Here is a 46,365-nt window from a genome sequence, read left to right on the forward strand (position 1 = left end):
GACGCTTTCCGGGCATGGAGTCCAATACCGACATCAAATCCAAAAACTTCCAATCGCTCACGAACCGCTGTGAACCCAGCGCATTCGGCTCCGTCGACCGCTATCAGGTACTGAACGTGCTGGGCATACTGCCGCTCAGCGCCCGGGTCACGTTGCCGGTGTTCAGTTCCTCCGCGCCCGTGTCGGTGACGCTGACCGCGCCGCCATCGCCCAACGCCACCGCCACCGTCAATGCCACCAACCTGGACCTCTCCAAACTGGCCGGCAACCTGACGGACGCGCTGATCGGAGGCATCCTGGGGGACTTGTTCAACAACGGCACGCCGCTGACAGAAAAGCAGCGCACCGATCTGGCGACGCAGTTGGTGGGCGGAGACAAGAACAACGCTGGCAAGACCATCTCCAAGGTCGTCAATGACATGCAGTGGTCCAAGACGGCGATGGACCAGCTCGGCACGCGCCTGACCACGGGCGGCTTGACGGGGGTATTGGGCGGTACGCTGCAACTGGTCGGCGGCATCCTGAATTCGCTCTTGTTTGCCCCGCTCAGCGATGTGACCTGCGCCCTGGCGCTGGTGCCCGACGCGATCCGGCAGTGCCGTGTCAACGCGGTCGGCACGCTGGCCTTGAACGGCAGCGGGCAGGTAGGCGGCGTGCTGTCGGTCGTCATGGTGCTGCTGGATCCCTTGCTGAGTTCGTTGTCCGTGGTGCTGCAGCAGCTGCTCAATGCGCTGGGCCTGAGCGTGGGGCAGACCGACGTATCGCTGATTTCCGTGGATTGCGGCAAACCCCGCCTGGTGTATTGACGATGAAGCCCGTGACCCCTATCTCTTCCATTCCCGCATGGTCCAAGCGATGAGCCAGAATTTCGCGCGCGAAGAATTCGACGTGTACGTCTGGGAAGGCACCTCCGACATTGCCAGCCGCGCCGAACGTTGCCTGGCGGGCATGGACGTGTCGCTGCTACGCGCGGACGCCGGCACCGCGTTTCCGCCGCCGCGTGACCTGGCGCGGCCGGCCGTGGCCCTGGTGTCGGTGTCGGTGATGGGCGACAAGCGCTTCAGCGGCTACGACTGGCTGGCGGCGCAAGGTCTGCCGGTCATCTGGGTGGCCGCAGAGGCGCGCGGACGCGATCCGCGCTACTACCCGCCGGAATACTCCTACACGCTGCCGCTGACCTTCACCACCGCGGACCTGCGCAAGCTGCTGTATGAGCTGCTGGGCACGCTGAACCAGCTCAACCGCGCCGCGCCTCGGCGCGAGCAGCCGCTGATCGCCGTTTCCGCGACCATGCAGGATCTGCTGGCGGAAGCCGACATGTACGCCGACTGCCGCAGCAACGTGCTGATCCATGGTGAAACCGGCGTGGGCAAGGAACGCATCGCACGCCTGTTGCATGAGCAGGCCGCCTGGTTCGACGGCCCCTTTGTTGCAGTCAACTGCGGCGCCATCCCCGAGGGTCTGTTCGAGGCGCATTTCTTCGGCCATGCCAAGGGCGCGTTCACCGGCGCGATCGGCGCGCACAAGGGGTATTTCGAGCAGGCCAACGGCGGCACGCTGTTCCTGGACGAAATCGGCGACCTGCCGCTGTACCAGCAGGTCAAGCTCTTGCGGGTCCTGGAGCAGAACACGGTGACGCGGCTGGGCTCGACCGTGGAAGTGCCGGTGGACTTCCGCCTGGTCGCCGCGACCAACAAGGATTTGCGCGTGCTGGTGGGGCAAGACGAGTTCCGCGCGGACCTGTACTACCGGCTGGCGGTGATCGAACTGCGCATTCCCAACCTGGAACAGCGCGGCCCGCAGGAAAAGGCGGCGATCTTCCGCGCCTTGCTGCAACGCCTGGGCGTGGAGGACGAACCGCCGCCGTGGCTGCTGGAACGCGTCTCGCGCACGCGCTACGAGGGCAATGTGCGTGAACTGTCCAACGTGGCTGAGCGCGTCGCGATTGTGCGGCGCCAGCGCCAGGTCTGGGACCAGGCGCGCATCGAACGCATCTTCGACCAATTGGCCGAGCCGCTGCGCTCGGCCGTCGCTTCGGCCGCCGCTTCGGCCGCCGCGCGGGCCGAGCCCGCCGCTTTCACCGACGCCGAGCGCGCCGAACGCGAACGTGTGCTGGCGGCGCTGGACGCCAATGGCTGGCGCCGCCAGGATACCGCCCACACGCTGGGCATCAGCCGCAAGGTGTTGTGGGAAAAAATGCGCAAGCTGCAGCTGGGAGCAGGTCAGGGCGAGCCTGCCGATGGCATTGCCGAGACGGCGATGTGAACACGCAATAGGGAATGCCCCGTAGGGGGCGACAGTCGCGCGGCCGGCGCATGTAAGCGTATCTGTCCCGGCCGAAATAAATTGCTATAGTTCCGCAACGATTTTTTTGGGGAAGGCATGAACGTCCAGATTATCCGTGGCGCCGTCCGCATGGCGCTGCTGGGCACGGCCCTGTCCGGCCTGGCCGCTTGCGCCAGCGCACAATCCGAAGCGCCCCGGGCCACGGTTAAACAGGTCGAGGACACGCAGGCGGCTTCCACGCCCGTGACTCCCCCCGCGCCGCCGCCTGCCGCGCGTCCCGCATCCACGCTGTCGGAGCTGCAAAGCCTGATCCAAAGCCGCCAGGTGTCGGAGCTGCGCACGGCCTACAACGGCACCTACGGCGCCAGCCTGCTGTTCAAGCCGGACGACCTGACCTATTACGTCGCCTTGTTCCAGCAAAAGGACTTCTGGCGCGTGGTGAAGACCAAGTCGGACAAGCAGGCCGAAGCTACCTACCGCGCCTTCGTCGCCCAATCCGCCGAACTGGCCGAGGTGGATATCAAGCGCATCAAGATGCAGGCCGAGTACGCGCACGCCGAGAAGCTGCTGGCCAGCCGCAGCGCCGAACTGAGCACCCTGCAGGCCGATCGCGCGGTGCGCCTGCAGCAGGAAGAGCAGGTCGCTGCGCGCCAGGAGCAGTCGCGCCAGGAAGCCACGGCGCTGGCCGACCAGCAGAAGGACGTGCGCCAGCAGCTGCGCGATCTGCAACGCCAGATCGACGCCTTGCAGGCGCAGCAGGCGCAAGTAGGGAACCCGGCGGCCCAGAACCGCGGCAAGTAGCCTTCGGGCATGCGCAGAAGCGGGCCTGCGGGCCCGCTTTGTGCTGGCCGGCCGGGAATAGGTGTTGCGCTCGCAGGGGCTAAGCGCCTGTCGCCGGCGCTTTCTTGTATTCTGGGAGTTGCACCCCATATAGACGCCATGGCACTTAAAGTTTTCGACCTCCAGTGCGAACACAGCCACATTTTCGAGGGCTGGTTCGGTTCGCACGAAGACTATGACGCGCAACAGGCGCGTGGCCTCGTCACGTGCCCGGTTTGCGGTTCGGCCAGCATCACCAAGCGGCTGTCCGCGCCGCGCCTGAACGTCGCCCATCTGCACGCGCCCGCCGCCCAGCCCCAACTGCCGGCCAATGCCTCCGACGCGGAAAAAATGGCCGCATTGCAGGCGGTCGTCATGCGCCAGGTGCGCGCCTTGCTGCGCAACACCGAAAACGTCGGACCGCGCTTCGCCGAGGAGGCGCGCCGCATCCACGAAGGCGATGCCGACGACCGCCCGATCCGCGGCACGGCCACGCCGGAAGAACGCGAATCGCTGGCCGAGGATGGCATCGACGTCATGGCGGTGCCGGATTTCCTGGACGACGAGCGGCTGCAGTAACGCCAGCGCGCTGCGGCAATAAAAAAGCCAGACCCGAAGGTCTGGCTTTTTCTTGCCTGCTTGCCGGATCAGTTGTTGACGCGGCTGCGGTATTCGTTCGTGCGGGTGTCGATTTCGATCTTGTCGCCGATGGCGCAGAACAGCGGCACGTTCAGTTCGTAGCCGGTGTTGATCTTGGCGGGCTTGGTCACCTTGCCCGAGGTATCGCCACGCACGGCGGGTTCGGTGTAGGTGATTTCGCGCACGAGGGTCGTGGGCAGTTCAACCGAAATGGCGCGGCCGTCGTAGAAGACCACTTCCACGGGCATCGCTTCTTCCAGGTAGTTCAGGGCATCGCCCATGCTTTCGGCTTCGATTTCGTACTGGTTGTACTCTTCGTCCATGAAGACGTACATCGGGTCGCCGAAGTAGGAGTAGGTGCACTCCTTGCGGTCGAGCTGGACGACTTCGAACTTTTCGTCGGCCTTGTAGACCGATTCGCTGGCCGAGGCGGTCAACAGGTTCTTGAACTTCAGCTTCACAACAGCGGCGTTACGGCCGGACTTGTTGTATTCGGCCTTCTGGACTACGAGGGGATCCTTGCCGACCATGACCACGTTGCCGACTCGCAATTCCTGAGCGGTTTTCATCGATAAAACTCCGGGGGTGATGGGTGCACTCGCCGTGCTTGCAAAAAGCCGCCGCAGACAGCGGCTTCATGCACACCCCGGGAGGCGTCATAGTTGAGGCCCGACAAATACAGGGCGCTCGGAAAACTCTCTATTCTAACGTTTCTTGGCCAAGTCTGCGCAAAAATCAGCCAGATTTTCGGCAAGATCCGGCAGCGCGGCCTGGCTGGCGTCCCAGGCCCGCGCGGCGGCGGCCCAGTCCGCCCAGGCGGCCGGCGCCAGGGCGGCGGACAGCGCCGCAGGGGTTGCGCCCGTTTCCGGGTGGTTCCAGGCCCGGATCAGCGCCTGGGCGGTTTCGGGGGCCGGATAGCGTGCCAGCCAGGCTTCCAGTTTCTCCAGGTGCACGTTTTCGTCCTGGGGATAGATCTGCCAGACCAGCGGGCGCGCGGCCCAGGCGGCGCGGACGAAGGAGTCCTCGCCCCGCACGAAATTCAGGTCGCAGCACCACAGCAGCCGGTCGAAATCGGGCTGCGCCACGAAGGGCAGGCGGGCCACCGACGGCGCGCCCGGCGCCGCGCAGGCGGCTTCCAGTCCGGGGGCTACGCCTTCGGGGGCAAGCAGCAGACTGGGGCGCGGGTCGGCCGCCAGGGCCCCGGCCAGCGCCGTGATCGGCGCAGTCGGATAGCAAAACAGGGACACGGTGCGCGCACCGTCGCGGCGGCGCAACAGCAGATCCTGCGGCACGCCCAGCGACCGCAGGAAGGTTTCCTGGTCTTGCGGCGATGCCTGCAGGGCGTCGCGCTCGGCCGACAGGCCCGGCTCGCGCAGCAGCCCGCCGGTGGCCTGGGTGAAGCCGGGAAAGAAAAAGTGCTTGATCAGTCCGTCCGGCCGCTGCGAGGGCAGGCCATGGCAGCTTTCCACCCAGGATTCGGCGCTCAGGTATTCCAGGTTGATCCAGGCCGGATGCACGCGCCGCATGCTTTCCAGGAATGCCTCGGGTGGGTCGCAAGCGAATGCCTCGATCACCACGTCCCGCGCGGCCAGCGCCGGATCCGGCGATTCGGACCAACGCACGATGTCGATGCCCGCCAGTTGCTGGCGCGGGCTGTCCGTGGCAATCCCGGGCTGGATGCGGGCGAAGCTGGCCAGGTCGTCGACCCACAGGCGCACATCCCAGCCGCGGCCGTGCGCCAGCCGGCGCGCCAGGCGCCAGCAAACGCCAATGTCGCCATAGTTGTCGACGACCCGGCAGAAGATGTCCGCTTGCATGGTGGCCTAGTGGAACTTGGCCGGCGAGGCCTCCGCGTCCTCGGGCAGTTCGGCATGCACCAATTCGCCCAGCGGATTCGGGAAGTAGGGCGCGCCGCAGTCTTCACAGTACTCGGGAGGCAGCACGCCGGGGATGCGGCGCACTTCGGTGACGCCGTATTCCTTGAGCAGCGCGGCGATCTCGTCCACCACGTCGGGCTGGCCTTCGTCGGACGGCAGGTCTTCCTCACGCCCGTACAGCGGCCAGACGCAGCCGTAGTACACGTCGTTGCTGCTGCGCGCCGTGAAGCCGATGCGGTATTCGTCGATGCGGCTTTCGCCGCAGCCGGCCACCACCGCCCGCAACTGGGAGGCCTCCAGGCTGACCGCGCCTTCGAGCCAGCTGACCGCCGCGCGCAGGGACAAGGGGCGCACACGCCGGTCGGCTTCGCGGTTGCTGACATAGTAGGCGTCGGGCAGCAGGGCTTCGAAACCGCAGCCCGGCAGCAGGTTGGCCAGGGTCGGTTGGGCCTGCGCCGCCCATTGTTCCTGGCAGGCGTCGCGGCTGGCGTCGGCTTCGCCCAGCTGTTCCTGCCAGCGGAAGATCGGCTCGCCTTCGGGTACCGCGACGGCCGCCACGATATAGCGCGTATCGGCCAGCATGTTGGCCGTCTCGGTCTCGGTGTTCAAGGCGGGCTTGGCGGTTTCGGCGCCCAGCGCCTGGGTGCCCAGGCGCTGCAGCCATTGCCAGGTTTCGGAGAAGGTGCGGGGCATCTGGTCCACGCTGACCAACACCGGCATCAGCGAGCTGCGGGCCTTGCTGGACAGGACATGCCCATGCAGCTGCGCCAGCAGGGCCTGTTGCGCGCCGGCGGCGATCGGGCCGGTCGGAATGGCGTAGCGGGTCCAGGCGACGATGGGGGCCACGACCAGCAAAATGTCGTAGTGGACGCCATTTTTCTCGATCTTCATCGATTCGGACAGGGTTTCGGCCTGTTCGATCAGGATCTCGTATGCGCCCACGTCGTTCTGGGCGAGGTGGTCCAGGGCCGCTTCCAGGGGGGCGTCCTGCCCCGCCTTGAGCAGCTTCGGAATCGCTACGCCAAGCTGGTTCTCCCAGAACACGTCTTCGAGGCGGCTGCCCGAGCGGTTGAGCGCCTGGGCAAGCGCGACCAGTTTGGCGGCGTCACGGGTGAGGCGGGGAGCGGATTGGCTGCGGGATCGGGCCATAACTTCGGGGAGCGTCCAGTAAGTGTGCAACTGTGTAGTTTAACGCCCGGCGCGGACGGCGGCGTGCAGCCCCCCGTGAGGCGCGCCAGCCATGGCGGTACAAATGTATTGATGCCAAATCAGCAACAGATAATGCCAATCAAGGTGGTTTATTGCTGAGAAGAAACGGCGGAAAATACCCTCATCTACTCAATATCAGGAGGCGCCGCCATGCGTTGGCCTACGCTTTTCGTATCCCATGGATCCCCCATGCTCGCCGTCGAGCCTGGACAGACCGGCCCGGCGCTTGCCGCCTGGAGCGCCGCGCAGGGCCGCAAGCCCAAGGGCATCCTGGTCGTGTCGCCGCACTGGATGGGCGAGGGTCTGGCGCTGTCCACCCGCGACCGCCAGGTGGCCTGGCACGATTTCGGCGGTTTTCCGCCGGAACTCTATCAATTGCAGTACGCGGCCCCCGGCTCGCCGGAACTGGCGGCGCGGGTGCAAACCCTGCTGGCCGAATCGGGCATCGCGGCCGACCTGGATCCGCGCCGCCCGCTGGACCATGGCGCCTGGGTGCCGCTGCGCTACCTCTATCCGGAAGCGGACGTGCCAGTGGTGCAGCTGTCGCTGGACATGGGGCGGGATGCGGCTGGCCAGCTGGAGCTGGGCCGCGCGCTGGCCCGGCTGCGGGACGAGGACATCCTGGTCATCGGCTCGGGTTCGCTGACGCACAACCTGCGCCACGTGCGCATGCCGCAGGACGCTCCCGCGCTGCCCTACGTGCCGGCCTTCCAGCAGTGGTACGCGGACAAGCTGGGCGGCCATGACTTGCCGGCGCTGCTGGATTGGCAGGCTCAGGCGCCAGGTGCGTCGCAGGCTCATCCGCACGACGACCACCTGATGCCCCTGTACGTGGCGCTGGGGGCGGGCGGAACCGGTTTTCAGCGCCTGACCGATGAAATCTCGTACGGCGCGCTGGCAATGGACGCCTACGAGTTCGCGGACTGATTCGAAGCGCGGCCGCAATGAAAATGGCCCGGGAACCTCGCGGTTCCCGGGCCATTGCCTTGCCGGTCAGGCGATCAGGCAGCCAGCAGCTGGCGCAGCACAAAAGGCAGGATGCCGCCGTGCTGGTAGTAGTCCACCTCGATCGGGGTGTCGATGCGCAGCAGCACCGTCACGTCCTGCTTCGAACCGTCCTTGCGGGTGATCGTCAGCGTCACGTCCTGCATCGGCTTGATGCCGTTTTCCAGGCCGGAAATGTCGTAGGTTTCCTCGCCGGTGATGCCCAGCGACTGCACGCTGTCCGAGCCCTTGAACTGCAGGGGCAGCACGCCCATGCCGACCAGGTTGCTGCGGTGGATGCGTTCGAAGCTGCGGGTGATCACGGCCTTCACGCCCAGCAGCTGGGTGCCCTTGGCCGCCCAGTCGCGTGACGAGCCGGTGCCGTACTCTTCGCCGCCGAACACCACGGTGGGGGTGCCCGCGCCGACGTACTTCATGGCCGCGTCATAGATGGACATCTGTTCGCCGGTGGGCTGGAACAGGGTGTCGCCGCCCTCGAAGCGGCTGCCGTCCGGCAGCGCCGGAATCATGAGGTTCTTGATGCGCACGTTGGCGAAGGTGCCGCGCATCATGATCTCGTGGTTGCCGCGGCGCGAGCCATAGCTGTTGAAGTCGGCCTTCATGACGCCGTTTTCCTTCAGCCACTTGCCCGCGGGCGAGGTTTCCTTGATGGAGCCGGCCGGCGAGATGTGGTCGGTCGTGACCGAGTCGCCGAACACGCCCAGCGCACGGGCGTTCTTGACCGTCGGCATCGCGCCCGGCGTCATGCCGAAGCCGTCAAAGAAGGGCGGTTCGGCGATGTAGGTGGAATCAGGCCAGTTGTAGGTGTCGCCGGTAACGCCCTTGATGTTCTCCCAGAGCTTGCCCGGGTTGCTCTTGACCTGGCCGTAGTTGGCCTCGAACGCCTTGGGATCCAGGGCGTACTTCAGCAGCGATTCGATTTCCTCGGTGGTCGGCCAAATGTCGCCCAGCCACACGTCGCCGTTCTTGCCGCGGCCCACGGGCTCGGTCATCAGGTCGCGCGTGACCGTGCCGGCCAGGGCGTAGGCCACGACCAGCGGGGGCGAGGCCAGGAAGTTGGCCTTGATGTTCGGGTGGATGCGGGCCTCGAAGTTGCGGTTGCCCGAGAGCACGGCCGAGCAGATCAGGTCGTTGCCGGTGATGGCCTCGTTCAGGTCCGGGGTCAGGTCGCCGGCGTTGCCGATGCAGGTCGTGCAGCCGTAGGCGGCCACGTCGAAGCCCAGCTTTTCCAGGTAGGGCAAGAGGCCCGTCTTGGTCAGGTATTCGGTGACCACGCGCGATCCCGGGGCCAGCGAAGTCTTGATGTGCTTGGGCACGGTCATGCCGGCTTCCACCGCCTTCTTGGCCAGCAGGCCGGCCGCCAGCAGCACGCTGGGGTTGGAGGTGTTGGTGCAGGACGTGATGGCGGCAATCAGGACGTCGCCGTTCTTGACCTTGGTGCCGGCGCTGGTGGTGAAGGTCTGCTCCAGCTTTTCGGCCGGCTGATTGAAGCCGTTTTCAGCGACCGGCTTGGAGTACAGGTCGATGAAGGTGTTCTTGACGTTGCCGATCTCGATGCGGTCTTGCGGGCGCTTCGGACCTGCCAGCGACGGCGCGACGGTGGACAGGTCCAGCGTCAGCAGCTTGGTGAAATTGATGTCCTTCGCCTTGGGCACGCCGAACATCTTCTGGGCCTTGAAGTAGGCCTCGAAGGCGGCGATTTCGTCTTCCGTGCGGCCGGTGCCGCGGAAGTAGTCGATGGTGCGCTCGTCGACCGGGAAGAAGCCCATGGTGGCGCCGTACTCCGGCGCCATGTTGCCGATGGTGGCGCGTTCGGCCACGGACAGGCTGGCGGTGCCTTCGCCGCAGAATTCGACGAACTTGCCCACCACCTTCTCGCGGCGCAGCATTTCAGTGATGGTCAGCACCAGGTCGGTGGCCGTGACGCCGCCGCGCAGCTTGCCCTTGAGTTCCACGCCGACCACGTCGGGGGTCAGGAAGTACACGGGCTGGCCCAGCATGCCGGCCTCGGCTTCGATGCCGCCCACGCCCCAGCCCACCACGCCGATGCCGTTGATCATGGTGGTGTGGCTGTCGGTGCCCACCAGGGAATCCGGGTAGTAGACGTTGTTCTTCTTGTCCAGGTGCACGCCGCGCGCCAGGTATTCCAGGTTGACCTGGTGGACGATGCCGAAGCCCGGAGGCACGACGCCAAAGGTGTCGAACGCCTGCATGCCCCACTTCATGAACTGGTAGCGCTCTTGATTGCGCTTGAATTCCAGCTTCATGTTCAGGTCCAGCGCATTCTTGGTGCCGAAGTAGTCGATCATGACCGAGTGGTCCACCACCAGGTCCACCGGCACCAGCGGCTCGATGCTCTTGGGGCTCTTGCCCATCTTGTCGGCCACGGAACGCATGGCCGCGATGTCGGCCAGCAGCGGCACGCCGGTGAAGTCCTGCAGCACCACGCGGGCCACCACGAACGGAATTTCGTCTTCGCGGCGGGCATTGGCCTGCCAGTTGGCCAACTGCTTGACGTGCTCTTCGGTGACCTTCTTGCCGTCGCAGTTGCGCAGCACGGATTCCAGCACGATGCGGATCGAAACCGGGAGCCGCTGCACGTCGATGCCGAGGGACTTGCCCAGCGCCGGCAGCGAATAGTACTGACAGGATTTATTGCCGATCTTGAAATTCTTGAGGGTGTCTAGGGTGTTGTGCGGCATGATGGACTCCGTGGTTTTGCCCGGTTGAAGCCGGCATTTTCTGGCGTTTTTGCGCATTTGTCATTCTATGTGAGACTGATGCCTGCGCGGCCGTATGTCTTATATCTTATATAAGACTTGAGCGAACCGCCAAAGTTCCCCTACTGCAATCAGGGGCGGGCGGTCGTTGGCCCAAACCGATACTCTGGCCGAGGCGTGCGCGGGTCGCAAGCCTCTTTTATCAAGAAAGTCCTACGCGCATGTTGCGGCCAGCGAGGCGACGCGGGTCTACGCAAGAAAATCGCGCAGCAGCACGGTCAGTTCGGTACGCAGGAAATCGACCACCGCGCGCTGTGCGGTCGAGGGGTAGGGGTTGGGCGTGGTCAGGATGAACAGCTTGTCGCCTGGCCCCATGGCCTGGTAGGCCGGCAGCACCGGCGTCAGCCGTCCCGCGGCAAGATCCTCGTGCACCACGTAGGCCGGCAGCAGCGCCACGCCCGCGCCGGCGCGGGCGGCTTGCGCCAGGAACGGGAAATACTCCGATTGCAGCCGCGGCGCGAGCTTGGCCTCATGCAGCTGGTCCTTGCGGCGCAGCCGCAGCGTGACCTGGGGCCTGGGGTCGGGCGGACCCAGGAAGTGCAGGCGGCCGAGGTCGCGCGGATGGGCGGGCGGGCCGAACTGCTGCAGATAGGAAGGCGCCGCGCACAGCACCCATTTCACGTCGCCCAGCGCGCGCGCCACGTAATCCTGCGGCGGCGTCGTCATCACCCGCAGCGCCACGTCGATTTCCGACGAAATCAGGTCGCTCACCCGGTTGGAGAACAGCACGCGCAGCGTCAGCGCAGGATGGCGCAGGGCGAAGCTCACCAGCAGCGGGCGCAATTGGTCCAGCTCTCCCAGGCCGGTGGGAATGCTCAGCCGGACGTGGCCCGCAGGCTCGGTGCCGAGCTTTTGCAGCGCATGGCGGGCGGATTCGACCTCGCGCGCCATGCGCGCACCGTGCTCGTACAGCACCGAGCCTTGCTGCGTCAGCTCCAGCCGCCGGGTGCTGCGGCGGATGAGCTGGGCGCCGAAGGCGCGTTCCAGTTTCTGCAGGTTGCGGCTCACATGCGACCGGGTCACGCCGTGGCGCACCGCCGCCTCGCTCAGCGTGCCGGCATCGACGATGGTCACGAACAGCTGTATCAGGTTGAGGTCCAGCGCGGGCAGGGCGGGCATGCGCGGTCCTATTGTTGACTGTGAGGAAACATAGTTTACGCAAGCTGCGGGATTGTCGCGGCGTGGCGGCGGTTGATATTCTGGCCTCCATCACCAAGGAGACCAGGCCATGCCCCAAAACCAGCCCGGCGGGACCGTCCCGCAAACCATGTTCCGCGCCGATCTGTTCCGCGGCGAGCGCATCCTCGTCACCGGGGGCGGCACCGGCCTGGGCTATGCCATGGCCGAGCGCCTGGCGTCGCTGGGCGCTGCGCTGCACCTGTGGGGACGCCGCGCCGCGGTGCTGGAAGAAGCCGCCGCCGGGCTGCGCGCACGTTACGGCGCCGAGGTCCACGTCCAGGCGGTGGATATCCGGGATGCCGAGGCCGTGGACGCCGCGGTCGACGCCATCTGGACCGGGCATGGTCCGCTGACCGGCCTGATCAACAACGCCGCGGGCAATTTCATCAGTCCCACCGAGAAACTGTCGCCGCGCGGCTTCAACGCCATCGCCGACACGGTGTTCCGCGGCACCTTCTACACGACCCAGGCCGTCGGCAAGCGCTGGATCGCCCAAGGCACGGGCGGAGCCGTGCTGTCCATCGTGGTGACCTGGGTCTGGACCGGTTCGCCCTTCGTGGTGCCCTCGGCCATGTCCAAGGCCGGCATAGACGCCATGACCAAGTCGCTGGCCATCGAATGGGGCCGCCACGGCATCCGGCTGAACGCCATCGCGCCGGGCGTGATTCCGACCGAAGGGGCCAGCGCGCGGCTGCGGCCCAAGGATTCGGGCGCGGATGCGCAGACGCAACAGAATCCGATGCGGCGCCTGGGCACGGGGCATGACATCGGCGAGCTGGCGGCGTTCCTGCTGAGTCCGGGCTATGACTGGATCAACGGCCAGACCATTGCGCTGGACGGCGGCGACTATCTGGCCAACGGCGCCTACTTCAAGCAATACGCCGAATGGAGCGACGCGGACTGGGCCGCCGCGCGCCAGGCCATCGAAGCGCGCACCGCGCAGGACAAGGCGCAGCGCAGCACGGGGGGCGCATGACGGACAGCACGATCCAAGCGGGCGGCCAACACTTGTCGGGCGCGGCGCTGGCCGCGCGCGGCGTACAGGTCGCCGCCGGCCTGGCGGCAATGGGCGTGCGCGAAGGCGATGTGATCGCCGTGCTGCTGCGCAACGGCCTGCCTTATCTGGAGATCATCCAGGCCTGCAAGCGGCTGGGGTGCTACTACTGCCCGATCAACTGGCACTTCACCGCGGCGGAAGCGGCATTCCTCATCGAAGACAGCGGCGCCCGCCTGCTGATCGCCCATGCTGATCTGTGGTTGCCGCTGCGCGATGCGTTGCCCGCCAGTCTGCCGGTGCTGCTGGCCGGTCCCGGCGCGTCGCAGTCTGGCCCTGCGGACTACGACGCCTGGCGCGACCGCCAGCAGCCCTACGACGGCCCGCGCGTGGCGCCGCGCGGCCACATGGCCTATACCTCGGGCACCACCGGCCGGCCCAAAGGCGTGGTGCGTGCGCCGTTCCCGCTGGAACATCTGGCGCGCCACCTGGAACAGGTCGAAGCGGTGGTGGAGGCGGCCTACGGCCTGCGTCCAGGATCGCGCGCGCTGCTGCCCGCGCCGATCTACCACAGCGCGCCCAGCGTATTCGCGCAGGTCGCCTTGCGGGTCTGCGAGACCTTCGTGCTGACGGACAGGTTCGATCCGGTGGAAGTCCTGCGCCTGATCGAGGCGCATCGCATCGATACGGTGTATCTGGTGCCCATCATGTACGTGCGCCTCTTGAGGCTGGACGCCGCCACCCGCGCCGCGCATGACCTGTCGTCGCTGCGCTTCGTGGCCTCGACCGGCGCGCCCTGCGCGCCGGAAATCAAGCGCGCCATGATCGAATGGCTGGGTCCGGTCATCCATGAAACCTATGCGTCGAGCGAGGCGGGCATGGTCACGGTCATCGATTCGCACGAAGCGCTTGCCCGCCCCGGCAGCGCCGGCCGGCCCATCGGCGGCGCGCAGGTCAGGATCTATGCCGAAGACGGCTCGCCCTGCGCGGCGGGCCAGGTCGGCCGTATCCACGTGCGCCAGCCGGCCTACGCGGACTTCACCTACCGCAACAACCCGCAGGCCCGCGCCGACGTGGAGAAGGACGGACTCATCGGCCTGGGCGACCTGGGCTATCTGGACGCGGACGGCTATCTCTACGTGTGCGACCGCGAATCGGACCTGGTGATCTCGGGCGGCGTGAACATCTATCCGGCCGAGGTCGAGCATCAGCTGATGCAGTATCCGGGCGTGGCGGATTGCGCGGTGTTCGGCGTGCCTGACGACGAGTACGGAGAGCGGTTGATGGCGCTGGTGCAGCCCGCGGCGGGCGCCTCGCCCGATCCCGAGACGCTGACGCAATGGCTGGGGGAGCGAATCGCACGCTACAAGGTGCCGCGCGAATTGCAACTGCGGTCGGAGTTGCCGCGCGACGACAACGGCAAGATCGCCAAGCGCCGGCTGCGCGCCGAATTCTGGGCGGGCAGGCAGCGCCAGGTATAGCAGGGCGGCGTATCGCCGCCATAACAAAACCCACAAGGGAGACAGGCATGGCAATCAGGCTGAACCTCAGGCTGCGTCGCATCGCGACCGCGGCGATCGTCGCGCTCGCGGCTCCGGCCGCCGCGCTGGCGGCATTTCCGGACAAACCGATCAAATTGGTCGTGCCCTACACGCCGGGCGGCTCCGCGGACCAGTTGTCGCGGGTGCTGGCCGAAGGCATGTCGCGCGACCTCGGGCAAACCGTGGTGGTGGAGAACAAGCCCGGCGCCAATACCATGGTCGCGGCGACCCAGGTGGCCAGGTCGGCGCCGGACGGATACACGGTTTTCCTCGCCAGCAATGCCAGCATGGTGCTCAATCCCATGCTCTACCAGCGCATCGCCTATGACGCCGCGCGCGACTTCCGCGTGTTCGGCATCGCCGCCGAGTTGCCGCTGGTGGTGGTGGCGAACAACGAGGTCCCAGCGGGCACGCTGGCCGAGTTCGTCGCCTATGCCAAGGCTCGGCCCGGCAAACTGAACTACGCCTCCGTGGGCATAGGCAATCCGCTGCAGCTGGCGACCGAACTGCTGAAATCGCGCACTGGCATGGACGTGGCGCATATTCCGTACAACGGCAGCGCGCCGGCCCTGACCTCGCTGATGGGCAATGACACGCAGCTCATGGTGGACGTGATCAGCACCTCGCTGCCGCTGGTGCGGGAACGCAAGATCAAGGCGCTGGCCGTCACGACCGGCGAGCGCCTGGCCGTGCTGCCGGAGGTGCCGACCGTGGCGGAAAGCGGCTTTCCGGGATTCCGCGCCGCCACCTGGTTCGGCCTGGCCGTGCCGCGCGCCGTGCCACAGGCCGAGGCGCAGCGCTTGCAGGCGGCGCTGGACAAGGCGCTGAAGGATCCGGCGTTTCGCGGCCGCTTCGAGCCGCTGGGTCTGGTGATCCAGGCACCCCGCAGCCAGGCAGAAATCGATGCCTACGTGCAGGAAGACCGCCAGCGCTGGGGCGCGGTGATCGAGGCCAATCACATCAAGCTGGACTGAGGCGGCAACGGCCGGCTGGCCCACGCCGCCTGGCCGCCGGCGCCGTCAGGCCTTCTTGCCGCCGCGGCGCGCCTTGCGCGTGACGTTGCGCCGCGACATCTCTGAATCCAGGATCAGCCGGCCTTCGAGCTTGCCGTGCATGCGCTTGACCGAACGCATCGCGTCCTGCATGTGTTCGCTCATCAAGTCGCGCACCTTTTCGACGTCGCGCTCGCGCGCCGCGGCCAGGATCTTGCGGTGAAAGCCCGTGTTGGCGCTGCCGAAACGCTGCTGCTCGGACAGCGGCATCTCGTTGTCGAACACGGTCAGCTGCCGGATCATTTCATTGGTCATCTCGCAGCTGAAGCGCAGGAACGGATTGGGGCAGGCCGCCGCGAAGATGTCGTGGAAATTGATTTCTTCCTGACGCTGGGCCAGCGGGTCATCGACGTGCTCGGCCGACGGGTCGCAGCAGGCGATGTTCTCCTCCAGCGCAGCGAAATGCGCCTCCGTCAGGAACGGCACGGCGCTGGCGGCGAGCTCAGGCTCCAGCAGCTTGCGCACCTGGTAGATGTCCTCGATCCGCACTTCCTTGAAGAACAGGTAGTTCTGCATCAGCTGGAAAGTGCGGTCCAGCGGCACCTCGACCACGGTGCCGCCGCCGCCCGGCCCGGTGCTGACCTTGACCAAGCCCTGCACCTCCAGCGACTTGAGCGCTTCGCGCATGGTGCTCTTGCTGACCGAGAACATGCTTTGCAGCTCGCTCTCGCGCGGCAGCTTGTCGCCGGGCAACAGGTTCTTGGCCGTGATCAACCGCTTGATCTCTTCGGCGACCAGGTCGCTGCGCTTGGGCGGACTCGACGCGCCCGCGGCTTGTAGGTCGTGACTGTTGAACGCCATTGCGTTCCTCCGTTGCTGCGTGGTGTGCGCGGGGCATGCCCCGGGCGGGTTCTGCGCGGACCCCGGGTTATACCTGATGCGCCTTCTATTGACAGATCCGGCTCGCCAAACTGATCATGATAATAATCCTATTTATCATGATAAATAGGATGGTAGTCGCAGTATAGGCATGAGGCCAGGACTTGCGAGTACGCCCACGCGGCGGCAGCCCTGGCACGGGAGCTTGGAGCAGACAGAGTCGGAATGGGGACGCGCATGGTGCGCGCTCGACATCGTCAATATGCCGCGGCACCGCCAGCGGCAGCCAGGGAGAACCATCTTGAATCGCCGCAACCTGCTGAAATTGGCCGCGCTTGGCGCCGTGCCTGGATCACTCTGGACCGCCCGGTCCGCGCTGGCGCAAGCCGACGCCATACAGTTCGGGTGTCCGGTGCCCATGTCGGGCGCCTTTGCCGCCAATGGCAAATACGCCGACCTGGGCATGAAACTGGCGCTGGAGCAGTATGGCCGCGCGCTCGACCGGCCACTGGCCTATACCGTGCTGGACACCGAGGGCAAGCCGGCCACGGCGGTGCGCAAGGTCCAGGAAGTCTCGCAACAGAAGGGCGTCAAATTCTTCGCCGGCGGCATCCTGTCGTCCGAAGCCCTGGCCATGGGCAAGGAAGTGGAACGCGCCGGCGGCGTCTTCATCACCACGGCGGGCGCGGACGAAATCACGGGCAAGGACTGCAACCGGGCCACCTTCCGCTGGTCCGTGCCCACTTTCGGCGCCATCGAGCAGACCGTGCGTCCCCTGCTTGAAAAGCTGCCCAACGCCAAGCGCTGGTACACCATCACGCCGCAATACGTATTCGGCGACGGCCTGCTCAGCGCGGCCAAGGCGATCTTCAAGGAAAAGGGCATCGAGCATGTGGGCAACAGCTATCACTCGCTGACCGAGAAGGAGTTCAGCGGCTATCTCACCAACGCCATGGCCGCCAAGCCGGACGTGCTGCTGATCCTGAACTTCGGCTCGCAGTCCTCGGACACGCTGCGCCAGGCCGTCAGCTTCGGCATGAAGCAGAACTGCACCATCCTGGTGGCCTGGGCTTCGGGCCTGGAGCAATTCGAGGGCCTGAGCGCCGACCTGTGCGAAGGCGTGTACTTCGGCGCGCAGTACTGGCACGGCATCGACTCGCCGCTCAACAAGGAACTGGTGCAGCTGTCCCGCGACAAGACGCGCGCCAATCCCAACTACAGCCTGGCAGGCTCCTACATCTGCACCCGCATCATGCTGGACGCCATTGTCAAGGCTGGCAGCGCCGACCCGGCCAAGGTGATTGCCGTCATGGAGGGCATGGCCTACGAAGGCCTGACGGGCAAGGAGGAAATCCGCAAGGAAGACCACCAGGTCCTGAAGAATTACTACCTGCTCAAAGGCCGCGCCAAGAAGGACATGAAGGACAAGGACGATTACGCCGAGATCGTGCATAGCGGCCGCTCCTTCCTGCCGCCCGCGGAAACCGGCTGCAAGCTGTAGCCCGCCCCTGAGGCGGGCGGCCGTGGGCGCGTTGCGTCCGCGGCCGCCGCGCGCCCCGCGGCCTTCCGTTACCTCCATCGGGCATACCCATGAACGTCTATCTCCTCCAGATCATCAATGGGATCGGGGTAGGCATGCTGTACTTCCTTCTGGCAGTCGGCCTGTCCATCGTCTTCGGTCTGTTGCGCTTCGTGAACTTCGCCCACGGGGCGTTCTATCTGCTGGGCGCCTACTTCTGTTTCCAGGCCATCCAGTGGGGCCTGAATTTCTGGCTCGCGCTGGCCATCGTGCCGCTGCTGGTGGGCGCCGGCGCCTGGGTCCTGGAGAAAGCGCTGTTGCGCCACGTCTACGCGCAGGCGCATGAATTCCATATCCTGATCACCGTCGGGCTGGCGCTGGTCCTGCAGGAACTGGTCATCGTGATCTGGGGGCCGATAGGCGACAACGTCGCCGCGCCTTCGGCCCTGCAGGGCGTGGTCATGTGGGGCAGCTTCATCTATCCCAAGTACCGCTTGTTCGTGATCGGTTTCACCGCCGTCTTCTCGCTGCTGCTCTGGTACGTGCTGGAAGGCACGCGGCTGGGCAGCGCGGTGCGGGCCGGCAGCGAATCCACCGAGATGGTGTCCATGCTGGGCATCAACGTGTTCCGCATGTTCAGCCTGGTGTTCGCGCTGGGCGCGGCGACCGCCGCGCTGGCCGGGGTGCTGGCCGCGCCGATCCGCGGCGTCGAGCCGTTCATGGGCATCGAGGCTCTGGGTATCGCCTTCGTCATCGTGGTGGTGGGCGGCATGGGCAGCTTCTTCGGCGCGCTGGTCGGCGGCCTCCTGATCGGCGTGGTGCAGAGCGTGATGAGCACGCTGTGGCCGGAAGGCGCGCGGCTGATGATCTATGTGGCGATGGCGGCGGTGCTGCTGCTGCGTCCCCACGGCCTGATGGGGAGAGGATGATGACGCGCTTGAAATCTCATGCCCAATTGCTGTTGGCGCTGGCGGTGGTGCTGCTGTTGCCGCTGTGCATGCAGTCGGGCTCGCTGGCCACGGAAGTGCTGATCTACGCGTTGGCGGTGCTGGGCTGCAATCTGCTGCTGGGCTTCACCGGACTGCTGTCGTTCGGCCAGGGCATCTTCTTCGGCCTGGGCAGCTATGCCGTCGGCATCCTGTTGACGCGCACCGGCCTGCCGATGCCGCTGGCGTTGCTGGCGGCGATGGCGGTGGGCGCGCTGGGCGCGACGCTGGTGGGCTGGTTCGCGATACGCCAGCGCGGCACCTACTTCGTGATGCTGACGCTGGCCTTCGCGCAGATGTTCTATTTCCTGGCGTACAGCCTGCCTGACCTGACCGGGGGCGACAATGGCCTGCTGGACGTGCCGCGTCCGGCGCTGTCGGTGGCGGGCCTGCAGCTCATGCCGCTGGCGACGCCCTGGCAGTTCTACGCCTTCGTGGCGGTGTGCTTCCTGGCGATATTCTGGCTGCTGCTGCGCGTGACCAACTCGGTGTTCGGCCGCACGCTGCTGGCGATCCGCGACAACGAGGCGCGCGCCATGGCGGTGGGCTACAACGTGCGCCTCTTCAAGTTGTCGGCCTTCGCGATCTCGGGCGCCGTGACCGCGTTGGCGGGCGCCTTCCTGGCAATGATGACCGGCATCGCGCCGCTGTCCAGCATCGAATACCACAGTAGCGAGATGATCCTGGTCATGACGGTCATCGGCGGCACCGGCAACCTGTTCGCTTCCGTGCTGGGGGCGGCCTTCTACGTGCTGTTCGCGGACTGGCTTTCCACCTTGTGGCCGCGCTGGCTGATGCTGCTGGGCTTTCTGCTGATCGCGGTCAGCCTGTTCATGCAGAAGGGCTTGTGGGGGCTGGGAGAACGCATCTGGCTGGCGCTGCGGCGCAAGCCTGCCGGCGGCGAGCCGGCCGCCAAGGAGGGACGCGCATGAATCCGCAACATTCCGCGCCGCTGCTGCAGGCCAGGGGCATCGTCAAGCGCTTCGGCAAGTTCGTGGCCCTGCATGGGGTGGATCTGCAGGTGCGGCCGCGCACGGTGCATTCCGTCATCGGCCCGAACGGCGCCGGCAAGACCACGCTGTTCCATACGCTGACAGGCACCTTGCGCACCAGCGAGGGCAGCATCGTGTTCGACGGCCATGACGTGACGCAGGAAGCCGATTATCAACGGGTGCAGCGCGGCATCGCGCGCTCCTTCCAGGTCACCAGCCTGTTCGCCAACCTGTCAGTGCAGGAAAACCTGCGGCTGGCGGCTCAGGGCGCGCATCGCGCCGGCGCCTTCGACTGCTGGCATCCGCCCACGGGCCCGCGGGCGCAGCGTGAGGTTGTCGACGCGGCGCTGGAGCGCCTGGGCCTGTCGCGGCTGGCCCAGGTGGCGGCGGGCGCGCTGTCGCACGGCCAGCAGCGGCGCCTGGAAGTGGGCATGGCGCTGGCCGCCAGGCCGCGCGCGATCTTCCTGGACGAGCCCACCTCCGGCATGGGGGTGGACGACCTGGATGAGATGAAACGCCTGATCCGCAGCCTGCGCGACGACCACACGGTCGTACTGATCGAGCACAACATGAACATCGTGATGGACATCTCCGACACGATCACGGTGATGCAGCAGGGCCGCGTGCTGGTCGAGGGCACGCCTGCCGCGATCCGCAGCGACGAGCGGGTGCGCGCCGCGTACCTGGGCAACATGATCACGGGAGGCCGGGCATGATGCTGCATGTCGACGCCGTACACAGCTATTACGGCAAGAGCCATATCCTGCAAGGCGTGTCGCTCGAATTGCCGCAGGGCCAGGTGGTGACGCTGCTGGGGCGCAACGGCGCCGGCAAGTCGACCACGCTTAAGACCATCGCCGGCGTGATCGCGCCCAAGGGGGGCGCGGTGCGCTACGGCGGGCGCGACATCGCCGGGCTGCCGGCGCACAGGATCGCGTCCATGGGGGTCTGCCTGGTGCCCGAGCACCGCGGCATCTTCAAGCTGCTGACGGTCGAGGAAAATCTCAAGCTGGGCATGCGCCGCGATTCGCCCTGGCAGCTGGAAGACATCTACCGCATCTTTCCCCGCCTGAAGGAGCGCCGCAAGAATGGCGGCGGCCAGTTGTCCGGCGGCGAACAGCAGATGCTGGCCATCGGGCGCGCGCTGATGAACCATCCGCGCGTGCTGATGCTGGACGAGCCGGTCGAAGGCCTGGCGCCGGTGATCGTCGAGGAGATCGTGGCGCAGATCAAGTCCATCAAGCAGGCCGGCGTCACCATCCTGCTGGTGGAGCAGAACCTGGAAGTCTGCACCCAGCTGGCCGACCGCCATTTCATCATCGAGCAGGGATCCATCGTCTACGAAGGCAGCAACGCGGACTTCATGGCGGACGAAAACGTGAAGGACCGATACCTGGGCGTGGGCGTCTAGGGACCGCCCGCGCCGCGCAACCGAAGCAAGGGAAACACCATGGAAATGAACGCACTGGAGGCCGTCAGCGGCATCCGCATCGACGGCAGCCGCCTCTGGAATTCGCTGATGGAGCTGGCCCGCATCGGCGCCACCGACAAGGGCGGGGTGTGCCGGCTGGCGCTGAGCGAACTGGACCGGCAGGGCCGCGACCTGGTCTGCGCCTGGGCCCGGGAGCTGGGCTGCAGCGTGCGCGTGGACGCCATCGGCAACATCTTCATGCGCCGCCCCGGCCTGCGCGATGACTTGCCCGCCGTGATGACCGGCAGCCATATCGACACCCAGCCCACCGGCGGAAAATTCGACGGCAATTATGGGGTGCTTGCAGGCATCGAGGTCCTGCGCACGCTGCACGAGCGCGGCATCGCCACCGAAGCGCCGCTGGAAGTGGTGGTGTGGACCAATGAGGAAGGCTCGCGCTTCGTGCCCGTGATGATGGGTTCCGGCGTGTACGCCGGCGCGTTCACGCTGGAGCACGCGCTGGCCGCGCGCGACCGCGACGGCGTCAGCGTGGATGAAGCGCTGCGCGCCATCGGCTACGCCGGGCCGGAGCCGGCGCGGCCCGGCGATGTCAGCGCCTACTTCGAGGCGCACATCGAGCAGGGCCCCATCCTGGAAGACCGCGGCATCACCATCGGTTCGGTGCAGGGCGCCCTGGGGCAGCGCTGGTACGACGTCGCCATCACCGGCCAGGAGGCGCATGCCGGGCCCACGCCGATGGAACTGCGCCGCGACGCCTTGCTGACCGCGTCCAGGCTGGTGCTGGAGGTCAACCGGATTGCACTGGAGCATGCGCCGCATGGCCGCGGCACGGTGGGCTGCATCGACAGCTTCCCGAACTCGCGCAACGTGATCCCGGGCCGCGTGGCGCTTACCGTGGACCTGCGCGCCGCCGACGATGCCACGCTGGACAGCATGGCCGCGGCATTTGCGCGCGCCTGCGAGGAACTGGCCGAGCCGGGCCGCTTCCAGGTCGACAGCAAGGAGGTCGTGTACTTCCCGCCGCAGCCCTTCGAGCCCCGGCTGGTGCAAGCCATCCGCGACGGCGCGCGCACGCTGGGCCTGGATGCGCTGGACGTGATCAGCGGCGCGGGCCATGACGCCGTCTACATGGCGCGGGTGGCGCCCACCGCCATGATCTTCGTGCCGTGCAAGGACGGCATCAGCCACAACGAGATCGAGGACGCGCAGCCCGAGCATCTGGAGGCAGGCTGCAATGTGCTGCTGCACGCCATGTTGCGCTGTTGCGGGCATATCCAGTTTTCTGATAGGGGCGCGCAATGAAGGCGCTGATCGCGAGGCTGAATCACGAGACCAACACCTTCTCTCCGGTGCCGACGCCGCTATCCGCCTTCGGCAACGGCGGCCCCGCCTACGATGCGGCGGCCTATGAGGAGAACAAGGGCAAGCGCACCGCGATGTCGGCGTTCATCGACCTGGCCGAGGCGCGCGGCGCCGAGCTGGTCACGCCCGTGTCGGCCACCGCCTATCCCAGCGGCCGCGTCGACGGCCAAGCCTATGCCGAGCTATGCGACCGCATCGTGGCCGCCGCCCGGGGCTGCGACGTCATCCTGCTGGACCTGCATGGCGCCATGGCGGTGGAGACCACCGATGACGGCGAGGGCGACCTGCTCGAACGGCTGCGCGCCGCCGCGCCGGACGTGCCGGTAGCCGTGGCGCTGGACCTGCACGGCAACGTTACGCAGAAGATGATGGACAACGCCGACGTCATCGTCAGCTTCAAGACCTATCCCCACATCGACATGTACGAAACCGGCGAGCACGCCGGCAGGCTGCTGTTTGCGGGCATGGACGGCGGGTGCAAGCCGGTCATGGCATGGCGGCGTCTGCCGCTGGTGTCGCATTCCCTGCGCAGCAACACGGCCGAAGGCGCCATGCGCGCAGCCGTCGCAGCGGCGTGCCAGGCCGAGGCCGCGGGGACGCTGGGCGTATCGGTGCTGGCGGGCTTCGGTTTGGCCGACATCCCGCATCCCTGCGTCAGCGTGGTCGTGGTGGCCGACGGCGACCGCGCCGAGGCGGAGCGCGTGGCGGGCGAGATCGCCGCCCTGATCTGGGAACAGCGCGACGGCTTCTTCTACGACAGCGAGCCGCTGGCCGAGTCGCTGGCGCGCGCCAAGGTCCTGGCCGAAGGCGCAAGCAAGCCGGTGCTGCTGCTGGACCATGGCGACAACTGCATGAGCGGCGGTACCTGCGACACCCTGGACGTGCTGATGGCTGCGCTGGATGCCGGATTGGAAGGGATTCAGGCCGGGCTGTTTTGCGACCCCGAAGCCGTGGCCGAGCTGACCCGCGCCGGCGTCGGCGCCACCGTCGAGCTGCCGGTGGGCAACAAGCGCGCCATCGGCGAGATCGGCCGGGCGGCGCAGCCCGTCACGCTGCGCGGCACCGTGCGCGCGCTCAGCAATGGCGAGTACGTGATCACCGGTCCCACCTATACCGGGCAACTGGCCTGCATGGGCCGCAGCGCGGTGCTGGACATAGGCGCTGCGCAACTGGTGCTGACCGAACAGACCCACGAACCCTGGGATCTGGGCGTGTTCCAGAGCCTGGGACTGGATCCGTCCCGCGCCCGTTACGTGCTGGTGAAGTCGCGCATGTACTGCCGCCCGGTGTTCGTGCCGATCTCCCAGGCGCTGGTCGAATGCGACAGCCCTGGCGTGACCAGCTCAGACTGGTCGCTGTTCGAATTCCGCAGGCGCGCGCGGCCGCTGTATCCGCTGGAACCCATGGCGGCGGCGGACTACGATCCTCGCGCGGGCGGCCGATAAACCCGCCGGAAAGAGGAGGGCGCCGCACGCTGCAGCTGTGGCGCCCGGGCAACGGACATTCTCAAACAAAAAGTAACATAAATGAGAATGATTCCGTTTGACGTAGAATGGGGCGCTCAGTAATTCCAGTCCCCTTTGGTGCAGCCGGCCCGGCAAGGCCCCGGCCTTCCGGCACATTCCAGACGCATCCGTAATTCTTAGTGCGCGCGTGACCCCATCGGGATTTTGATCTCTGCCTGCGAACTTCCCGACATGAAAATCCGAACTCTTGCCTGCATGGCCGCCGCGCTGCCGTGCTATCTCCCCGTTGTCCAAGCCCAATCCGCGTCCGATCAGGCCGGCTCCGTCGTTTCCATGGACGCCATCAAGGTCGAGGCCAGCGCCGATGCCTCGGCCGGCGGCCTGGCCGAGCCCTTCGCCGGCGGACAGGTTGCGCGCGGCGGCCGCATCGGCCTGTTCGGCACCCAAGACATCATGGACACGCCGTTCAGCATCACCAGCTATACCAATGAACTGATCCAGGACCGGCAGGCCCGCAGCGTGGGCGACGTGCTGCAGAACGACCCGGGCGTGCGCGTGGCGCGCGGTTTCGGCAACTTCCAGGAGTCGTACTTCATCCGCGGCTTCATCCTGGGTTCGGACGACGTGGCCTATAACGGTCTCTACAGCCTGCTGCCGCGCCAGTACATCGCCACCGAACTGTTCGAGCGCGTGGAAGTCCTGCGTGGAGCCTCCACCTTCCTGACGGGCGCGGCTCCCGGCGGCGGCGGCATCGGCGGGGTGATCAACCTGGTACCCAAGCGCGCGCCGAACGAACCGTTGACCCGCGTCACCACCGGCGTGTCCAGCGGCGGGCAGTTCCAGTTGTCCACCGACATCGCCCGCCGCTTTGGCCCTGGCGATAGCACCGGCATCCGCTTGAACGCCGCGCAGCGCAGCGGCGACACCGGCATCGACGATGAACATTCGCGCACCAGCCTGGTATCGCTGGGCCTGGATTGGCGTTCGGCCGATACGCGCTTGTCTGCCGACATCGGCTGGCAGGAGAACAAGCTCAAGCGCGCGCGGCCCAACGTGACGCTGGGCGCCGGCGTCACCAAGGTGCCGGACGCGCCCGACGCCAGCTCCAACTATGCGCAGCCCTGGTCGTACTCGAACGAGCGCGATGTTTTCGGTACCGTGCGCGGCGAACATGATTTCAGCGACAAGCTGACCGCCTATGCGGCCTTTGGCATGCGCCGCAGCGACGAAGCAAATTCGCTGGGCAACGTCACGCTGACCAACGGCAGCACGGGCGCGGGCACCTTCTACCGCTTTGACAATACCCGCGAAGACAGCGTGAACACGGGCGAACTGGGCCTGCGCGGCAAACTGCGCACGGGGCCGGTGGGCCATGAGTTCGTCGTGTCGGCATCCTTCTTCGACCTGAAGAAGAAAAATGCCTATGTGATGGACTGGCAGAACACGTATCCCACCAACATCTACAACCCGATTTCGTATGACAAGCCGCCATTCAGCGCCACCGCGCTGCGCGGCAATGACCTGGACGATCCGGCGCTGCAAGGCCGCACCCGCCTGAGCAGCTACGCCATCGGCGACACGTTGTCGTTCCTGGACGACAAGGTGCTGCTCACGGCCGGCATCCGCCATCAGCGGCTGTCGCAACGCGACTACGCGTACAACACCGGCAAGGAAAGCGGCGCGTACGACGCCAGCCACAACTCGCCCGCCGCGGGTCTGGTCGTCAAGGTCGCGCCCAGCGTTTCGCTGTACGCGAACTACATCGAGGCGCTGGTCGCGGGGCCGACCGCTCCGGCCAATGCCGGCGGCAAGCCGGTGCCCAACGCCGGCCAGAGCCTGCCGCCGTTTGTTTCCAAGCAGAAGGAAATCGGCGCGAAGTACGAGGGAGATGGCATGGGGGCAGGATTGGCCTTGTTCTCCACCGACAAGCCGCGCGCCATGTATAACGCCAGCAACGAGCTGACGACCTCGGGCAAGGACCGCCACCAGGGCGTCGAACTCACGATGTACGGCGAACCCATCAAGAGCGTGCGCCTCTTGGGCGGCCTGACCTGGCTGGATGCCACGCAGCGCTCCACCGGCAACCCGTCCATCGACGGCAACCGCGTGATCGGCGTGCCGCGCTTCCAGGCCAACATGGGCGTGGAATGGGACATTCCCGGCGTGCCGGGCCTGGCGGTGGACGGCCGCGTGGTCTATACCGGCGCGTCTTACGCGGACGACGCCAACACGCTCAAGGTGCCGGGCTGGACCCGCTTCGATGCGGGCCTGCGCTACATGATGGACGTGGACGGCCACGTCGTGACGCTGCGCGCCCGCGTGGACAACATCGCCAACCGCAACTACTGGTCGTCGGTGGGCGGATATCCCGGCAACGGCTATCTGGTGCTGGGCGGACCGCGTACCTTCTCGCTCAGCGCGAGCATGGACTTCTGAGTTCAGGCGGCGGTGTTCACCAGAACCAGCCGCCGCGCGTGAGATCGCTCTCGCAGCTCTTGTACTGCGCGGCGAACTTCTGGGCCCGCGCCTGCACCTTCTGCGATACGGTCTTGAGCCAGGCCTTGCGGTCATAGCTGCGGTTGCGGTAGCCGGTCCAGCCCTCGTGGTAGTTCAGGTACTGGCCATAGGCGTCGGACTTGGACACGCCGTTGATGCGCTGGGTCTTGTTCATGTACCAGCCCATGAAATCCAGCGCGTCGGCGAAGTCGTCGCGGCTGGAACCCCAGCCTCCCGCATCTTTCTTGTAATCGTCCCAGGTCTCGTCCTTGACCTGGGCGTAGCCGTAGGCGGAACTGACGCGGCCCCAGGGGATGAAGCCCAGGAAGTAGTAGCGCGGCGGCACCGCGTCATGCTTGAAGGACGATTCCTGGTACATCATGGCCATGGGCACCGGCACGGGCGCGCCCCATTTCTTCTGCACCTTCAAGGCGGCATCGTGCCAGTCCGGCTTTTCGCGAAAGATGGCGCAGATGTTCTCGGGATTCGAGGGCGGCGCGGTGGCGCAGCCGGCGAGCGCCAGCAATAGCAGCGGCGGCAGCAAAAGCCGGGTCATTGGCGGTCTTCCTCCGGAGATCGGGGCAGGGGTGGGGGGCGGATGTCACAAGTTACCGCGATTGTATGAAAACGTATCGCAGAAAAAGTTCCGTCCCTGAAATTTTCAGACCTGTGCCGCATGCGCCAGGCAAAGAAAAACGGCCCCGGATTGCTCCGGGGCCGTCTTGCAGGCGATGCAGCCAGGCTGCTGCGCCCGATGCTTAGACTTCGATGACGTCAGCCACGTCCTTGTAGTCCGCGATCTTGTCGAAGTTCAGGTACTGGTAGATCTGGTCGCCGCTCTTGTTGATGACGCCCATGTCGGCCATGTACTCGTCCTTGGTCGGGATGCGGCCCAGCTTCGAGCAGATGGCGGCCAGTTCGGCCGAACCCAGGTACACGTTGGTGTTCTTGCCCAGGCGGTTGGGGAAGTTGCGGGTGCTGGTCGACATGACGGTCGCGCCTTCGCGCACCTGCGCCTGGTTGCCCATGCACAGCGAGCAGCCCGGCATTTCCGTACGGGCGCCGGCGGTGCCGAACACGCCGTAGTGGCCTTCCTCGGTCAGCTGGGTGGCGTCCATCTTGGTCGGGGGAGCGACCCACAGCTTGACCGGGATGTCGCGCTTGCCTTCCAGCAGCTTGGAGGCTGCGCGGAAGTGGCCGATGTTGGTCATGCAGCTGCCGATGAACACTTCGTCGATCTTGGCGCCGGCGACTTCCGACAGCGTCTTCACGTCGTCGGGGTCGTTCGGGCAGGCCACGATGGGTTCGTGCACGTCGGCCAGGTCGATCTCGATCACGGCGGCGTATTCGGCGTCGGCGTCCGGCTCCAGCAGCTTGGGGTCGGCCAGCCAGGCTTCCATGGCCTTGATGCGGCGGCCCAGCGTGCGCTCGTCTTCGTAGCCGTTGGCGATCATCCACTTCAGCATCACGATGTTGCTGTTGATGTACTCGATGATCGGTTCCTTGTTCAGGCGCACCGAGCAGCCGGCGGCCGAACGTTCGGCGGAAGCGTCCGACAGTTCAAAGGCTTGTTCGACCTTCAGGTCGGGCAGGCCTTCGATTTCCAGAATGCGGCCGGAGAAGATGTTCTTCTTGCCTTGCTTGGCCACCGTCAGCAGGCCTTGCTTGATGGCGTACAGCGGAATCGCGTTGACCAGGTCGCGCAGGGTCACGCCGGGTTGCAGCTTGCCCTTGAAGCGGACCAGCACCGATTCCGGCATGTCCAGCGGCATCACGCCGGTGGCGGCGGCAAAGGCGACCAGGCCCGAGCCGGCCGGGAACGAGATGCCGATGGGGAAGCGGGTGTGCGAGTCGCCGCCGGTGCCGACGGTGTCGGGCAGCAGCATGCGGTTCAGCCAGGAGTGGATCACGCCGTCGCCCGGACGCAGCGACACGCCGCCGCGGGTGCTGATGAATTCAGGCAGCGTGTGGTGCGTCTTGACGTCCACGGGCTTGGGGTAGGCGGCGGTGTGGCAGAACGACTGCATCACCAGGTCGGCCGAGAAGCCCAGGCAGGCCAGGTCCTTCAGCTCGTCGCGGGTCATGGGGCCGGTGGTGTCCTGGCTGCCGACCGAGGTCATCTTCGGTTCGCAGTAGGTGCCCGGGCGGATGCCCTTGCCTTCGGCCAGGCCGCAGGCGCGGCCGACCATCTTCTGGGCCAGCGTGTAACCCTTGCCCGTGTCGGCCGGGTCCTTGGGCAGGCGGAACAGCGTCGAGGCCGGCAGGCCCAGCGCTTCGCGCGCCTTGGCGGTCAGGCCGCGGCCGATGATCAGCGGAATGCGGCCGCCGGCGCGCACTTCGTCGAACAGCACGTCGGACTTCACTTCGAATTCGGCGATGACTTCGCCGTTCTTCAATGCCTTGCCTTCATAGGGGCGCAGTTCGACCACGTCGCCCATTTCCATCTTGGAAACGTCGAGTTCGATCGGCAGGGCGCCGGCGTCTTCCATGGTGTTGTAGAAGATCGGGGCGATCTTGTTGCCCAGGCACACGCCGCCGAAACGCTTGTTCGGCACGAAGGGGATGTCTTCGCCGGTGAACCACAGCACCGAGTTGGTGGCCGACTTGCGCGACGAACCCGTGCCGACCACGTCGCCGACGTAGGCGACCAGGTGGCCCTTTTCCTTCAGGGATTCGATGAACTTGACCGGGCCGCGCTTGCCGTCTTCTTCCGGTTCGAACGCGGCGCCGTCGCGCTTGTTCTTCAGCATCGCCAGGGCGTGCATCGGGATGTCGGGGCGGGTGGTGGCGTCGGGAGCCGGCGACAGGTCGTCGGTGTTGGTTTCGCCAGGCACCTTGAAGACGGTGATGGTCAGGCTTTGCGGCAGTTCCGGACGGCTGGTGAACCATTCGGCGTCGGCCCAGCTCTGCATCACGGACTTGGCGTTGGCGTTGCCCTTGTCCGCCTTTTCCTTCACGTCGTGGAAGGCGTCGAACATCAGCAGGGTCTTCTTCAGCGCATCGGCGGCGATGGTGCCGATTTCAGCGTCGTCCAGCAGGTCGACCAGCGGGCCAATGTTGTAGCCGCCCAGCATCGTGCCGAGCAGTTCAGTCGCCTTGGCACGGCTGATCAGCGCACAAGCTTCCTTGCCCAGGGCCACGGCGGCCAGGTACGAAGCCTTGACCTTGGCGGCGTCGTCCACGCCGGCCGGCACGCGGTGGGTCAGCAGGTCGACCAGGTTCTGCTCTTCGCCAGCGGGCGGGTTCTTGAGCAGTTCGATCAGTTCAGCGGTTTGTTTGGCCGTAAGGGGCAGCGGGGGGATCCCCAGAGCCGCGCGTTCGGCAACGTGTTGGCGGTAATTATCCAGCATGTGAGGCCTGCTCAAAGTCGGGTTGGAAGAAGGGTTGTTCGCCGAATTGTAGAGGGAACAGGGGGACGCAAGCAAATGTCTTATATCTTATATAAGACTTGGGTCCATAGCTGTTGCTTAAGGGCGACGGGCCGGTGCGCCCGGGGCGACGCCGGGAAGGCCGGCGGGCGGCGCCGGCCGGGAGCGTTCCGTCAGAGCGGCTTAGCGCGGCCCGGCGTCGTACACCACGCCCACCCGGGCGAAATTGCCGCCGTACTGCTTGACGTCGACCTGGAACGGCGCGCTTTCCTCCGGCTTGAGCCTGGGCAGCCGCAATTCCTGGAAAACCGCGCCGGTCAGCTTGTCCTGGGCGTCGTACAGGCTGATCCAGACCTTGACGTTCTCGACCTCGGCCTGGCTGTCGTTGCGCACGCGGCCGTGCACGGTCACGTACTTGTAGCGGAAGCGGTAGCTGAAGTTCAGGGTGCCGGTGCCGACCTGGGCCTCGGTGTTCTCGACCGTGATCGCCAGCTTGGGGCGGGGGCCGGGCAGCGCGGCGCGCTTGGCGGGCAGCCAGTCGGTCTTGACCTCGGTGTAGCGGTCGACGCGGCCGGTCAGCGCCACCGGCACGCGTTCGCCGGGGTACAGGCGCGCCGGCAGGCTCCAGGCCTGGCGCAGGTCCAGCCGGTTGGAACCATCGAACACCGCGATGTTGGCCTTGGGCGACAGGGCGACGAACTGGTCGCTGGTGTTGACCAGTTCGGCATACAAGACCGGACGCTCGATCTCGTCGAGCAGGCGGCGCGGCGCGGACAGCTTGAGCGCGCTGGCGTCGAACAGGGCGAAGTCCGGATCCAGCAGCTCCTCGGTGGTCAGGCGCACGTGTTCGATGATTCGAGCGTCGGCCGGGCTGACGCGCACGATGCGGCTGGGGAGCGCTTCCTCCTTGGACGCGCCTGGCGAGGTGGCGTGGCTTTCGCTTTGCACCATGTAATCGTAGGAGGCGACCCGGCCCTCGGCCAGCATCTCGCAGCGCACGTCGAAGGAGGTCAGCGCGTTTGGCGCCAGCGGGCTGGCGGCGCCGTAGCCATTGCCGGTGCCGATCAGCTTGCCATCCTCGCCGTACAGCATCACCGTGATCTGGCTGCTGTTGGCGGCGGTGGCGCCGTTGTTCTTCAAGAGACCGACCAGGCGATATGTGCCGTCGTTGCGCACCAGCTGTATCTTGCTGGCGGCCACGTCGTTGTTCTTGTCCCGCGCCAGCGTCGGCTGCGAGACCTGCAGCGTATAGCGGCTATAGGCCTGGCTGGGGGTGGAGATGATGACGGGCGTGTACTCGCCCGGCTGCAGCGAACGCGCCGGCGCCGAGCCGGAGTTCGACGGCAGCGACAGGTCGCCCTGGAAGAATGAGGCCGTGACGCGCGGCACGTCGATCTTCTTGCCGGTCTCGTTGCGCATGATCATGACCAGCTGCGTGCGGTCGCGGACCCGGATCTCCTGCACGTCCGTCAGCTTGACCAGCGACGCGTCGATGGGAGGCGGCGCCGGCGGCTGCCGCGTGATGGTCGGCTTGGAACCGAGCATGGAGGCGACCAGCGGGACCACGAACACGGCGGCGACGGCGACCGCGATCGCCGCGATGGCGCGCGGACCGAGCTGCGGCTTGGGAGCCGGCTGCTGCATCCCGCGCAGGATCTTCTCCAGCCGCTGGGCGACGTTGTCTTCGACCAGCGTGACCGCATGGCAATGGCTGCAGCGGTATTCGTTGGTGTCCAGCTTGGTGAATTGGGCGCTGCCGCAGGTCGAGCAGGTCAGCGTCACCGTGTTGATCGTGGTCTGTTTGGGCGTCATTCTCGCAGCCGTGCGCGCCGTATCCAGACGGCGCGGCGGACGGCGCGGCGGGAGCAAGGCGCAAGGGATTTACAGGGCGGCAAGGATAGCGGCAGGGCGCGCCAGTCATGGTGCACGAGCGCATCCAGTTGTGACAAAGTGTGTGGCCGAGCGTCCCGGTGCTATGATCGCCGGCGGAAAAAACCGATCCGAAACCCCTAACGCTGTTCCCCGTCGATCCGCTCCCGCGCCGCGCAACGCGCCGCCCCGGGCAGAGCCGAGGCAGGTCAGGCTCTCCCATTAGCATGAGCATTTCCCAATATTTGCTGTTTCTCGCCTGCGTGGCGCTCGCCACCTATGCGCAGACCATGACGGGCTTCGCCTTCGGGCTGGTGCTGTTGGGCCTGTCGGGCGTGTTCCAGCTGGCTTCCGTATCCGAAGTGGCCAACGTGGTCAGCGTGCTTTCGCTGGTGAACGCGGCCGTGACGCTGGCGCGCGCCAAGCCGCAGGTGAACTGGTCGCTGATGCGGCCCGCGATGGCCAGCAGCCTGGTCGGCGTGGGGGCGGGGGTGGCCGCGCTGGCCTGGATCAGCGGCTCCATGGGCGTGCTGCTGCAATTGCTGTTGGGCTGTACCATCCTGGGCTGCGCGGTGCTGCTGATCGCCCGCGCGCAGCCGCTGTCGCAAGTGTCCTCGCGCGGTTCGTTCGTGTTCTTCGGCGCGATTTCGGGCGTGCTCGGCGGACTGTTTTCCAGCGCGGGGCCGCCCATGGTCTATCACCTGTACCGCCAGCCCCTGCCGCTGGCCGCCATCCGCAACAGCCTGCTGATTCTGTTTTCGCTCAATGCGATCGTGCGCCTGGCGCTCGTGACCGGGCAGGGGGCCTTCATGGCCTCGTCGTTCTGGTTGAGCCTGCTGGCCTTGCCGATTGTGATCGGCGTCACCTGGGTGGCGCGCCGCTACAGCACGGCCGGCTCGATGAAGACCGTCAAGCGCATGGTGTTCGTGCTGTTGCTGGCGGCCGGCATGGGCTTGATCGTGCCGGCTTTCAAGGCGCTCGCGGCGGGCTAGCCGCGAGTCCGTCGCATGGACCGCGCGGCGTCAGCCGCGTTCGCCGGTGATGTAGCGTTCGAGCTCGTGGATGATGAACTTCTGTTCGCTCATCACGTCCTTGACCAGGTCGCCGATGGAAAGCAGGCCGACCAGCTTGCCGTCCTCGATGACAGGCAGATGACGGAAGTGGCGCTCCGTCATCATTGCCATGCAGTGTTCGCGCGTGTCCGCGCGGCTGACGTAATAGACGGAATCGGTCATGATGTCGCGCACTTTCGTGGTGCGCGAGGAGCGGTCCTGCAGCACGATCTTGCGGGCGTAGTCGCGCTCGGTCAGCATGCCCAGCACCGCGTCGCCCTGGACCACCACCACGGCGCCGATGCTGCGTTCCGCCATGATTTTGACGGCTTCGAAAACCGACGCGTCGGGCGAAACCGTCACGACGGAATGATTGGCTTTTTCCCTGAGTATCTCAGCAACTGTCTTCACGATGCGCTCCCGGATCGCTGGTGAGGATAAAACCCATGCTCCATCCTAAGCCTGGCGGCCGTGTTGCCGCAAGCGGCGCGCTTATTTCGCGTTCTTGTCCCGGAACGCCTGGCTGGCCATTTCGCGCAGGTTGCGCGTGGCGCTGCGTTCGGTCGCGGGGTTCCATGCCATCGAAATGCCGATCGTTGCATCCGCGGGAAAATCGGCCAGCGTCTTGTAGACGACGTTGGTGCCGGGCAGGCGCCGCCCGCCCGCGGGCACCAGGGCCACGCCCAGGCCGCTTTCCACCAGGCTGAGCAGCGTCTGTACCTGCACCGCTTCCTGCGTGATGCGGGGCGTGAAGCCGCGCAGCTGGCAGGCGTTGATGGCGGCCATGCGCAGGCCGGCAGCCTCGGTGGCGGTGTACATGATGAAGGCTTCGTCGGCCAGGTCCGCCAGGCGGATGCGGCCGCGCCGCGCCAGCGGATGCGTCTTGGGCACGGCCAGCGCGAAGTTCTCGGTCGTCAGCGGCGCGAGCCGCACGTTCGATCCCATCGCCACCGGCACGCGCACGATGCCGATCTCCAGCGTGTCTTCTTCGAGTTCCTGCATGATGCGTATGGAAGTGGCTTCGCGCAGCACCACGGTGACGCCGGGATAGCGTTGCCGGTACTGCGGCAGAATGCGCGGCAGCACGCCGTGCGTGGCCGACCCCACGAAACCGATGCGCACGGTGCCGCCTTCGCCCGCGGCGCCGGCGCGCGCCGCCTGCCGGAACTGCTCGGCGTGGAACAGGGCGCGGCGCGCCTCGTCCAGCGCGGCCAGGCCCGCCTCGGTGAGTTTCACGCCCTGGCGGCCGCGCAGGAACAGCGGCACGCCCACCATCTCTTCGAGCTTGCGTATCGAGACGGACAGGGGCGGCTGCGACATGTGCAGTTTTTCGGCCGCGCGGTGGAAATTCAGCGTTTCGGCCAGGACCAGGAACTGCTGCAGATGACGGAAATCCATGGGGGCGCTCCGGATGGCGTTGGGCATGGATGATATGAAGTTCGTATCAATGGGGATATTGGTGCTATCCCTTCGGTATCGGGCGTTCAGGCCGCGCATGCCCCGGGCACAAGACGGCGGCGGTATGATGGAACGCATTACAAGGAGGAAACACCATGAATGAAGTCATCGTCGCTTCCGCAGTCCGTACCGCCATCGGCGATTTCGGGGGCGCGCTGAAAGACGTGCCGCCCTGCGACCTGGGCGCCACCGTCATCAAGGCCGCGCTGGAACGCGCCGCCGTCAAGGGCGACGAGGTCGGCCACGTCGCCGTGGGCCACGTCATCAACACCGAGCCGCGCGACATGTACCTGTCGCGCGTGGCGGCCATGAACGCCGGCATCGCCAAGGAAACCCCCGCTTTCAACGTCAACCGCCTTTGCGGTTCGGGCCTGCAGGCCATCGTGTCCGCCGCGCAGACCATCATGCTGGGTGACGCCGAAATCGCCATCGGCGCAGGCGCTGAAAGCATGAGCCGCGCACCCTACATCGCGCCGGCGCAGCGCTGGGGCGCGCGCATGGGCGACAGCGTCATGCTGGACATGATGACCGGCGCGCTGTCGGATCCGTTCGGCCGCATGCACATGGGCGTCACCGCCGAGAACGTGGCGGCCAAGTTCGGCATCAGCCGCCAGGACCAGGACGCCGTGGCGGCGGAATCGCATCGCCGCGCCGCGGCCGCCATCGACGCGGGCTACTTCCGCGACCAGATCGTGCCGGTGGTGATGAAGTCGCGCAAGGGCGAAGTGGTGTTCGACACTGACGAACACGTGCGCCGCGACGTCACGGCAGAAAACCTCGCGGGCTTGAAGCCGGTGTTCCAGAAGGAAAACGGCACGGTCACGGCGGGCAACGCCTCGGGCCTGAACGACGGCGCGGGCGCCGTGGTGCTGATGAACGCCTCGGTCGCGGCCAAGCGCGGCGTCAAGCCGCTGGCGCGCCTGGTGGCCTACGCCCACGCGGGCGTGGACCCCAACATCATGGGCATCGGTCCGGTGCCGGCCACGCAGGCCGCGCTCAAGCGCGCCGGCCTGACGGTGGACCAGCTGGACGTGATCGAAGCCAACGAAGCGTTCGCGGCGCAAGCCTGCGCGGTGTCGCGCGAGCTGAAGCTGGATCCGGCCAAGGTGAACCCCAACGGCAGCGGCATCGGCCTGGGCCACCCCATCGGCGCCACCGGCGCGATCATCACCGTCAAGGCGCTGCACGAACTGCAGCGCGTGGGCGGGCGCTATGCGCTGGTCACCATGTGCATCGGCGGCGGCCAGGGCATTGCCGCCATCTTCGAACGGATCTGAAGCGGCAGGGGGCGCCTTGGGGCGCCCAGCCGCTAGTCAGCCCCCTCGCTGCGCGAGGGGGCTTTATTTTTCCAGGTAATCCTGGGCCCACGCCTGGCACTCGGCGCGCAGCAGCGCGCCCATCTGCGCCCGCCGCGGCGCGTCCAGCCGGCTGCTGATCGCGCCGAAGCTGAATGCCACCCAGGTCAGTTCCGACACCCGGAATGCCACGCCCACGCCCGACACGCCGGGCGTGATGGTGTCCACGATTTCCGAATAGCGCGCTGCGCGCGCCTGCCTGACCGATTTCATCAAGCCGGCGCTGGATGCGCCGATCTGCGCGTAGGCGGCGGAGTGCCGCGCGTACAGCGCGGCGATTTCCTCGTCGGACAGGGCGGCCATCAGCGCCAGGCCGCCCGCGCCCACGCCCAAAAGACGCCGCTCCCCCTGGTCGATGGTGAATACCTTGACGGGGAATGAGCCAGCCTCGCGCAGCAGGCACAGGGCGTAGTCGCCCTGGCGTATCACCAGGAATACCGTGTCGCCCGACAGGCGCGCGAGCTTTTGCGCGAACGGACGCAACGCGTCCAGGAGCGGCGTGCGCCGCAGCGCCGCGAATCCCAATTGCATGGAATCCACGCCCAGGCGGTAGCGCCGGGTCTTGGCGTCGCGCTCGGCGAATTGTTCTTCCAGCAGGCAACTGAGCAGGCGGTGCGCGGTGGAGCGTTCCAGCCCGGCCTCGGCCATGACGCCCTGCAGGTCTATGCCGTCTTCCTGGTGCTGCGCCAGTACGCGCAGCAGGCCCAGGGCGCGCCGCATGCTCTGGGTACCGCCTGTAGAACCGCTGTTGTTCATAATATGGGAAATAATGATCGAATATTTTGTATTTTAGGATTCAAGGTGCGTTAATTCAATCCAGTCGACCGCGCCGCCTCTCAAGGCGCGGCAGAACAAGGATGAGGAGACCATGGAATACGCCACCCTGGCCGTCGAGCGGCACGACTCGGTATGCCGCATCAGCCTGGCGCGCGAATCCGCGCGCAATGCCCAAAGCCAGCAAATGCTGGACGAGCTGGATGACGCGTTGACGCGCGCCGAACAGGACGGCTCGGTGCGGGTCGTGGTGCTGGCCGGCCGCGGCGCGCACTTTTCCGCGGGCCATGACCTGAAGGAAGCCCAGGCCAAGCGCGCCGATTTCACGGTGGAGGAGCGCTGGGATTACGAGTCTCGCCGCTACTACGGTTATTGCATGCGCATCTGGGACTTTCCCAAGCCGACGGTGGCGCAAGTGCAGGGCGCCTGCGTGGCGGGCGGTTTCATGATTGCGAACATGTGCGATCTGGTGGTGTGTTCCGACACGGCGTACTTTTCCGATCCCGTCGGTCACACGTTGGCGGCCGCCGCCACCGAGGTCTTGATCCATCCCTGGGTCATGGGGCTGCGCAAGGCGAAGGAAATGCTCTACACCGGCGAAAAGGTGGATGCGCAGGAAGCGCTGCGCATCGGCATGGTGAACCGCGTGGTGCCCGAGTCCGAGCTGGACGCCGCGACCCTGGCGCTGGCGCAGCGCATCGCCCAGGCGCCGCCTTTCGGCCTGCGCCTTATCAAGCGCTCGTTGAACCGTACCGCGGACGCGCAGGGTTTCCGCACCGCCCTGTCGGCGCATTTCGATACGCACCAGCTGTCGCACATGAGCGAAGAGTTCCAGGCCGTGCGCGACCGCGGCTTGGCCCAGGCCATCCAGCGCAACAAGAAGGGTGAAGCCGCATGACCCTCTCTCTGGACCCTTTGCTCAACCCGCGCTCCATCGCGATGATCGGCGCCAGCGCCGACGCCGGACGCATCGGCGGCATGCCGCTGGACCTGCTGACGCGCTTCGGCTACGCGGGCGGCATCTATCCCGTGAATCCCAAGTACCAGGAAGTGTTCGGCCGCCGCTGCTGGCCCGACATCGAGTCCCTGCCCGAGCCCGTGGACCTCGCGGTGCTGGCCATCGCGGCGGCGGACGTCACGCCCATGCTGCGCCGTTGCCACGCAAAGGGCGTGCGCGCCGCCATCGTCTACGCGGCGGGATTTGCCGAAGCGGGCGGCGAGGGCGCGCGCCTGCAGGACGAGCTGGAGGCATTCGTGGCGGAAAGCGGCATGGCCGTGGCCGGTCCGAATTGCATGGGCTTCGCCAATCTGAACACGCAGGCCTACACGGCGTTCGCCTCGGTCTTCAAGACCGCGCCGGCGCAGACGGGGCCGGGCAAGGTCAGCCTGCTGACGCAGAGCGGCAACGTGTGCGCGGCGGTGTACGCGATCGCGCGCCGGCTGGACCTGCCGTTCTCGCATTTCATCAATACCGGCAACGAAGCCTGCCTGGATTTCTCGCAGTACCTGGAATACCTGGCGGCGGATCCGCAGACGGAAATCGTGCTGGGCTATATCGAGCAGCTGCGCGACGGCGACCGCTTCAAGCGCGCCTGCCGCGAGCTGGAGCGCCAGGGCAAGCTGCTGATTGCGCTGAAGGCCGGCACCACGGACAAGGGCGCGCAGGCGGTGCAGTCGCATACCTCGGCGCTGGCCGGGGACCGGCGCGTGTACGGGGCGGCCTTCCGCCAATTGAATGTGATCGAGGCCACCGATTTCGCGCAGATGGCGCATCTGGCCAGCCTGGCCACGCTGCGTCACCGCTCGGCGGGCAAGCGCGTCGCGGTGCTGACCATGTCGGGCGCGCTGGGCGCCATCCTGGCGGACAAGTTCATCGGCGCGGGGCTGGAGCTGCCCGATCTGCCGCCGGACCTGCAGGCGGTATTGCGCGGCGGGATTCCCGATTACGGCATGGTCGGCAATCCGGTGGACGTGACCGGCAACGTGGTCAACGATCCCGCGTTCGTGCACACCGTGCTGGAAGCGCTGGCCACCACCGATGCGATCGACGCCGTCGTCGTCTATGCGCCCGGCTACATGCTGGACCGCATGGCCGACGCGCTGACGGACGTGTCGCGCCGGCACCAGCGCCTGTTTGTCGCCATCGACACCGGCCTGGCCCAGAGCCGCGCAGCCTTGCGCGATGCCGAGGTGGCCGTGTTCGAGGACTTGGGTCTCGCGGTCGCGGCCCTGGCGCCTTACCTGCTGTGGTGCGAGGCGCGCGGCGTCAAGCGCATCGCGGCGGCGCCGCAACTGGACGCGCCAGCGGTGCCGGCCTTGCCCTGCAATGAAGCGGATGCGCGCGGATACGTGGCCGCTTTCGGACTGCCGCAAGCGCGGGTCAACGTGGCCGCGAACGCGGATGACGCCGTGGCGCAGGCGCGGGCGGCCGGATATCCGGTGGCCTTGAAGGTACTGAGCGCCGACATCGCGCACAAGACCGAGGCGGGAGGCGTGGCGCTGAACCTGTCCGACGACGACGCGGTGCGTCGCGCGTACGGCGAGGTGACGCGGGCGGCGGCCGCGGCGCAGCCGGGCGCGCGCATCGACGGCGTGATGGTGCAGAAGATGGAACGCGGCGTGGCCGAGATCATCGTCGGCGCCACGCGCGATCCGGTCTTCGGCCCGGTGCTGACCGTGGGGCTGGGCGGCGTGCTGACCGAGCTGTACCAGGACACCAGCCACCGCCTGTTGCCGGTGGACGAGGATATTGCGCTGCAAATGCTGCGGGAACTCAAGGCCTACGCGTTGTTGGACGGTTATCGCGGCAAGCCCCGGGCCGATGTGGCGGCCGCGTGCCGCAGCATCGTGGCCGTGGGCAATGCCTTGCTTGCCGCGCCCGCGCATGTGGCGGAAATCGAAGTCAATCCATTGCTGATCAAAGAGGCGGGACAGGGTGTTGCAGTACTGGACGCGCTGATCCTGCCCGCAACCCGTAGCGCCTAGCGCGCAATCCATCCCAGGAGGAGACAAGCATGATGAAGAGACTATTGGCCGGCGTCGCGCTGGCTTGCATCGGCGTCACGGGTCCGGCCATGGCCCAGGACAGCTATCCCAACCGCCCGATACGCATCGTGGTGCCGTTCTCGCCCGGCGGCGCGACCGACATCATGAGCCGCCTGCTGGCGGAAAAGCTCAGCGGCAAGCTGGGCCAGCCGGTAATCGTGGAAAACAAGCCGGGTGGCGGCACCATGATCGCGTCCGACTACGTCTCGCGCGCCGAGCCCGACGGCTATACCTTGCTGATGGCGGCGTCGTCGCTGGGCATCGCGCCCAGCATCTACGCCAAGGTGAACTACGACCCGATCAAGGACTTCGCGCCCATCAGCCAGGTGGCCTCGGTGGTGCACGTGCTGGAAGTCCATCCCTCGGTGCCGGCCAAGAACGTGGGCGAGCTGATCGCCTACCTGAAGGCGAATCCGGGCAAGGTCAGCTACGGCTCGGTCGGAACGGGCAGTTCGACCCATCTGGAAGCTGAACTCTTCAACAGCATGGCGGGCGTGCAGATGACGCATATCCCGTACAAGGGCAGCGCGCCGGCGCTCAACGATCTGGTGGCGGGTCGCCTGCAGGTCATGTTCGACGCCTGGGCCTCGTCCGGGCCCTTTGTGAAGGACGGCAAGCTGCGCGTGCTGGCCGTGACCACCGCCCAGCCCTCGGCCTCGGTGCCGGACCTGCCGACCGTCGCGGCTTCGGGCCTGCCGGGCTATTCGGCCATGCCCTGGCTGGGCCTGGTGGCGCCGGCGCGCACGCGGCAGCCGGTAGTGGACAAGATCTACAGCAACCTGGCGCAGATCCTGCAACAGCCCGACGTCAAGGCGCAGTTCACGGGCCTGGGGCTGGACATCATCGGCAGCGACCCCAAGACCTTCGCCGCTTTCATCCGCCAGGACGTGACCACCTGGGCCAAGGTCGCGCGCGATTCGAACATCCGCCTGGAGTAATGGCATGACGCAGTTGGAAAGCGCCGCGCGGGAAGACGAGGCGTTCCGCCTGGACCTGCGCGGCTGGCTGGCAGCGGCCTACGCCGGTTTCGTCAAGGACTGGCCGGGCGGGGCCGAGCCGCGCAGCCTCGATTTCCGGCGGGCATGGGAAGACACCCTGTGCGCCAACGGCTGGTCCGGTTTGGGCTGGCCCAAGGAGCACGGGGGGCGCGCCCTGCCGCTGTCGCGGCAGGCGGTGTTTCACGAAGAGCACGCGCGCTGCGGCGCGCCGCTGGGCGTGAACCTGATCGGGCACGGCATCCTGGCGCCGACCCTGCTGCATTTCGGCACCGAGGCGCAGAAGCGCCGCTTTCTGCCCGGCATCCTGTCGAACCGCGAGGTCTGGTGCCAGGGTTATTCGGAACCGGGCGCAGGTTCGGACCTGGCGGCGGTGCGCACGCGGGCGGAGGCTGCGCCCGGCGGCTATCGCTTGAACGGCCACAAGATCTGGACCTCGTTCGCCGACCGTGCGCAGTGGTGCTTCGTGCTGGCGCGCACCGATGCGCGGGCGCCCAAGCACAAGGGGCTGAGCTTCCTGCTGGTCGACATGCGCAGCGCGGGCGTGCGGGTCGAGCCCATCCGGCAGATCACGGGCGAGGCCGAATTCTGCGAGGTGTTCTTCGAGGATGTGTTCGTGCCTGAAGACTGTCTCTTGGGCGCGCCGAACCAGGGCTGGAAGATCGCCATGGCAGCGGCCAGCTTCGAGCGCGGCACCTACTTCATCCCGCGGCTGGTGCGCTTCGCGCAGGAACTGCGCCAGGTGCGCGAACTGGCGTTGCGCGCCGATGCCTACGGCCACGTGCCGGCGTCTTCGGCCGCGGTGCGCCATCAGTGGGCGCGGCTTGCGGCCGACAGCCACGTGCTGGCGCTGAAGTCGCAGCGCGCGCTGGCGGGCGCGATGCGCGGCGATCCGCCGGGGCCGGAGGGGTCGTCCACCAAGATCCATTGGAGCGAGGCGCATCAGCGGCTGCTGGAACTGTCGCTGCAACTGCTGGGCGAGGATGCCTGCCTGGCGGACGACGCGAGCGACGCGCATGCCGCCGAACTGACGCACGCCTACCTGTGGTCGCGCGCCGAAACCATATTGGCCGGCACCTCCGAAATCCAGCGCAATATCATTGCCGAGCAGATGCTCGGCCTGCCCAAGGCTTGAACCTCATGGATCTGCATCCGACCGAAGACCAGCGCATGCTGGATGACGCGGCCCGGCGTTTTCTGGCCGACCGCCATCCGCCAGCCGCGGCCCGCGCCGCGGCCGGCAAACCCTATGAAGCGCGTCTGGCGCAATGGCGCGAAATCGCCGCCCAGGGCTGGCCGGCGCTGTTGGCGCCGGCCGGGCAGGACGGGCTGGGGCTGGGCATGCGCGAAGCCTGGATCGTGGCCGAAGCCGCCGGGCGGCACCTGTTGAGCCTGCCGCTGGCGGCCAACATGACGGTGCTGCCGACGCTGTGCGCGGCGGGGCCGGCCGCGCAATGGGCCTTCCCCGTGATGACGGGCGATACCTACTTTGCCGACGCCGCCGTCCGCCCCGATGGATCGGTCTTCATCGAAGGCGCGGGTGAGGGCGTGCGCGCCCTGGCCGTGCGGCGCTTGAACGCCACCGCCCTGCGCCTGGAGGCGCTGGCGCCCGCGTCCGGCGAGGCGCGGCTGGATCCCACCATGCCAGTGGCGCGCGTGGCCCGCCCGCAAGTGCTGGAGAGCGTCGACCTGGAGGTCGAGGCGGGAACCTGGGAGCGGCTGCGCACCCGCCTGCGACTGTTGCGTTCGGCCGAACTGCTGGGCGCGGCCTCGGCCGCGCTGGACATGGCGGCGGGCCATGCGCGCGAACGCCGCCAATTCGACCGCGCCATCGGCGCCAACCAGGCGATCAAGCATCGGCTGGCGGAAGACTGGATGGCCCTGGACGACGCCAGGCTGGCGGGAGTGGCGGCGGTTGCGGCGCATGACGCGGGCGCCGCCTCGGCGGAACGCGACAGCCTGTTCGCGCCATTGCTTGCGGTGGAGGCGGGCAGGCGCGCGGCGCAGAACGCCATCCAGGTCCATGGCGCGTTGGGCGTCACCTGGGAGTGCGACGCGCACCTCTACCTGAAGCGGGTGCTGCGTCTGGCGGCCAGCCTGCAAGCCGAAACGTCCCGGGCGGAACTGCTGGAACGCATCTGGGAGAGCGGGGACGGCCGGCTGGCCGCCTGACGCATAGGCGGCGTCCGACCTACAATCGCCGCCATGCACAAATCGAACTTTCCTTCCGAGCTGGACCAGCCGACCCTGTCCGAGGTGGACGGCGTCCGCTATCTGCACTTCAACACCGTCTGGGTCCAGGGCGCCATGCGCATCAAGAACCCGTCGGAGCTGGTGCTTGAATACACCGCCCAGATGATGGCCTGGCTGCTGTTCCTGGAGCCGCCCAAGGACGAAGCCATCGGCATGCTCGGGCTGGGCGCCGGCTCGCTGGCGCGTTATTGCGTGAAGCACACGCGCAGCCCCTTGCTGGCGGTGGAATGGAATCCGCGCGTGACGGCGGCCTGCCATATGTTCTTCCGCCTGCCCGGCGCGAATCGTCTCGAAGTCGAACACGCCGACGCCGGCGCCTGGGTGGCCGATCCGCTCAACGCGGGGCGCTGCCCGGTGTTGATGGTGGACTTGTACGACGCCATGGCCGAGGGACCGGTGCGCGACAGCGTCAAGTTTTACCGCGACTGCCGCCGCGTGCTGGGCGAGGTCGGCGTGCTGGCCGTGAACCTGTTCGGCCGCCACGAGAGCTTCGGCAAGAACATCGACAACCTGTCCAAGGCCTTCGACGACCGCATCGTGCTGCTGCCCGAGGTCGAGGCGGGCAACCAGATCGTGCTGGCGTTCTCCGGCCCGCGCCTGGAAGTCACTCCCGCCGAGTTGCTGGCGCGGGCCGAGGTGGTCGAGGCCAAATACGGCTTGCCGGCGCGCCGCTGGGCCCGTTCGCTGACCCGCCACGCGGTCGACGGGGTGCTGCACTTCTGACGTCCCTCTCAATTTCTCCGGGGACAGATCGCAGGGCCTCCGCACGACGGGGGCCTTTTTTCTCTTAGGGTAGCCACCGACGCGCAAGGGGTTTCCTTTTTCCCGCATCCGGCTCTATCATGGCCTTATTCATAATTATGAATTACGGTGCAGTCCTGGCCGCTGAACCATGACCCTACCCATCGTCCGGCAAGCCCTCTACCTGGAAGTCGCGGACCGCCTGCGCGGCATGATCCACGCGCGTTCCCTGCGCAACGGCGAATGGATCGACGAATTGCGCCTGGCGGGCGAGCTGGGCATCTCCCGCACCCCCTTGCGCGAGGCGCTCAAGGTGCTGGCCACCGAAGGGCTGGTGCGGTTGGAGCCGCGCCGCGGCTGTTTCGTCAATGAGCTCTCGGCGCAAGACCTGGAAGACATCTTTCCGCTGATGGCCATGCTGGAAGGGCGCTGCGCCTTCGAGGCCGCGCGCAAGGCCAGCGATGCCCAACTCGCCGAGCTGGAACCCCTGCACGCGGCGCTGGCGGGCCATGCCCAGGCCGGCCGCATCGACGCCTATTACAAGACCAACTACCTGATCCACGAAGCAGTGCAGGCTCTGGCCGGCAACCAATGGCTGTCGGACATGGTGGGCAATCTGCGCAAGGTGCTGAGCCTGTCGCGCCACCGCAGCCTGTCGCACCCCGGCCGCATCCAGCAGTCCTGCGCCGAGCACCTGGCCATATTCGACGCGCTCAAGGCGCACGACAGCGAGGCCGCGCAGGCGCTCGCGCACAACCACCTGATGCGGCAGCTGGAAGCGCTGCGCGCATTGAGCCATGCGGATGCCGCCGATGCGGCGCCGTCCGATCCCATCGTCATCGAGGAGCCCGCCCATGTCCGCACCCGCCAATCTCGCGCCCGCGCGCGGCGCACGCACGCCTGAGCCCGAGGCCGATACCGTCGATGCGGCGGCCGTCGACGCGGCGGCCGTTGCTGAAAGCGCGGGTCTGATGTCCCGCCTGGGCAAGCTGTGGGAACGCGGCCGACTGCCCAGCGAATCCGAAATACGGCGGCTGTTCGAGGCTCGCCTGACCGACGTGGCCGCCAACAAGCTGGCCCGCCGCTGGTGCGAGCAGTACAGCGCCGCAGACGGCAAGGACCGCCGGCTGATGTTGACCGCGCTGGCGCAGGCGCGCGGCAGCTACGCTGGCGAAGGCGGCGAGGGCGTGCGCCTCTTCAAGCGTTTCAATGCGCAGCCCCAGGGCCTGCGCTTCCTGGTCGAGCTGCGCGCGGACATGCTGCGCTGGCGCAAGCAGGTGGCGGGCATCCAGATGCTGGACAAGGACCTGGAAGGCCTGCTGTCCGCCTGGTTCGACGTGGGCCTCTTGGAGCTGCGGCCGCTGACCTGGGATTCGCCGGCGTCGCTGCTGGAGAAGCTGATTCTCTACGAAGCCGTGCACGAGATCACCTCCTGGGACGACTTGCGCCGCCGCGTTTCGCCGGACCGCCGCTGCTACGCCTATTTCCATCCGCAGATGCCGGGCGTGCCGCTCATCTTCGTGGAAGTGGCCTTCGCCAGCCAGATGGCCGACAACGTGCAGGTGCTGCTGGACAGCACCTTGCCGCCGCAGGATCTGGACAAGGCGCGCTGGGCCATCTTCTATTCCATCTCCAACACGCAGCCCGGCCTGAAGGGCATCAGCTTCGGCAACTTCCTGCTCAAGCGCGTGGTGGAGCAGCTGCTGCATGAACTGCCCAAGCTGAAGTCCTTCGCCACGCTGTCGCCCATCCCGGGCTTCGCCGACTGGCTGGCCAAGCTGGACGCCGAGGCGGTAGAGGCCATCGTGCGCGAGGACAAGGTGCGCGCCAAGTCGCGCAAGCGCGAGGGCGTGCCCGACGGCCGGCGCTGGGTTGCGCGCCTGGCCAAGGCGGCCCAGGGCAAGGCCGCGGACGTGGTCAAGCGCGCGGGTTTCCGCCTGACGGCCAATTACCTGCAGTCCATGAAGAACGGCATGCCGGTGGACGCGGTGGCGCGCTTCCATCTGGGCAACGGCGCGCGCATCGAGCGGCTCAACTGGGCCGCCGATACCTCGCCCAAGGGGCTCAAGCAGTCCTGCGGCCTGATGGTGAACTACCTTTACGACCTCGACGAGCTGGACGACAACCTGGCCCTGCTGGGCGAGGGCAAGCCCCAGGTCAGCCGCGGCGTGGGACGCGTGGGATAAACGCCGCGCGCGGCGCAACAACATAAGAAAGAGGGCAGGAGACATGACGGACAACGTGGCCGGCCGCGTGCTGCTGGAACGCGAGGGCGATCTGGCCCGGGTGACGCTATCGCACCCGGGGCGCCTGAATGCGATCACCGTGGGCATGTGGCATGAACTGCGGGACGTGTTCGGCCGCATCGCGCAGGACGACGCGGTGCGCTGCGTGATCGTGCGCGGCGAGGGCGGCAATTTCGCCGCCGGCGCCGACATCCGCGAATTCCCCGCGCAGCGCGGCGACATGGCCGGCGTGCAGCGCTACCACCGCGAGGTACTGGCGCCTGCCTTGCAGGCGGTGGCCTTGTGCCCGCAGCCCGTGGTGGCGCAGATCGAAGGCGTGTGCGTGGGCGGCGGCCTGGAAATAGCCAGCCAGTGCGATCTGCGGATCGCTGGAGAATCCGCGCGTTTCGGCGTGCCGATCAACCGCCTGGGATTTCCCATGGCGCCTGACGAAATGAGCGGCCTGCTGGCCTTGGTCGGACGCGCCGCCACCCTGGCGATACTGCTCGAAGGCCGCGTGTTCGGCGCCGCCGAGGCTCGCGAACTGGGCTTGTTGACGCGCATTGTTCCCGACGATCAGGTGGCCGACGCGGCCAAACGCAGCGCCGAGCGCATCGCGGCGGGCGCGCCGCTGGCGGCCCGCATCAACAAGCGCCTGTCGCGCAGGCTCGCCGCGGGCGGCGCCTTGACCGAAGACGAATACCAGGATTATTTCTCGTACGCCGACAGCCGGGACCACAAGGAGGGCGTGCGCGCTTTCCTGGCCGGCGTGGACCC

Annotated in this window: 39 protein-coding genes (1 of these 39 cut by a window edge); 27 read left to right on the forward strand and 12 right to left on the reverse strand. The window is 66.9% G+C overall.

Annotated features, from left to right (window positions below; genetic code table 11):
* The 4 genes from NGK62_RS31720 to NGK62_RS31735 all read left to right on the forward strand — a co-directional run.
* A protein-coding gene (locus NGK62_RS31720) for a pilus assembly protein TadG-related protein (RefSeq protein ID WP_251882035.1) crosses the window boundary here: on the forward strand, nucleotides 1-806 show its final stretch. 1,237 nt of this gene lie to the left of the window's left edge; the window shows 806 of its 2,043 coding nt (coding positions 1,238-2,043); the start codon falls outside the window, past its left edge; it ends in the stop codon at nucleotides 804-806.
* Between the two features lie 49 nt (nucleotides 807-855).
* Nucleotides 856-2,265: a sigma 54-interacting transcriptional regulator gene (locus NGK62_RS31725; protein ID WP_251882037.1), complete on the forward strand. Its 1,410-nt coding sequence runs from the start codon at nucleotides 856-858 to the stop codon at nucleotides 2,263-2,265.
* Between the two features lie 117 nt (nucleotides 2,266-2,382).
* Nucleotides 2,383-3,087, forward strand: coding sequence for a DUF2968 domain-containing protein (locus NGK62_RS31730; protein ID WP_251882039.1), 705 nt, complete (start codon nucleotides 2,383-2,385; stop codon nucleotides 3,085-3,087).
* Between the two features lie 138 nt (nucleotides 3,088-3,225).
* On the forward strand, nucleotides 3,226-3,684 hold the full coding sequence (locus NGK62_RS31735) for a DUF1178 family protein (protein WP_059372268.1): 459 nt from the start codon (nucleotides 3,226-3,228) through the stop codon (nucleotides 3,682-3,684).
* Between the two features lie 68 nt (nucleotides 3,685-3,752).
* Here the strand turns inward: NGK62_RS31735 and efp are convergent, their stop codons facing one another.
* From efp to NGK62_RS31750, 3 genes are all read right to left on the reverse strand, one after another.
* Complete coding sequence (gene efp / locus NGK62_RS31740; RefSeq protein ID WP_006225610.1) at nucleotides 3,753-4,313, reverse strand: elongation factor P; 561 nt, start codon at nucleotides 4,311-4,313, stop codon at nucleotides 3,753-3,755.
* A 135-nt stretch (nucleotides 4,314-4,448) separates the two neighbouring features.
* Nucleotides 4,449-5,561, reverse strand: a complete 1,113-nt coding sequence (gene earP, locus NGK62_RS31745; protein ID WP_251882040.1) for an elongation factor P maturation arginine rhamnosyltransferase EarP — start codon at nucleotides 5,559-5,561, stop codon at nucleotides 4,449-4,451.
* A gap of 6 nt (nucleotides 5,562-5,567) precedes the next feature.
* The gene (locus NGK62_RS31750) at nucleotides 5,568-6,770 is read right to left on the reverse strand and encodes a DUF2863 family protein (RefSeq protein ID WP_059372273.1); all 1,203 of its coding nucleotides are present in this window, start codon (nucleotides 6,768-6,770) and stop codon (nucleotides 5,568-5,570) included.
* A 210-nt stretch (nucleotides 6,771-6,980) separates the two neighbouring features.
* Between NGK62_RS31750 and NGK62_RS31755 the strand changes: the two genes are divergently transcribed.
* Nucleotides 6,981-7,757, forward strand: a complete 777-nt coding sequence (locus NGK62_RS31755; RefSeq protein WP_251882042.1) for a DODA-type extradiol aromatic ring-opening family dioxygenase — start codon at nucleotides 6,981-6,983, stop codon at nucleotides 7,755-7,757.
* 74 nt (nucleotides 7,758-7,831) lie between these two features.
* Here the strand turns inward: NGK62_RS31755 and acnA are convergent, their stop codons facing one another.
* Together acnA and NGK62_RS31765 are read right to left on the reverse strand one after the other, a co-directional pair.
* Entirely contained in the window at nucleotides 7,832-10,537 is a 2,706-nt protein-coding gene (gene acnA, locus NGK62_RS31760) for an aconitate hydratase AcnA (protein WP_059372277.1), read from the reverse strand.
* A gap of 267 nt (nucleotides 10,538-10,804) precedes the next feature.
* Nucleotides 10,805-11,734: a LysR family transcriptional regulator gene (locus NGK62_RS31765; RefSeq protein ID WP_118932540.1), complete on the reverse strand. Its 930-nt coding sequence runs from the start codon at nucleotides 11,732-11,734 to the stop codon at nucleotides 10,805-10,807.
* A gap of 148 nt (nucleotides 11,735-11,882) precedes the next feature.
* Between NGK62_RS31765 and NGK62_RS31770 the strand changes: the two genes are divergently transcribed.
* From NGK62_RS31770 to NGK62_RS31780, 3 genes are read left to right on the forward strand one after another with little or no spacing between them, the layout of a single operon-like run.
* A complete protein-coding gene (locus tag NGK62_RS31770; protein ID WP_054453670.1) occupies nucleotides 11,883-12,770 on the forward strand; it encodes an SDR family oxidoreductase in 888 nt (295 codons plus the stop codon).
* Complete coding sequence (locus tag NGK62_RS31775; RefSeq protein ID WP_251882043.1) at nucleotides 12,767-14,269, forward strand: AMP-binding protein; 1,503 nt, start codon at nucleotides 12,767-12,769, stop codon at nucleotides 14,267-14,269. Before NGK62_RS31770 ends, NGK62_RS31775 begins: the two co-directional genes overlap by 4 nt.
* Before the next feature lie 47 nt (nucleotides 14,270-14,316).
* Entirely contained in the window at nucleotides 14,317-15,303 is a 987-nt protein-coding gene (locus NGK62_RS31780) for a Bug family tripartite tricarboxylate transporter substrate binding protein (RefSeq protein WP_251882045.1), read from the forward strand.
* A 45-nt stretch (nucleotides 15,304-15,348) separates the two neighbouring features.
* Here the strand turns inward: NGK62_RS31780 and NGK62_RS31785 are convergent, their stop codons facing one another.
* Entirely contained in the window at nucleotides 15,349-16,182 is an 834-nt protein-coding gene (locus NGK62_RS31785) for a FadR/GntR family transcriptional regulator (protein ID WP_251882047.1), read from the reverse strand.
* 319 nt (nucleotides 16,183-16,501) lie between these two features.
* Here NGK62_RS31785 and NGK62_RS31790 point away from each other — a divergent pair, with 319 nt between their 5' ends.
* From NGK62_RS31790 to NGK62_RS31825, 8 genes are all read left to right on the forward strand, one after another.
* A complete protein-coding gene (locus NGK62_RS31790) occupies nucleotides 16,502-17,701 on the forward strand; it encodes an ABC transporter substrate-binding protein (RefSeq protein WP_251882049.1) in 1,200 nt (399 codons plus the stop codon).
* Between the two features lie 89 nt (nucleotides 17,702-17,790).
* Nucleotides 17,791-18,648 (forward strand): branched-chain amino acid ABC transporter permease, encoded by an 858-nt coding sequence (locus tag NGK62_RS31795; protein WP_059372296.1) that lies wholly within the window; start codon nucleotides 17,791-17,793, stop codon nucleotides 18,646-18,648.
* Nucleotides 18,648-19,637, forward strand: a complete 990-nt coding sequence (locus NGK62_RS31800) for a branched-chain amino acid ABC transporter permease (protein ID WP_059372299.1) — start codon at nucleotides 18,648-18,650, stop codon at nucleotides 19,635-19,637. Before NGK62_RS31795 ends, NGK62_RS31800 begins: the two co-directional genes overlap by 1 nt.
* Complete coding sequence (locus tag NGK62_RS31805) at nucleotides 19,634-20,413, forward strand: ABC transporter ATP-binding protein (protein ID WP_251882051.1); 780 nt, start codon at nucleotides 19,634-19,636, stop codon at nucleotides 20,411-20,413. The genes NGK62_RS31800 and NGK62_RS31805 overlap by 4 nt, the downstream gene beginning before the upstream one ends.
* On the forward strand, nucleotides 20,410-21,108 hold the full coding sequence (locus NGK62_RS31810) for an ABC transporter ATP-binding protein (RefSeq protein ID WP_251882053.1): 699 nt from the start codon (nucleotides 20,410-20,412) through the stop codon (nucleotides 21,106-21,108). Before NGK62_RS31805 ends, NGK62_RS31810 begins: the two co-directional genes overlap by 4 nt.
* Nucleotides 21,109-21,147: 39 nt before the next feature.
* Nucleotides 21,148-22,431, forward strand: a complete 1,284-nt coding sequence (locus NGK62_RS31815; RefSeq protein WP_251882055.1) for a Zn-dependent hydrolase — start codon at nucleotides 21,148-21,150, stop codon at nucleotides 22,429-22,431.
* Complete coding sequence (locus NGK62_RS31820; RefSeq protein ID WP_251882057.1) at nucleotides 22,428-23,936, forward strand: M81 family metallopeptidase; 1,509 nt, start codon at nucleotides 22,428-22,430, stop codon at nucleotides 23,934-23,936. The genes NGK62_RS31815 and NGK62_RS31820 overlap by 4 nt, the downstream gene beginning before the upstream one ends.
* Before the next feature lie 252 nt (nucleotides 23,937-24,188).
* Entirely contained in the window at nucleotides 24,189-26,393 is a 2,205-nt protein-coding gene (locus NGK62_RS31825) for a TonB-dependent receptor (RefSeq protein ID WP_251882059.1), read from the forward strand.
* Between the two features lie 16 nt (nucleotides 26,394-26,409).
* Here NGK62_RS31825 and NGK62_RS31830 read toward each other — a convergent pair whose 3' ends face one another.
* The 3 genes from NGK62_RS31830 to NGK62_RS31840 form a co-directional block, all read right to left on the reverse strand.
* Complete coding sequence (locus NGK62_RS31830; RefSeq protein WP_054452962.1) at nucleotides 26,410-27,009, reverse strand: transglycosylase SLT domain-containing protein; 600 nt, start codon at nucleotides 27,007-27,009, stop codon at nucleotides 26,410-26,412.
* A gap of 202 nt (nucleotides 27,010-27,211) precedes the next feature.
* Nucleotides 27,212-29,803, reverse strand: a complete 2,592-nt coding sequence (acnB, locus tag NGK62_RS31835) for a bifunctional aconitate hydratase 2/2-methylisocitrate dehydratase (protein ID WP_118932535.1) — start codon at nucleotides 29,801-29,803, stop codon at nucleotides 27,212-27,214.
* Between the two features lie 201 nt (nucleotides 29,804-30,004).
* Nucleotides 30,005-31,633, reverse strand: a complete 1,629-nt coding sequence (locus NGK62_RS31840) for an FxLYD domain-containing protein (RefSeq protein WP_251882061.1) — start codon at nucleotides 31,631-31,633, stop codon at nucleotides 30,005-30,007.
* Nucleotides 31,634-31,917: 284 nt separating this feature from the next.
* On the opposite strand from NGK62_RS31840, the gene NGK62_RS31845 reads away from it, so the two are divergent.
* Complete coding sequence (locus NGK62_RS31845) at nucleotides 31,918-32,682, forward strand: sulfite exporter TauE/SafE family protein (RefSeq protein WP_251882063.1); 765 nt, start codon at nucleotides 31,918-31,920, stop codon at nucleotides 32,680-32,682.
* A gap of 30 nt (nucleotides 32,683-32,712) precedes the next feature.
* Here NGK62_RS31845 and NGK62_RS31850 read toward each other — a convergent pair whose 3' ends face one another.
* Both NGK62_RS31850 and NGK62_RS31855 read right to left on the reverse strand, forming a co-directional pair.
* Nucleotides 32,713-33,153, reverse strand: a complete 441-nt coding sequence (locus NGK62_RS31850) for a CBS domain-containing protein (RefSeq protein WP_059372318.1) — start codon at nucleotides 33,151-33,153, stop codon at nucleotides 32,713-32,715.
* Between the two features lie 81 nt (nucleotides 33,154-33,234).
* Nucleotides 33,235-34,140, reverse strand: a complete 906-nt coding sequence (locus tag NGK62_RS31855; protein ID WP_059372321.1) for a LysR family transcriptional regulator — start codon at nucleotides 34,138-34,140, stop codon at nucleotides 33,235-33,237.
* A 155-nt stretch (nucleotides 34,141-34,295) separates the two neighbouring features.
* Here NGK62_RS31855 and bktB point away from each other — a divergent pair, with 155 nt between their 5' ends.
* The gene (gene bktB, locus NGK62_RS31860) at nucleotides 34,296-35,477 is read left to right on the forward strand and encodes a beta-ketothiolase BktB (RefSeq protein ID WP_054452951.1); all 1,182 of its coding nucleotides are present in this window, start codon (nucleotides 34,296-34,298) and stop codon (nucleotides 35,475-35,477) included.
* Between the two features lie 63 nt (nucleotides 35,478-35,540).
* On the opposite strand, the gene NGK62_RS31865 is transcribed toward bktB, so the two are convergent.
* Nucleotides 35,541-36,311: an IclR family transcriptional regulator gene (locus NGK62_RS31865; RefSeq protein ID WP_502803586.1), complete on the reverse strand. Its 771-nt coding sequence runs from the start codon at nucleotides 36,309-36,311 to the stop codon at nucleotides 35,541-35,543.
* 112 nt (nucleotides 36,312-36,423) lie between these two features.
* On the opposite strand from NGK62_RS31865, the gene NGK62_RS31870 reads away from it, so the two are divergent.
* The 9 genes from NGK62_RS31870 to NGK62_RS31910 all read left to right on the forward strand — a co-directional run.
* Complete coding sequence (locus NGK62_RS31870) at nucleotides 36,424-37,227, forward strand: enoyl-CoA hydratase (protein WP_251882067.1); 804 nt, start codon at nucleotides 36,424-36,426, stop codon at nucleotides 37,225-37,227.
* Complete coding sequence (locus tag NGK62_RS31875) at nucleotides 37,224-39,314, forward strand: acetate--CoA ligase family protein (protein ID WP_251882069.1); 2,091 nt, start codon at nucleotides 37,224-37,226, stop codon at nucleotides 39,312-39,314. The genes NGK62_RS31870 and NGK62_RS31875 overlap by 4 nt, the downstream gene beginning before the upstream one ends.
* Nucleotides 39,315-39,343: 29 nt before the next feature.
* Nucleotides 39,344-40,312, forward strand: coding sequence for a Bug family tripartite tricarboxylate transporter substrate binding protein (locus tag NGK62_RS31880; protein ID WP_251882071.1), 969 nt, complete (start codon nucleotides 39,344-39,346; stop codon nucleotides 40,310-40,312).
* A 4-nt stretch (nucleotides 40,313-40,316) separates the two neighbouring features.
* Nucleotides 40,317-41,504 (forward strand): acyl-CoA dehydrogenase family protein, encoded by a 1,188-nt coding sequence (locus NGK62_RS31885; RefSeq protein ID WP_251882072.1) that lies wholly within the window; start codon nucleotides 40,317-40,319, stop codon nucleotides 41,502-41,504.
* 5 nt (nucleotides 41,505-41,509) lie between these two features.
* Nucleotides 41,510-42,541, forward strand: coding sequence for an acyl-CoA dehydrogenase family protein (locus NGK62_RS31890; protein WP_251882074.1), 1,032 nt, complete (start codon nucleotides 41,510-41,512; stop codon nucleotides 42,539-42,541).
* Nucleotides 42,542-42,574: 33 nt separating this feature from the next.
* The gene (locus tag NGK62_RS31895) at nucleotides 42,575-43,345 is read left to right on the forward strand and encodes a class I SAM-dependent methyltransferase (protein ID WP_059372341.1); all 771 of its coding nucleotides are present in this window, start codon (nucleotides 42,575-42,577) and stop codon (nucleotides 43,343-43,345) included.
* Between the two features lie 169 nt (nucleotides 43,346-43,514).
* The gene (locus NGK62_RS31900) at nucleotides 43,515-44,267 is read left to right on the forward strand and encodes a GntR family transcriptional regulator (protein WP_251882076.1); all 753 of its coding nucleotides are present in this window, start codon (nucleotides 43,515-43,517) and stop codon (nucleotides 44,265-44,267) included.
* Complete coding sequence (locus tag NGK62_RS31905; protein ID WP_251882078.1) at nucleotides 44,218-45,549, forward strand: malonyl-CoA decarboxylase domain-containing protein; 1,332 nt, start codon at nucleotides 44,218-44,220, stop codon at nucleotides 45,547-45,549. The genes NGK62_RS31900 and NGK62_RS31905 overlap by 50 nt, the downstream gene beginning before the upstream one ends.
* 43 nt (nucleotides 45,550-45,592) lie before the next feature.
* Nucleotides 45,593-46,365, forward strand: a 773-nt coding sequence (locus tag NGK62_RS31910; protein ID WP_251882079.1) for an enoyl-CoA hydratase/isomerase family protein, incomplete at its 3' end; no start/stop codon positions are given.

It is taken from the genome of Achromobacter sp. Marseille-Q4954 (assembly GCF_943737025.1).
GTDB lineage: Bacteria > Pseudomonadota > Gammaproteobacteria > Burkholderiales > Burkholderiaceae_B > Achromobacter > Achromobacter bronchisepticus_A.

Coding starts and splice junctions, on each gene's coding strand:
- NGK62_RS31795 (WP_059372296.1), top strand. CDS start 17,791: ATGAACGTCTATCTCCTCCAGATCATCAATGGGATCGGGGTAGGCATG.
- NGK62_RS31775 (WP_251882043.1), top strand. CDS start 12,767: ATGACGGACAGCACGATCCAAGCGGGCGGCCAACACTTGTCGGGCGCG.
- NGK62_RS31770 (WP_054453670.1), top strand. CDS start 11,883: ATGTTCCGCGCCGATCTGTTCCGCGGCGAGCGCATCCTCGTCACCGGG.
- bktB (WP_054452951.1), top strand. CDS start 34,296: ATGAATGAAGTCATCGTCGCTTCCGCAGTCCGTACCGCCATCGGCGAT.
- NGK62_RS31785 (WP_251882047.1), bottom strand. CDS start 16,182: ATGGCGTTCAACAGTCACGACCTACAAGCCGCGGGCGCGTCGAGTCCG.
- NGK62_RS31730 (WP_251882039.1), top strand. CDS start 2,383: ATGAACGTCCAGATTATCCGTGGCGCCGTCCGCATGGCGCTGCTGGGC.
- NGK62_RS31900 (WP_251882076.1), top strand. CDS start 43,515: ATGACCCTACCCATCGTCCGGCAAGCCCTCTACCTGGAAGTCGCGGAC.
- acnB (WP_118932535.1), bottom strand. CDS start 29,803: ATGCTGGATAATTACCGCCAACACGTTGCCGAACGCGCGGCTCTGGGG.
- NGK62_RS31735 (WP_059372268.1), top strand. CDS start 3,226: ATGGCACTTAAAGTTTTCGACCTCCAGTGCGAACACAGCCACATTTTC.
- NGK62_RS31845 (WP_251882063.1), top strand. CDS start 31,918: ATGAGCATTTCCCAATATTTGCTGTTTCTCGCCTGCGTGGCGCTCGCC.
- NGK62_RS31885 (WP_251882072.1), top strand. CDS start 40,317: ATGACGCAGTTGGAAAGCGCCGCGCGGGAAGACGAGGCGTTCCGCCTG.
- NGK62_RS31765 (WP_118932540.1), bottom strand. CDS start 11,734: ATGCCCGCCCTGCCCGCGCTGGACCTCAACCTGATACAGCTGTTCGTG.
- NGK62_RS31890 (WP_251882074.1), top strand. CDS start 41,510: ATGGATCTGCATCCGACCGAAGACCAGCGCATGCTGGATGACGCGGCC.
- NGK62_RS31805 (WP_251882051.1), top strand. CDS start 19,634: ATGAATCCGCAACATTCCGCGCCGCTGCTGCAGGCCAGGGGCATCGTC.
- earP (WP_251882040.1), bottom strand. CDS start 5,561: ATGCAAGCGGACATCTTCTGCCGGGTCGTCGACAACTATGGCGACATT.
- NGK62_RS31895 (WP_059372341.1), top strand. CDS start 42,575: ATGCACAAATCGAACTTTCCTTCCGAGCTGGACCAGCCGACCCTGTCC.
- NGK62_RS31830 (WP_054452962.1), bottom strand. CDS start 27,009: ATGACCCGGCTTTTGCTGCCGCCGCTGCTATTGCTGGCGCTCGCCGGC.
- NGK62_RS31905 (WP_251882078.1), top strand. CDS start 44,218: ATGTCCGCACCCGCCAATCTCGCGCCCGCGCGCGGCGCACGCACGCCT.
- NGK62_RS31820 (WP_251882057.1), top strand. CDS start 22,428: ATGAAGGCGCTGATCGCGAGGCTGAATCACGAGACCAACACCTTCTCT.
- NGK62_RS31825 (WP_251882059.1), top strand. CDS start 24,189: ATGAAAATCCGAACTCTTGCCTGCATGGCCGCCGCGCTGCCGTGCTAT.
- NGK62_RS31755 (WP_251882042.1), top strand. CDS start 6,981: ATGCGTTGGCCTACGCTTTTCGTATCCCATGGATCCCCCATGCTCGCC.
- NGK62_RS31840 (WP_251882061.1), bottom strand. CDS start 31,633: ATGACGCCCAAACAGACCACGATCAACACGGTGACGCTGACCTGCTCG.
- NGK62_RS31810 (WP_251882053.1), top strand. CDS start 20,410: ATGATGCTGCATGTCGACGCCGTACACAGCTATTACGGCAAGAGCCAT.
- NGK62_RS31750 (WP_059372273.1), bottom strand. CDS start 6,770: ATGGCCCGATCCCGCAGCCAATCCGCTCCCCGCCTCACCCGTGACGCC.
- NGK62_RS31875 (WP_251882069.1), top strand. CDS start 37,224: ATGACCCTCTCTCTGGACCCTTTGCTCAACCCGCGCTCCATCGCGATG.
- NGK62_RS31800 (WP_059372299.1), top strand. CDS start 18,648: ATGACGCGCTTGAAATCTCATGCCCAATTGCTGTTGGCGCTGGCGGTG.
- NGK62_RS31725 (WP_251882037.1), top strand. CDS start 856: ATGAGCCAGAATTTCGCGCGCGAAGAATTCGACGTGTACGTCTGGGAA.
- NGK62_RS31815 (WP_251882055.1), top strand. CDS start 21,148: ATGGAAATGAACGCACTGGAGGCCGTCAGCGGCATCCGCATCGACGGC.
- efp (WP_006225610.1), bottom strand. CDS start 4,313: ATGAAAACCGCTCAGGAATTGCGAGTCGGCAACGTGGTCATGGTCGGC.
- NGK62_RS31855 (WP_059372321.1), bottom strand. CDS start 34,140: ATGGATTTCCGTCATCTGCAGCAGTTCCTGGTCCTGGCCGAAACGCTG.
- NGK62_RS31880 (WP_251882071.1), top strand. CDS start 39,344: ATGATGAAGAGACTATTGGCCGGCGTCGCGCTGGCTTGCATCGGCGTC.
- NGK62_RS31870 (WP_251882067.1), top strand. CDS start 36,424: ATGGAATACGCCACCCTGGCCGTCGAGCGGCACGACTCGGTATGCCGC.
- NGK62_RS31865 (WP_502803586.1), bottom strand. CDS start 36,311: ATGAACAACAGCGGTTCTACAGGCGGTACCCAGAGCATGCGGCGCGCC.
- NGK62_RS31780 (WP_251882045.1), top strand. CDS start 14,317: ATGGCAATCAGGCTGAACCTCAGGCTGCGTCGCATCGCGACCGCGGCG.
- acnA (WP_059372277.1), bottom strand. CDS start 10,537: ATGCCGCACAACACCCTAGACACCCTCAAGAATTTCAAGATCGGCAAT.